The organism is Mesorhizobium sp. f-mel, from assembly GCF_053850215.1.
Map to the genome: position 1 here is coordinate 1 of NZ_JBSPTO010000011.1, position 54333 is coordinate 54333.

Sequence of the window (54333 nt, forward strand, 5' to 3'; positions counted from 1 at the left end):
ATCCGCGAATCTCCCGTAGTGACCAACACTACAGAATCACCAATCAGATTCTGTGCAAAGGCCTCACGTATGGAGGCTCATATTTTCGACGGCGGGCATTTCCTGCTCGAGACGCATGCCGAACCAGCACTCTCCCTCATGAAGGACTTCATCAGGCGAACACAGAAGAGACTCACGCGTTTCCCGTCGCTTTAGGCCCAACCTAAACCAGACTTCAGCGGCGATTCCATCCGGCGAATCGCGAGATTAAGCAGGGACGTAGGTCAACCTGATCACATCCTCGCCGATCCGGTCATTAGTCATAAGGCGGAGCGGCGGCCGGGGTCCGGCGAAATATGGCTTGCCGCGACCAAGCACGACGGGGTGCAGGTAGATTCGATACTCATCGATCAGGCCAAGTTCGGTGAGGCTTTGCGCCAAGTCCGGGCCAGCAACTTCGATCTCCCCGTCGCGCTCGGCCTTCAGCTCGCGGATTGCGCCCTCGAGATCCTCCTCAACAAGCGTGGCGTTGGGGCCAACCGACTTCAACGAGCGCGAGACGACCCATTTCGGCTGGTTCCGCCACGCCGCCGCGAAGGCGTGTCGCTCTGCATCCCATTCAGGATGATCGTCGTCCCAGTAACGCATGACCTCATACATTTGGCGACCATACACACTGCCCGCCTGCCCCTGAGCCTCCTCGATGAAGTGGCGGAAGAGTGTGCGGCTTGGCGCAAATGCCATATGGTCGACGTAGCCGTCCAGGGACTGGTTCATTCCGAACACGAGCTTAGCCATACCCATCTCCTTTCCTTACGCGGCACATCCGCGCGGTTCTGATTGCGTTACGCAATCGGTTGTAAGCTAGATCGACTGATGGCCGATCGGCAGAAGCGAGAAATCATGCCGGACCTCCTTCTGCACTACGATTGCCCGGATTGCTGCTTCTTTGATCCAGTTGAGGTTCTTTCTTTCGCACGTCCTTCACGACGTCGAGAAAAGCCCGCAGTGCCGGCGGCACGGTTCGGTGTCCGGGATAGTAGACCGCGACCCCTTCCGGAGCGGGCATCCATGCGGTCAGGACCCTACGCAGCCGGCCATCGGATATGGCCCCTTCGGCGGCCCAATCCGCCACATAGGCGATGCCCAGACCCTCGATTGCGGCTTCGGCCATCAGTTCCTCGTCATCGAGGACAATGGAGCCGTTTGCGTCGATCACGAGTTCCTGGCCGGCGCGTTCGAACTCCCATCGATAGAATTTGCCGCTGGGCATACGATGGCCGATGCAATGGTGGCGTTTCAATTCCTCGGGCGTTCCCGGGTCGCCGAAGCGATCGAGATAGCCGGGCGAGGCGACACAGATGAACGTCAACGGGCGTGCAAACGGCACGGCGATCATGTCCTTGGGTACCGATCCGAGGAGGCGCACGCCGGCGTCAAACCCGCTGGACACGATATCGATGAGCCGCCCCTCGACGACGATGTCCACGGTCACGTCCGGATGGTGCGCCGCCATCTGCGGAAGAACCCAGCGAACGAGAAGCCCGGCCACCAATCGCGGTGCGTTGATGCGGACCGTGCCCGCGACATTGCCCCGGAACCCCGCGACGCTGTCGAGCGCCTCGTCCAGCGAGGCGAGCGCCGGCTGAAGGCGATCGAGCAACCGGAACCCGGCTTCTGTCGGCGAGACGCTGCGTGTGGTGCGGTTCAGAAGGCGCACCCCCATGCGTTCCTCGAGCGCACGCATCGCATGGCTCAATGTGGAAGGTGCCGTGCCGATCTCGTCCGCTGCGCGGCGGAAGCTGCGGTGTGTGGCAACGGCCACGAAGGCGGTGAGATCGTTGAGCGACGGGCGGGGCATTGATGGGGATTTCGCATCATCTCATGCCGATTTCAACGGCTAATGCGCGCAATGCTATTGCCCTATCTCGTGCCCGGATCAATTGGAGATATGGGAAATGGCAAAGACTTGGCTCATAACGGGTGTGTCGTCCGGTCTAGGCCGGCTGCTGGCGGAGAAGGCCCTGATCAGGGGGGACCGCGTCGGCGGTGCCAGCCGCAGCGAGGACGCACTTCCCGACCTGCGTGCATGCTACCCAGAACGGCTCCGCATCGTCGCAGTAGACCTCAAGGACCAGAGCTCGGTCCGCGCCGCGGTCGACCGCGCCTTCGCCGCATCCGGTCGGATCGACATCGTCGTCAGCAATGCTGGCTATGGCCTGCTCGGCGCGGCGGAAGAGGCTGGCGATGTGCAGGTTCGGGACATCATCGACACCAATCTCATCGGCTCGATCGCACTCATCCGGGCGGCGTCGCCGCATCTGCGCAGCCAGGGTGGCGGCCGGATTCTACAGGTATCGAGCGAGGGAGGCCAGATCGCCTATCCGGCATTCAGCCTCTATCACGCGACCAAGTGGGGTACGAGGGGTTCGTCGAGTCCGTGGCGCAGGAGGCTGCTCCCTTCGGCATCGAGTTCACCCTTGTGGAACCTGGGCCGGCGCGGACCGGGTTCGGCGGCAATCTCGCGCGGACCAAGCCGCTCGCGGCCTATGAGGGAACACCCGCCGGTCAGATCCGCGAGGCGCTCGGTGGCTCTTGGGTGATCAAGGGCAACCCCGAGCGCATGACGGACGCAATGATCAGGCTTGCCGATCAGGATGGTCCGCTTCCGAAGCGGCTGGTGCTCGGTGCCGAGGCCTATGCCGGCATCCGCAAGGCTCTCGGCCGGCGCATCGAGGAGCTCGACCGGCAGAAGGACGTCGCAGTCGCGGCGGATTTCACCGACGAGGAGCTGGCGCGGCTATGACCCACCCTGTCCCGCCGATCCACAGCTGCATGGCACCGTCGTGCAGCTCCGCCCGTTGATCCCGATAGATTCCCCCGGCTCCGGCCCGCTGCCGGTCCGCTCCCGCTATCAAGACAAAAAGGAACACGAAATGCCTGCACGTGACGCCATCTATCCGGCCAAACGCCACGCGTTATACGATATTCATCGATATTCCGCGGCCATTCGCTCCGGCGATCTTCTCTTTGTGTCGGGTCAGGTCGGGAGCCGTGAGGACGGCTCGCCCGAGCCGGTATTCGAGGATCAGGTTCGGCGGGCCTTCGCCAATCTGCGCGCGGTCTTGGCCGCCGCCGGGTGCAGCTTCGACGACGTCGTCGACGTCATCACCTTCCACACAAACCCGGACGAACAGATCGAAACGGTGCTGGCCGTCCGGGCGGAAGAGATCGGCGCACCTCCCTACCCGAACTGGACGGCAGTGGGCGTCAATTGGCTTGCCGGCTTCGATTTCGAGATCAAGGTCATCGCCCGCATCCCTTCGACGACCAGCAGTCATCCGGCGGACAAGCGCTGAACGCTCGCCCCGCAGTTCTGTATTGGCGATTTGCACCCGACGACGGAAACGGCAGCTCGGCACGCCCCAGCACGGGCTCGCGATGTCCATCCAACGATGAATATGCGAGCTTTGCCTTGGGCCAAAATACGTCATTCGGCCGCGAACGATTCCGATCACCGCCGTTACTACGCTTTCTCGCCTCTTGGCTATTTCGCGCTCCTCGCGCGGACGTAGTTCCAGCGGCAAATGGGCGGCAATTTCGGTGCTGGTGTGGTGGAAATGACAAAATTGGCCCGCCGGAAAGGATGAAACTGGGCACCATTATGTGATTGAAGTCGCTCCGTAAAAACTTTCAGGCGGTTTCAGGAGCTTTGGCCTTTGCGAGGTCCTGCAGGAACTCTTCCATCAGCGGCCTGTCACCGAACCGGCGGTAGGCGCGCTCTGCTTCCAGCGAGAATTCCGGATGCGCCTCGATCAGCTTTGCCATCGTCTGCTGGGCTGCCTCGACCTCTCCGCCCCCGCCCTGCAAAGCGGCCTGAATCAGAAGGCAGTTTGCATCGCGCGGCGCCCGGATCAGGCATTCCTCTATGACGGCGGAAGCCTCATCGCGGCGGTCAGCCGCGTAGAGCGCCTGCCCGTGCACATAGGCATAGTACTCGGGCGCCATAGGATGAAGGCGGCGGGCCCGCTCTGCGTTGGCGACGGCATCATCATATTCCCCGAAGCGAACCTGCGCCTTTGCAAGCGCCATCATGCTGTCGGGATCGTTAGGGTTGAGCTCCACAGCGCGCCGTGCGGCCTGCAAGCCGCCTGAATAGTCGCCCTGGACGGCAAGCCCGAAGCTGATGACCTGATAGCCAAGGGCAAGATTGGGATCGAGACGGACCGCCTGCCGAGCTTCGCTAAGCCCAAGATGGAGCTCCGGGGCGTTTGCCCGGCCGTCACCGCTCTGCGCCACGCTGGCGATATAGGTCAGCGCGAGGCCTGCTCGGGCGGCCGCATAGGACGGGTCCATTTCAACGGCGCGCTGGTAGAGGCCCCGCGCTTCCAGAATGTCCTGCGGGTCATTGGCGCCGTGCCGGTAGCGGTTGCGGGCCTGCAGCACGAGGTCATAGGCCTGCAGATTGTCGGTCGGGCGCTCCGCTGCCGCCGCCGCCTCGCTCCTGACGATATAGGGCGCGATCTGCGCGACGATTTCGGTGGTCAGCTCGCTCTGGACGGTGAACACGTCGGCGACCTGCCGGTCAAAACTGCGCGACCACAGATGCGCGCCTGTCTTTACATCGATCAGCTGCGCCGACACGCGAAGCTGGTCGCCTTCACGGCGGGCGCTGCCTTCAACCACATAATCAACGCCGAGCTTCGCCCCGAGCTTGCGCACGTCCGTATCCTGCCCGTGCACGGCGTAGGTGGAATCGCGCGCGATTACCTGCAGCTCTGAATTGCGGGCAAGGGCTGTCGTCACATCCTCGGTCAGTCCGTCCGCGAAATACGATTGCTCGCCGCTGCCGCTCATGGCGGCAAAAGGCACGACCGCCACTGACGGCCGGGGGTCGGCGCGGCTCTGGTCCATCGACAAGGCCGCCGGGATGCGGCTGACCATGGCTGCCAGGGAGAGCGGCTGGATTTGGGTGCCGATGAGGATGAGGGCTATGGCGGCCGCGCCATAGGACCAGCGGGCGGCGGTGCTGCGCAGCACCTGCGGCACCTGCCGCCATGGCGACCACGGAGAGCCCGCACGCCTTACGCGGTAGACGTTGAGAAGTTCGGGAATGTTCTTGGCCCGCCTGCGGCCGATGCGGACGAACCTGTCCGCGCTGTTGCGGTCGGCCGCCATCACCACGGCGCCGCTGACGAATATCTGCCCCGGATCGCACATGGCCTCAAGACGGGCGGCCACATTGACGCCATCGCCGTATACGTCACCGTCATCTTCGATGACATCGCCAAGATTGATGCCGATGCGCAGCTCGAACGGGCCCTTGTCGAAACCTTCCTGTATGGCCAGCGCCGCATCAACCGCTTCGTTGACGCTGGGAAACATGGCGAGAAAGCCGTCTCCCGTCGTCTTGACGATGCGCCCGCCATGGCTGGCAATGGTCGGGTCAATGAGCTCATCAAAAACAGCGCGCAGCTTCGCGTAGGTGGAAGCCTCGTTTTCAGCCATCAGCAGGCTGTAGCCGACGATATCGGCGGCCATGATTGCCGCGAGCTTGCGTTCCATCAGCATTATTCCTGAGCGGCGGGCCATGCACGGATTATTACTACTGACACTTAGGGCGACGCACGGCCCAAGATTAGACCCATAATCCCGGATAAACTTATACACAGCTCACAAATGCGTGACGATTGTGGCCTATACCGTTCTGACCTTCGTCAGCCATCATCTGCTTCGTCCGGAGCCGTCCGTCGCCGCACTGGCGGAGGGTGACGCCGCATTGAACGGCCTAGGCCTTGCCTCCTGCCCGACCACGCGCTGCGCCCCTTCCTTGCAGAAGGACGGCTTCAGCAGGTGCTGGAGGACTGGTGCCCGCTATTATCTCTATTATCTAGGCCGCCGCCAGAATTCCCCCGCGTTCGCTCTCCTGGTCGAAGCGCTCCGCTGGCGAGGATAGCCCGGCAGGGCCAAAAACAAGTTCAGCGCTGCTTCGCCCTTCATCGCAATTTGGTCTGCGCCATTAACTAGGTTGGGATGTACATTCCAATTGGCGCGCCCGAAGAGATTCGAACTCCTGACCCCCAGATTCGTAGATAGTGGCGGTGCATTGTTTTGATTTCTCTTTTCCGCAAAACGGTCGATTTCGTCGCCACCACATATCAATAGGTTAGCACCCGATTTCAAAACAGACGCCGGCAAAACCGGCGCCGCAACCCGTACCTACAACAGGAATCCACGACTTTGCAGATACTGCGAATTGCACCCGAGCCGACTGGCGGCCTCGGGCGAACTGTCGCGCGCTTCGATGTCGCGCTCAATGATGAACTGCGGATCTTCGGACTGCGTCTCACAGAACGCGCCGCTGGCGGACATTCGGTGTACGCGCCGAACGCCCACGGCGCGTTGCAACCTTCTCGCCGAACCTAGTTCAAGAAATTGCCAGCGCTGCTCTTGCCGCGCTTGAGGAGCTGAAGCCGCATGCTGAACGCACAGCCTGAAGCCAAGGAAATAGACGTCAAGGCGGCCGAGGAATGGCAGGCCGAACACGGCGGCACGCAGCGAGATCAAAGGCCGCGAGGTTGTCGTCCTGGACGCAGGTTCTCGGATACTGCCGGTCGGTAATGGCCTTCGAGGGGCGCGAGCAGTTCCGTATCCTGTGATAAGCTATTGATTTGATTTTCTGACGTCCCGCACAGCGGATTGACGTCCCTGCTTCCGACAACCGGAAACACCTCCATTGAAAGATTATCCGATTCCGACGCGACGGCGTTCGAGCAGTGATCCCGTGCGCGCCGCGGGCGGCAAACCTGTCACCCCTATTTGAAAAGGAATCTACTATGTCGATCGAGGCACCGCCTCTCGCTTTGACCGAGGATCAGGAGGAGCGCTTGCTCAACTGGTCCTATGGAATGGAGCCAATCATAAACCGCAGCACCGCCCTGGCCATCGCTTTGAACGTTGGACGCAACACGCTGCTGCGCGGCGAATCCCGCACGTCGCACAGGGAGTATCAGCGCCGTTGTGGTGTTTGCCGGCGAAGCGTGGACTCGGCGGTGAAGTTGCTGAAGAGGCATGGAATAATCGAGCGCATCGGCACCGCGCAGGAGGGGCACGCAATATACCGCGCAAACCTCGGCGAGCCGAAGGATCGCGCGAATGACGTGGCATAGGGTTCTGGCGAAGGACAAGCTGGCCTTCCGCGAGGACCTGCAATCGGACCACACCCTTACAGACCTCCAAAAGCGGATGATTTCGACCATCGCTACGCATTGGGACGGCGGAAAGATGCACGCCGAGTGCAGCGGCTCTTTTATTGCCGTTGGCGCTGGCACCACCGAAAAAATGGTAAAGAAGTATAAGCAGACACTAATTGACAGTGGCCGCGTCTCGGTGAAGCGCGCCGCAACCCACTCGTCGTCAACTCTTTGGGATGTGAACTGGTGGTTTCGCGGCAGCGCGTGGGTGCGCTTGAACAACGCCGGCGAGCCGGTTCTGGACAGCCGCAAGGGGGGTCCCCAAGCTTGCGTAGAGGGGGTCCCCACAACTGCGCATGAGGGGGGTCCCCAAGAGTGCATAGAGGGGGGTCCCCAAGCTTGCCAGGGGGGTCCCCAAGCGGGGACCCAATTCCAATCTACAGATTGTATAGGCGCCCCTTCTGGAGCGCGCCCTTTGGCGGGCGCGCAGGGTGCGCCAAAGACAGACGGGAAAGACAATCCGAGCAGGGCACGGCCAGGGTTTGCCAAGTGGAAGATCGTTCATGCCGAATATACCGGCGACGAGGATGAAACCTTCGTTGCGCATCTACGGAGCGGTTCGAGCCGGAAGTTCGCTCTTCGCTGTCACGTTGATTCTGATGACTACGAATCGATCAACGATGCGCTCGGCATCGATGGCGAGACGGAATCTATCATCGGCGAGATGGTGCAGATGTCGACAAACCGAAGCGGCAGTAAGACCTTTATGCGTGCCGCTCCGTTGCCGTGGCGAGATGTTACTATCCTGTCCGGCGAGACGAATGAAGACGGCAGCGCTGCCATTCGTGCCGCGTTCCATGATGATGATGGTCGCGAGGGCACGTTGCGCCTGGCCGTGACAGACGCCAATGCGCTCGCCAATGCGTGCGGCGGCGAGGCCGAGGCCATCGGCACGCGCGTGAGATATCGCCTGCATCCCGACGATACGCTCGAGTTTCGGCGGAACGGAAGGACAATATAATTGACCCCGAAACAACGATGAAAGTCATCCAGCCAACCAGATCGAGGAGACGCCAATGGCAGCTATAACACCCACCGAAACCGCACGACCATTCCGTGGCCGCCGCATGTCGTGGCGCGAGTTCTACGCCTTGCGGCCAGACCTCGAGCCGGTGAATGACAATGCCGATCAAGACTCTCTGCGCCGCCTCGGTGCGCCGGCCACGGTGGCGTCGCATCGCACGACCGCCGAGGCGGCATAGGGGGGCATCGGATACCTGGGGCGCATCGACCCTAGGACCGGCGACCCCCCCACAGTGCGCATCAACGCTGCCCCGGTTCAAAACAAATTTCGCCGTTTCCTTGCGCAGCAAGGCGTTGCGGCTTGATACAAAGGAAAAACACATGACTTTTGACGGCTTTAAGGCGCAAAAAGCGCCCGCTCATCTACGTCCAGCCACTCGAAAATGGTGGAGATCTGTCACCGAGGAGTACGCACTCGAGCCGCACCACTTGCGCTTGTTGACGAGGGCGAGCGAGGCGTGGGATCGCGGAGAAGAAGCCCGCGAGAAGATCGCCGAGCACGGCCTTACATACACAGATCGTTTCGGTGCGCCGCGCAGCAGACCGGAAGTGGCTGTCGAGCGCGATTCCCGTATCGGCTTCGCCAGGCTGTTGCGCGAGCTCGCGCTAGACGTCGAAACGCCCGAAACGCCGAGGCCGGTGCGGACGGCTGATTACGGCCGGAGGGCCTGAGATGCCCGTTAGACGCAAGATTGACCGCCGCCGCGACGGCATGCCAGTCGAAGCGCTTCGGCGTGTATGGGCGCTCTGGCGTCGGCCAGATCTGACAGCCGCTGAGCAAGACGAATTGGAGTGCTTGAGGGCGGAATGTGAGGCGGCCGGCTACTCCCCGCTGCTCGCCTGGTGCTGAGGGGGTACAACAATGCCCGTTAGGCGCAGAACTAACAGAGCCAGGGCCGCTGAGGCGCCCGCATGGATGATGTTCATGCAATGCGGTCACGACTTCTTCGGTGACTTGGGTGATCTGGGCTTGACGGAGGACACTGCCCGGCCACTAGCCGAGCAAACGTGGCGAAGAATCGGCCGCGATATTTTGGCATATATCGATCAATTCTACGCCGGACACAACCTGCCAGACCGTCCGATTTGGGCGGAGGAGCAGTTCGGGCCGCCCGGCCCTGCGAAGCGGCGCGTGGGACGGTAGTGCCATGTTCGAAGACACCGCGCAGACGAAATCCTTGACGGCGCGGAAAGATTCGCCTTTTTAATCCATACGGCACGACAATGCCACCGGCGCTGGAAAAATGCGCCATCAGAACTGAATTTGAATAAAACCAAGACCGCCGTCCAGGCGGCAAGGCCGGCGCCGAGGGGCGCCTACATACATCCAAAATCGAGCTTACTCCCATGAAATCCGAAATTGCCGGCATCTTGCCGGAGGATGGCCGCGTTGCGGCCAATGACAACCGCAATCTCAATCCCGGAACGTCGCAGGGACGAAAGCAAATTCTCTACGCGACCGATGCCTTCCTGAAGGCCAATCCACAACCGCCTCAGCCTACTGCTAGGATCCGCTATCGCGGCGGACGTCCCGCTATGAACTGGCTTGCAAAGCACGACGCAAGGGGCGCCGCCTCGTTGTGGCTTATCGCACGTCAGCGTCAGCCGGAGGGGGCGAACGATAACCAAGCCGATGCCGAAGGCATGGGCATTGATCGCCGAAAGGACGACAAGCCGCGCGGCAAGAATCCGGATCCTCGCTCGCTTGACGCCTACATAGCACTGCCAGCGGAACGCCCACGTCTGGGCGATGCGGAACCGCAAGCGGTGCGCCTGCGCGGGTGGTTCAAGTGGTTCGACCTGAAGCCGCAGCGCGAAGCCTTTGATTTCCACCCAGACTGCCGGTTCGGCTTCTGCGCGCCTGCCATCGCTGAGGGCGCTATCTTCCTTGGCTCTATCGGTGGCCTTGGACAGCCGAAGATGGGCAAGTGCCGAGGCGACATTCGCAGGCAGGACAAACCGGAGACTCCCACACCCAGCGAAGAGATCGACACCGTTATCGAGGTGATCCTTGCGAGAGGCAATGTTGCCGATGTCGGCAGAGCCCTTGGAGCAAAAGGCGGCGGCGCCGATCGCCGTGGTGGCAGGGCGTTGCGAGATGCGGGACGCTGGGCGGCGGCTGCAATAGCAGACAGCGAATCGCGACACGTCTGGAGAGCGAAGGCTGCGTGATCACCAGTGCAGCAAAAGATTCAGGACAAGCGGTAACAGGGCGATCAGCTTAAACACCTCTTCTCGAGAGAGATGCCACCATTTGCGTTTCTTGGAAGGCGGCCTGCGCATACAATTCTCCATTTGAAAATCTCAAATCGAGAATCCTTTCGGGCCGATTTCTTATCTGACGCCGACGATGGTTGGTTTCGCAACCGAATAATTTCAGAAAATTTAAAAGTGCTTCCGGATTTCAGTTTCATTTCCGTAACTAATTGATTCTAAGCGATATTTTTCCACTGTGAATTTTGGGCATGAATTGCGGAAAGATTTTGATAACGCGACAATGTGCCAAATCGTGGCCCCTCAAACCCTATAGGGTAACAACACACACACTTGGCCGCTCTATCGTTGGGCGGCCTTTTCATTGGCGTCCGGGTTTTTGCTCGATTCCCACGCCAGCCGCCGATTTCCTCGTCGTGCGGCACCAATTCCCGAATTGCCTGATGCTCGGATGTACAGCCAGGCAACCCCGATCGCGCCAATTTGCCGTCCCGCATGGCGCTGATCGCCCGCCACCCGCCGTTCCTCCCTTCGGCAGCGGTGGCGGTGCAGTTTCTCCACCCAACCATTTGCGCGCGGCGCAAGGCGCTTTCCCCAAAGGATACAAAATGGCCCAAATTCATGGCGTCGTCCTGCCGGACGTGCTGGTACGGAATACAAGGATTCCTCGACCTCGCGTCATCCAGACGCTGCGTCGCCTCAAGGAGGCGAGCCGCATAACGGACGGGCGTGCATATGCTGCGCCGCTTTCATCTCTGGATGTTGGTCGCATTGTGCTGGCTCTGTCGGCAACGACCCCCATCGATTGCGCAGATCATGAATCTGGCATCGGTAGCCTACCGCTCGCTGCCGGCGACGATCTCGGCAAGACGGCAGAGGCAGCGTTGATGCGGTTGGTGGACGATAGTTTGGATGTGTTCCCGTTCACGGGAACGATCACCATCGGTCAAACCCGACCCTCGCTTTCGATCAAACTGATCCGTGACGGCGCCCCTCCTCTCGCCTCGCTTTACCAGCGATCGGGCACATATCCAGCAGATGGCGCCTGCCTGTCATTTTTTCATATCTCAGTCTTGACCCTGCGCAATGTCGCGCGTGAACTCTTGAAGGAAAACGATGTTCAATAAATCCAAAGCCCTGCCCACGGCGGATGAAGCGTTCAGTATCCCGCCTATCGGCGATATCAATCCGACCATCGCCGAACTACGGGCGCGCTCAGTGCCGATCGGCGTCGAGCGTCAAGGCCTCCTGAATGAAAATTTCGACCTAGCTCGATCTGGCGACGGCGGTGGAGACACCGATGCTGCCGGTGCCGCGCGCGTAGCTGAAATACTCGGCCGAAGCGGTTCGACAGTGCCACTTGCTCGCGCCGACAAGATCGCGGCGAACACATCGCGAATTCGGGATCTGGATCGCGCCATTGGCGTTTTGACCGCTGAGATTGGGGTCGAGGTCCGTCGTGCTAATGCGATCATGTCGGCGCGAGCACTGCCGGAATATAAGCGTCGCATGGGCGATTTGATCGCCGCGCTGGTCACTGTTCACAACGCTCAGCAATCCATCGAAGCTCTAGCCAATGGGCTAACGGACGCCGGTTACTCAAGCGGCGACATTGGCCATCATGTCCCTAGCTGGCTCGGCCGCGGGAAGGGTCCGAACACGCCGATCGCATGCGCTCTGCGCGAACTTAGCCATGATGGCTTCATCGCCAACAAAGACATTCCAGAAAGTCTAAAATGATAGAAAAAATCCCCTTCGTGCTCGGACAGGACAGGGCGGCCAAGCGCGCTCACCTGGCCGCCCGAATGATGGGTAGCAGCAGGTTGCGCGCACAGTCCGGATTCGGCCTCGCGTTCGCATCGCTCGAAGAGTCCGCGTTCGAACGCCCAGTAATGCGGGGGATCGCGTGTGCGTACAATCAAGTTTTCGAACGCGACGGCAAACTCTACGCCTTTGTTAAAGGCTGCTTTTCGGAATCTCTGAAGCGCGGCGACGCTATCAATGTTCAACTTGAGCACGAACAGACGCACATCTTCGGCAGCACATCGAGCGGCCTTAAGTTCGTAGATGGCGACGATTTTCTTGCATTCGATTTTGACATACCTCGAACGATCCTTGGATCAATCCTACTGTCGATGGTCGCTGGCGGATCGCGCACAGACGTTAGCGTCGGAACTGGAACCTGCACGATAGAGAAGCGTACTTTCCACGGACGCGAGGTTAGCCTAGTGGTGGAGGCCAAACTCAAGGAAATCTCCCTCTGCTCTGATGGCGCGGTGACGCATAGCCACGCTCGCATCGTGGACGGCGCGAATGCTATGTCTCTGGCAGACGAACTAGGCTCCGGTGAACTGCTGAAGTTCATGGCCCGCTGGAACGAGATCGGCACTCGCTCAAAGGCGATTGAACGGCGAAACGCAAGAAAGCGGGATGCCGCAGATCCACAGACGGCCGGCAAGCCCGCGGCGGTCGACATCGAGGCGTTACGTCGATCAATCCGAAAGTGAATAGATGGGAGTTGACCACATGAGACCGCGGGAACTCGGAAAATTTATTGCCTCTGCACAGCCGGAGATAGCCATGGCAGACGGCACGCGGCTGAAGGTGGCTGGGCCTGTCGGCTCCATCCGCAATGGTGATGCCGTCTCGTTCTGGGTGGCCATTGAGTATGCCGACCGCAAAGATCGCACGGTTGCGCATAGCCTCGAAATCGCCCAGCCGGCGTAGGGCGCCGATGGATTGCGCGGGATTTAGTCGTCAACCTGTCGTTTGGTCTCGTGCGGCTTTCTGGGCCGCCAAGCGCGTTCTCCTCGCTCCCACACCAGTGTGTCCTCGGTTAATTTTCTAAACTCCTTCAGGACCGCCTTTGATATCGCAAGGTTTCCGTTGGCGTTCTGGTAGACATATTCATCGCCGAACTGCTGCCGTATTTTATACACGACCGTCTCTTGATAGAGCCAATGTGACTTCTTGCTTTCCGCGACCATCCAATCGGCTACGTCTTTGGCTGACATGTTGGTTTTGTCCCTATCATAATGTTTGGTGATTGCCGGAGGCGTTCTCAGTCTGCGATTCTGATACTAAAAGTCGAACGCCAATTGGCGCGGCAAGGAACGAAAATGAGCACACACATGCTCAAGACGTCCAAGTCGGAAGCGGAAATAGGCCCGCACACTAACGACTCTCGACCTCAACGTTTTCATTGTTGACGCCATCCTGCTTGTTGAAACGGGGGAAGCCCGTCACTCCAGCCAAGCCTAAGTGCTTGACCGCGCCTCGCACTGAGTACGGTCGATTTGACCGCTCAACTAACGGGTTGCCTCCGGCAATCACCATTACTGATAGCTGATTCAGTTCTTCCGCGACGCACATTTTGCGGTCGTGCCCACAATTCACAGGACATCGTTCATGACCAACCAACAACCTGCCTCGGCCGGATCGCAGTCGCACAACTCCGTCGTCGCCAAGTTCGGCGGCAAGCACATTAACTTCAAGATCGATCGGCAAGACCTATCGACCTTTGAAGCCTACGCCGGCATGTCGGCGTACGAAATGTTCAGCACGATTACGGCCGGCCGCTGGACGGTGGAGCACCTCAAATCGGTGTTGAAGTTTGCGTCATTGCCCGCATCCAGGCTTAAGGAAATCCGGCAATTCGCCAGGACGTTGCGACTTATGGGTAGCAACCAAGTCGGCCTGCTAGACCAATACTTCAAGCAGAACTCGCCGCATATTAACGCAACGCTTTCGACGGAGCCGGTGGCGCAATACGCCGTTCTGGCCTTGTCCATCTTGGGTGGCGCGCTCTTCGGAATTTCGGCAGCGGACGCCACATTTGATGATGGTGTAGCCCTTGGCCAATAGCGGCCTGAAGGATTTCGAGCGACGCCTCAAGGCGCTGCCTGCCGCGGCTAAGAAAGCCGCAGCCGCCGCGTTGGATGTCTCCGCTAACGAACTGGTGCGCGCGCAGCGCAGCCTAGCGCCCCGCGCCGATGGCGACCTACAAAACAGCATTGAGTGGCGCGCTACAGCCGAGCTAACGCGAACCGTAACAGCGGGCGGCGATGCGACTACCAGGCCAGTACGCGAGGGCGGACCTGACTACGACTACGCGCTAGGGCAGGAGTTCGGCACGCAGAATTCGCCGGCCAATCCATTCTTCTGGCCCGCATATCGCCTCACCAAAAAACGAATACGCAATCGAATTCAGCGCGCGATATCTCGCGGAGTGAAAGAAGCCTATGGCAAATGATAGCCCGAAACTTAGCGTTGACCTCGAGGCGCGTATTACTGCTTTTGAGAAGCAGCTAAAGAGAGCGACCGCGACAGCCGACAAGCAGTTTGGCACGATCGAAAAGCGCGGCGCTGCTATGACGTCCCGGCTCGACGCTCAGCTTGCCAACATTGGTAGCGGAATCAAGGGCAACGTCCTCGGATTTTTCACAGGCATTGGAAGCGGCGCGCTAGCGGCGCTTGCGCCTGTAGCGCTGTTTAATACCGCACTGGAAACGATTGATGACGCCAGCCATCTGGTCGACGTTGCGGACAGGATCGGTCTGACGACTACGGCTCTGCAGGAACTCTCATTCGGATTCAGCCAGGCTGGCGTTGACCAGGCCACGTTCGAAACTGGAATGGAGCAGTTCTCAAAGCGGATCGGCGAGGCAGCTACCAAGGGCGGTAGACTTGCCGACATTCTGAAGGCCAACGGCATCGCGATCCGTGATAGCAATGGGCAGATAAAGACGTCAGAGCAATTGCTCGCCAGCTACGCCGAACTGGTGCGCAACGCCGCGTCTGAACAGGAGAAGATGGTCCTAGTGACCGAAGCCTTCGGCCGCGGCGGCGCCGATTTCCTGAATGCGCTCAAAGACGGTGCGGCCGGCATCAACGGGATGGCGAAAGCCGCCGAAGACGCAGGCGGCGTCATTGACGAGCAATTGCTTCGCCGCGCTGAAGAACTAGGCGACCGCTGGGACGCGGCTTGGCGTCGGTTTAGCGTCAGTGCGCAGTCGGCCATTCTCACGGCTATCGAGGGGCTGGACGGTCTGAACGGCCGGATGAATGAATTTCTCAAAAACCGGCAGGCCGCAGAGATGGGCGCTCTCGCGGGTTCGCTGGTCGGTCAACCGGGTGATGTGGTCACCGGGCCAGGCAGGAGTGACAAGCCGGATGCCATCGACACCCGCATAGCGCAGGCATTCGGCGGCGAGATTGCAAAGGCCGATACAGCCCTGGTCGAGGCTCTGCAAAAGCGCTACGGCGCCGCGGCAAGCAAGGCCACGGTGATCCCAGGTGAGAAAACATCTGGCGGAGGCGGAGGCGGACGCAATGCGGCGGCGGCAGCGGCTTTGCGCGAGGCTGAGGCGGTTCTTCGAGTCATTGAGGGGTTGAAGGAAGAACAACAACTCAGAGGCGCCACCGACCTCGAGCGCGAAAAGGCAAACGCTCTGCGCCAAGCCGGAAGCGCGGCAACCGCGGAGCAGCGTGCCGAGATAGAGCAGCTTGTGGAAGCCATCTATCGCGAGCGAGAGGCCACGGAAGCTGCAGCCGACGCCTCTCAAGAGTTGCGAGACATCGGCCGCGATGTGCTCGGCGGAATGATTTCTGACTTACGCGCGGGAAAGACGCGCGCCGAAGCCTTGGCGGGCGCTTTGGACAAGGTGGCCAACAAGCTGCTGGACATCGGCCTTGATGCACTTTTCAGCGGCAGCGGTGGAGGCTTTGGCGGCATCTTCAGCTTGTTGGGCTTCGCCAAGGGCGGCTTCGTTAAGCTAGCCGGTGGCGGACAGGTGCGTGGACCTGGTGGTCCGACCGGCGACAAGATTCCGGCGATGTTATCGGACGGCGAGCACGTTACTAACGCGCGATCGGCGAAGAAATATCGTGCACTGCTTACCGCCATCAACAACGACAACATGCCCGGCTTCGCTAGCGGCGGTTTCTTCGGCTCACCAATTCCAATGCCGCGAACGCCCAGCATTCCCCGTGCCGCCAATGACAATCGAGTCCATGTTACGGTCGGTGTCGGCGCTGATCAGAATGGCAATTTGCTGCCGTTCGTTCAGAGCGTGACTCAAGACAACATCCGACGCGCATCGCCTAGCATCGTGCAGGCATCCGTTCAGCAGAGCCAGAAAGCTACGCAAAGGAACATGCCAAACCTGTTGGCCGAAGCGCAATCGCGTCGCCTCTAGAAAGGTAGGAGACACATGATTCAAATTACACGAATGATCCCCCAAACGCCACCGAAGCAGGTTGGAAACACCGGCCACCAGATCGCAACCTTCGGCTTCACCTCGCCCGAACTGATCGCCAATAGGGTCTCTCTTGTGCGCGGACATGGCGGACACGTCATGGCGTATTTGATGCAGACCAAGAACGTGAAATTTAACCACTCTAGCGCGTTTCACGAGAAGATAGTGAAAGCTGCGGTCGCCGAATTCTTAGCCGTGCAGGCTGGCGAGCCGCACCCCGACGATTCCAGATCGGATGATGGCTCTCGCTAAACTAGCCTCACCCATCAAACCCAAAAACTCACTTTTCAAAGACCCGTCATCGCGGGTCTTTTCTTTTTCAGGATAGATATCATGGTTGATTTGGTTGCATCTATTTTTCGCGATTACGTTATAGACGGCGTCCCCTCGAGCGGCCCGAACAAGGTCGAAAAATCCAAAGTACGAGAGTGGGGAACCGACAAAGAAGACCGGATTGACGCGCTCGAAACCTCTGCGGGTGGCCTTCCCGCGCTGACAGACCGCGTTGCTGCCGCTGAGGAAGAGATAGATGATCACGAGACCCGCATCGACAATGTGGAGTCCCTGATCACGATTGGCGCGAGGACTCCAGTAGCGGTAGCAACAGTCGCCGCCACCAACATTGCGGTCGTTTCAGGAATCGTCAACGGGGCCACCATCGGTGGCTATGTTGTATCGACCGGCCAAGCCGTACTCTTGACGGCGCAGACCGCGCCGGCCGAGAATGGCGTTTATATTGTCGCCGCCGCTGGTGCAGCGTCACGGTCGACAGACTTCGATACCAGCGCGGAATTTCTCGGCGCCACTTTTTCCATCGATAACGGCACGGAAGCGGGAAGCGTCTGGGCTGTCCGCAACACAGCGGCAATTGTTGTCGGCACGGATGCTATAACCATTAGCAGAGCCTACGATTTGCCAGGTAGTGACGCGATTACGGGTGTGACCGCCAGCGTCGACACCTTGGCGCAGATCGAAGGATTGAGCATTGCCACGGCAAAGCTTACCGAGGCCGCTGGATCGATCACGCCACTCTGCTTTAGGTCATACACCTTTGCAACAGCGACCACATATGAGCATGTTGTGGTGGCAAAAGCAGCCGAGCGCCGCGCGCTGCAACTCTTCTGCAATGGCGCTGGCGCAGGCTTCACAGTCAACTTTGATCTAGTTGACGGCACCAGTTCTGGATCCGGTGCGAACTTTGTAAGCTCTGCGGTGACCGCTCTAGGCGCTGGGTGGTATGAGTGCAAGGCAGTGTTCCTCACTAGCGGAACGCCGAATGCGCAGGTGCAAGCGCGCATCTCGTCGGGGGGAATCTTTCCGTACACAGGTGACGGCACCTCTGGCATGTATGTTCGCAGCATCGTTCTCCGGCTGCAGAACACGACGACGAACCTGTTCCCCAGTAGCGATCCGACCAACGCAGCATTCACCAAGACCAGCCTGACAGCGGCGAACACGACGACAGTTGCGTCCCCTACGCTGCCTCCGACGCAAACCCTGGTCGACAGCCTAGACATCCTAACGAATGGACGTCTCATTGCCGACAAAATCATTGAGCCGGTCGGTTCGAGCAGTCCAGTGATCTATCACACGGTATCGCTGACCGCTGGCGATGCCATAGTCTTCGATGTCGTTGCCAAGGGAGCCGAGCGCACCCGCCTAAATCTGTTTTCTAACAGCGCCTTTTCCTTCAACTGCACGTTCGATTTGGCCAACGGGACGAGCTCTGGAACTGGCGCAAGCATTCAGGCTCTTGGCAATGGCTGGTACAGATGCCGCGTTTCAGGAGCAGCCACGGCCACAGCTTCTGCCAATTTCCAGCATCGACTCTACCCCGCATCAGGTGGACAGCCTTACGTCGGCGACGGCACGTCGGGCATCTATCTTCAAAGCTCATCGATTACCAGAAATGGCGGGGCAAACATCCTTGCCTTTTCCACCAACTATTCTTTGGATTATTGGACCAAAAGCGCCGGTGTTACGGTGTCGGCGAACAGCGGTCTGTACCTTGGTCTGCTGTCTAATCCGACGAACATAGGTGGCAGCGCTTACGACGATGGCCGCGCGGCTCTTGTCGGAAAGAAATGGGCAGCGCTCGGATCGAGCATCACCGCACAGGCGCAATATACGGCGCCACTGGCCAGCTCGTCCGGCATGGTGCTAACTAATCTTGGTGTCTCCGGTGCTGCGTTGGGCGTGAGCACGACCGGCTATGCCAGCGAGGGCATTTACAACGCCATTGCAAGTGTCCCGGCTGACAGCGAGATTGTCACACTGGAGGCGGGCATCAACGACTTTGGCGCGCAGGAAGTCGTGCTTGGCACAATAGCCGACTCCACCACGGCAACGTTCTACGGGGCATTGTGGGCGGCAGTCGTGGCAATTCGCGCGCAAGCACCCTCGGCTAAAATCATCTTCATCACGCCTTACAGCGGCGGTCCCAGCCATGCTACTCACAGAGTCCATCGCGTAAACGGGCAAGGCAACACGCTCGACCAGTTTCAAAAAGCTGTGCGTGACGTGGCAAACCTGTCCGGCTACCCCTGCATCGACATAGCGGGACGCTCCGGCATCGGCTACTTCACGTCCGCAACCTACATGTCGGACGAGTTGCACATCAACGCGACGGGCGGCACCCGCTATGCCAACTGCGCGCTCGATGATTTGCGTGAACTTTCTCGTGCGGGCTTCTTTGGGACTTAAGATCTGCTAAGGCGATCCAGGCTATCGGCAGAAACCATGCCGATAGCCTGCTCTAACAAGGGGCTCCAGTGCCGGTATCCAAGCTGGGAAAAATGAACACCATCCCGAAAGCCCGCGTCGTATTCCAGACCGGCCGCCTGCATCGACTGGCGAAAGAGTAGCGCGGCATCAAGGACTTTTGCCGATGTCAACGCCGAGATATCTTCGTTCTCCATTCTGATCAGGTCTCGATTGAAACGCGTCACCCATTCGCCCGCCGAAGCAATGTCGGCGATTGTGAGGAGGATAAGCGGTTTCCCGCCAAGCGAACGGGAAAGGGCATCAAGGGCAGATCGGAAGTAAAGGCGTCGAGATTCTAGATCATCGCCCTCACTTGTTTGCGCGTCGTTGATCCCGACCGCAACAACAGCACCAGCCACCTTGTGCCAAAGAAACGCGCCTTTGATCCTGCCAATGACTGCCAGGACATCGGAGATTCTGGAGCCGCCATATGCACCTCGCGCGACGTTCGGGTTGCCTCCGCCTGCCCGCGAGGCGTCCACAAGACTATCACCTAAAAGTAGGATTTTAGGCGATCCGGCCCGCCTCAGCGAAGCGATAAGTTCCGCCTCACGATCGGCCCGTGAAGTGCCTATGACCTTGCCCAAAATCAGTCTCGATTTTGAGGCGGCAACCTGTAACGGCGTCATGCGAGTTCCCCAACCCGCTGCGGTTGTAGCCGATTTATCAATGTATATCAAGGAGACCAGCCATGACCACCTTTGGCCGTCTTTCCCGCATGCTCAATCGCGTGCTTGGCGGGTTTCTTCACTTCAGGCCATCTGGTATAACGAGCCATGCGAATGCCTCTACTCGATCCCAATATCGCTGACGAAGCTCCCACCTCTTCCGTCCTTACCGGCTATGACGAAGAGCGTATGCTCACCTACATTCGCCTTCTCGATGCCGCGGCCGAGGACGCCGACTGGCGTGAGGTGGCCAAGATCGTCTTGCACATTGATCCTGAGAAGGAGCCTGAGCGTGCATTCCGGGCATGGGAAACGCATCTTGCCCGCGCCCGATGGATGACCACCAACGGCTTCAAATATTTGCTAGCAGGCGGTGCGCCGCACTGATTGCCAGGTCGGCGAAACTTGGTAGGCCTGGGCTGAACTTGGATTCGAGATCCCCGATGCGCTGGAGCATTTCAGCTTCAGTCATGTCCCACCTCCGTTAGCATTTCGTTCGGCCTGCAGCCGCCGTTTCCGGGCCGCCCTCCAGTAGTTCGGGTCGCGATTGGCGTAGTCTAGCGGCTCGGGCTCGGGTGCCGCCTGCGAGGCCTTTGCAGCCCGTTTGTTCGCTCTCTCTTGGCGCTTCAGTTCGGCCACCAATTCTCGCCCTTCTTGCCGTGCGCTGGCGTTGCGGATTCGGTCGGCCTCTTTGCGAGCTTGTCGCTCCAGTTTCGCCTTTACGGTCAGGTCGTAAAGGCGCGTGCCTGGCAACGCGTATCGAACGGCGGGCGTGGTGAGCCTGCCGACTGGGGCGCCGTTTGGATCCGGCCGCATGGCCCGTTTGATGCCTTCGATGTCGTCCGCTGTGAAGGTGAAGATGCGCCCATTCACCATGCATAGGCCGTGGCGCTTCGCTATTTTTATGACACCGCGCCGCGTCATGCGCAGGTACTCAGCGGCCTCGTCAAGCGTGTAAATTCTATCATCGAGCATGCTCGAGAATTGTCACGGGCCAGCGGCAAAGTCCAACCAGTATAATGACCGGAATAAGGCAGTAAAATTGGTAATCCGGTAAAACTACGAAAGGGTTGCCGCTACGACCGGAGAGAACTATACTTCCCATGGTCGGCCAGGAACGGGCCGACTGGTTCGAGAAGACCGATTGCTGACGCCTCAGCAGTCGGGCGCGCCGCCAACTTCGATCGCAACGGCGCGCCTTTTACTTCCGCAATTTGACACCCGTCCCATTGATGAACTCGACGCCGGCCGCTTCGAGGGCGCGAATGACGGCTGCCACATTGTTGGACATCGGCACGTCCTTTTCTCGTACGGCCTCCATACGTCTGATGGTCGGCGCCGAGATATTGGCGCGTTTTGCAAGCTCAAATTGATCAAGACCGGCAAGCGTGCGAGCTGCCGCTAACTGCCTTCCCGTTATTTGATTAATATCGCTCATTTTGATTAATACCGCTTGACATGCGCTTGATGATCATTATGTATCGTATTGAGCGGTATTAATCAACGAGGAATCGCACGACATGCTTAACGCAGTCCAACCCACGATCACGCCCGGCCAAGTCGTTCAGTACGGCGACGGTTGGAAAGCATTCGTCCTAGCACCAGCGCACTTCGCAGGATTTTGGCAGATCGAGAACGTCTATGACGACGCCGGCTTGTTCGCCATTGTCGCCGAAAGAGATTTGCGGCCGGCCGAACTGGACGAGGACGAGTTATACATTTGCGGTCTCGAGAGTGATTGGCCCGAAGGACTTGACATTAATTTGGTAAAGCGGTCCTACTAGTGTTCCGCGCTCGCCGAGTTCCTTCGGTGGGCGCTTTTGTTTTTGAAGAGGAGGAGTTCGCCTTGGATTTGCGCTTGGATTTGAGGCAGAATGCTGAATATGAGCGAACAGCAACGGCCTATCACGAGGCTGGCCATGCCGTCATCGCGTGGCTCTACGGACTGAGCTTTGACCGCGTAACAATTGTCCGCGACGGTGATGTTGCCGATTGCGTTTATTATTCGCCAACCGACCATTTAGCAAAGCCCATGAGGTGGTGGACTCGCTGGCGTAACTCGCTGGCATACAGTAGCGCTGGCGGGCCGATCGCTGAGGCAATTTGGCTCGGCAAACCTTACGACAACGATGGCGTATTGAATTGGCAGGCGTCATTCTTGTTTTCGCCTACCGACTTCGAAGGCGTGATGGATAGGGACGGCGCCGCGTTCCTGCATCCAAGGTCTCAGGCAATGTACGAGATAATGAAAGGACGGGCGGACGTCTGGTCAGCTGTGGTGGGCCTGGCTGAGAGCCTTTTAGAACTCGGGACGGTCACCGGAGACGACGCCGATCGCCTAATCCGAAAGCACATCCCAAATGGCCGCACCGCAGGAGGCAGAGAGCGAATGACCAGCATAGCCGCGAATGACAACGATGCGTTGGTCCTGACCCGACCACAGGCGGCGGCCCTTTGCCGAGTATGTCCGTCCACGTTCGATACGTGGGTACGCAAGGGTGTAGTCCCCGGATCTATGACAGGAACAAGGCGATGGAGCCGCGTCGCGCTTGAGCGTGCCCTGTGTGGCGATTTAACGCCTCCTGCAGCCGACAACGACAACACCTCCCCCTTCGAGGCTTGGAAGAGGCAACATGCACGCTCGGCTTAAGGGTATTAACAAAGCCACGCCGAAGCTCGCCGATGGGACGCGGGCGACCTATTACTACCATCGTGCAACCGGAACTCGCCTTACGGGGGAACCGGGTTCGCCTGAATTTCTCGCGTCCATAGCAGCTGCTGAAAAGAAGATTCAGAACCGCAACAGCGGCACGCTATCCGGTGTCATCCGAGATTTCGAGAAGACAGCCAAATGGCGGAAATTGGCCGACAGCACCCGGAAGGAATATATCCGCGTCCTGAAGTTTTGGGATGCGGAATACGGGACCGTGCCGCATCGCGCCCTTGAAGACAAAGCATTCCGCAAGGACGTGCTGAAGTGGCATGATGAGTTTTCGGCAGGCAAGCCTCGCGAAGCCGACAATCGTGTCACCATTCTGGCCCGCGTTCTGTCGTGGGCCGCGAAGGACGGAGACCTCAAGGTCAATGTGTTGGATGGCTTTGACCGCGCGTATGAAGGCGACAGGTCGGAAATGATATGGCTGCCAGAACATGTCGAAGCCTTCATGGCCGTTGCCGACTCCGAAATGAAGCTTGCTCTCGTCCTTGCCCTGCACACCGGACAGCGCCAGGGCGACCTCTTGCGGCTGGCATGGGGCGCCTACGACGGTACCCGTATCAACCTACGGCAAGGCAAGACAAAGCGGTATGTGAACGTCAAATGCACTGCCGCTCTCAAGGTGACGTTGGATGGGCTGCAGAAGAAATCGACGCTCATCATGACGACGAAAACCGGCCGGGCGTTCAAGAAACGCTACTTCGCCGACCGATGGGAAGAGACCTGCAAGACGGCGGGGATCACTGACCTCCACTTCCACGACATACGCGGCACGACCGTCACTATGCTCTTTCAGGCCGGGTGTAATCTCGGTGAGATTGTTTCCGTTACCGGCCACTCCCTACGGCGGGCACAGGAAATTTTAGACAAGTATCTCGCCCGCACGAGCACTATGGCCGACAATGCCATAGCCAAATTTGAGAACGTTCTGGAAACAGATTTTGCAAAACGGCCTGCAAAACGGGAAGCTGCAAAACCTGCTAAGTAGTTGGCGCGCCCGAAGAGATTCGAACTCCTGACCCCCAGATTCGTAGTCTGGTGCTCTATCCAGCTGAGCTACGGGCGCGCAACAGGCCATGCTTTGCATGGCCCGCGATCCGATCCTTAACGACCGGCCGCGATGTGACGTGTTCCCTAGCGACTGAATTTCCGAAAAGCAAGCCGATCCGGCAAAAGTTTTGTTGTTCGTGCCTTGACGAGGATCGGGTGGGCAAGGATCAGGCCGGGCGGCGCAGGCCGTTGCGGGCCTGGTCGAGCCGGACCGGCTGGTCGGGAATGGTTACCGCGAAGATGGTGCGGCCGCCTCTGCTTTCGACAAGCTCCACCGTGCCGCCATGGGCGCGGATCAATTCATAGGCGATTGCCAGGCCGAGCCCGGTGCCGCCGCTGCGGGCCGAGCCGCGGAACGCCGCGAACAGGTTCTCGCGCGCTTTCGGCGGCAGGCCGGGGCCGGTGTCGGTGACGGTGATGCGGCTGACGCTGCCGACGCGCTCGGCCGACACTTCCAACCGGCGCACCACCGCACTTTCCGCGTCCGCCGCCATCGCCTGCACGGCGTTGCGGCAAAGATTGGTGAGCACGCGAAAAAGCTGATCGGAATCGGCATCCACCTCGAAAGCCAGATCGACGGCATTGACGAATTCGATACCGCCTTCTGTGTCGAGCAGGCCGTGGACGTCGTCGACCAGTTGGCGCAGCCTAAGCCTGCGGCGCGAGGGCGGCGGCTCCTGGGTGCGGCCATAGGCGAGCACACCTTCCGAATAGGACACGGCACGATCGAGCGCCCGCAGCAGTTTCGGCGCGAAGGCCTGCACGGTCGGGTCCTTGACCTGGCGCAGACGATCCGACATCAGCTGCGCCGATGCCAGGATGTTGCGCATATCATGGTTGATCTTCGACACGGCGAGGCCAAGGTCGGCGAGATGCTTCTGCTCGGAGAGCATCTTTTGCAGCCGCTCCTGCATCTGAGAGAGCTCGCGCTCTGCAACGCCGATCTCGTCGGCGCGGGCGGCAGGGCGGATGATCCGCCCGGGGTCGTCGGGCGCCTCGGAGAAGGCCAGCATCGAGCGCGTCATCGTCCGGATCGGGCCGATCATGATCAGGTCTATGGCGGCATAGACCAGCATGGCGGTGAACAGCGAGATCAGCAGCGAGACGAAGGCAACGTTGCGCGAATAGATGAGCATGGCATCGCGCAGGCTGTAGTCGGGCATGATCAGCTCGAATTCCTTGTCGCTGTCGCCGACCGGCCCGAAAACGCGCAGCATCCGCTCGCCGCCGAAAAACAGCGTGTCCAAAGCGCCGGTCATACCCTCGACCACGCCGACATTGGCGATGTCGATATGTTCATCGACCTGCGGCGGCATCTCAGCCACGACCAGAAGCCGCGAGACCCCGCCGTCGCGCACGGCGATCGCCTTGGCGCCGATCGCCATCAGCACGTCGTTCTGGGCGGCGCGGGACAGCGAAGCGGGCTCTCCCTGCACCAGCACGATCGAGACGGCCGCGGCGGTGCTCAGCCTCTCCTTCAGCCAGCTCAGCCGGTAGCTGGCGATCCAGGGCAGAAAGATAAGGACCTCGGCCAGGAGCACGAAGACGATGGTGAGCAGCAGGAGCTTTGTCGACAATCCACGCGACAACGGCACCCTCCGGGCGGCCGCGGTCGCCCGATCGGTCCTTTCATCCGCGGATGGGATTTCACTCATGTTGCTTTTTCTTCACGATCACTTGATCAGCCAAGATTAGGCCATTGCGGCTTTTTTGCCAATTTCATCCTTCGTCCCAATACGGGATGATACCGCCAAGACTTCAGCCATCACACTTCAGCCAATCGGCTGAGGCGCTGGATGTCCGCGCCGGATTGACTTCCAAAACCCTTCTTTCTATAAGCCCGCTCACGCTCGGGCCATTCGTCCCGGCGCGGTTTCGATCGCGCCAAAGCCGGCCCGGCAAAGCTCCTGTTACAGAGTGACAGAATCAAGAAGGGCCGCACCCCGCGGTATTAAAACAAATGAAGCGTACTTACCAACCGTCCAAACTCGTCCGCAAACGTCGGCACGGTTTTCGTGCCCGCATGGCCACCAAGGGTGGTCGTGGCGTCGTCGCAGCCCGCCGCAACCGCGGTCGCAAGCGGCTCAGCGCCTGAACGGAAGACGAGATCGTTGCCCGCAACCGGCAAGCCAGTGGGAGCACATCCCAAGCGGCTTCTGAAACGCGCGGAATTCCTGGCTGTCCGGCGTGGCGAGAAGCGCCGCGGGCGGCTTTTTCTCGTCGAGGTTCTGGGCCGAAGCGACGCAGAGGCGCCTCGCGTCGGCTACACGGTCACCAAGAAGGTCGGCAATGCAGTCGTCCGCAACCGCATCCGGCGGCGGCTGAGAGAAGCCGTGCGCACGCATGCCGCGGGTGACATGGAGCCTGGCAATGACTATGTCATCGTCGGGCGCGAAGATGTGCTTACCATTCCGTTCGGCCAGTTGAAGGCCGAACTCTCCCGCAGACTGCGCGGAACACGATAGGCCAAGGCTTTCGATGGAAAACAACCGGAACTTCTTCATCACCATCGCGCTGTCGGTGCTGATCCTGTCGCTTTGGCAGTATTTTTACGTGATGCCTTACAGCGAGGCGCAACGCGAGGCGGCCCGTATACAAGAGCAGCGGATTGCGGAGCAGAAGAAGGCGGCCGAAGGCGCCAGTCCGGGCAGCAGCGAAACGCCGGTGCCGCAGCAAGGCGCCATTCCTAATGCACCCAATGCACCGGGGACCGACGGCGCGACGCCTGCCGGCCGCGAGCAGGCGCTGGCGTCGACGAAGCGCGTCAGGATCGACACGCCGAGCCTGGAGGGCTCGATCAATCTCACCGGCGCCCGTCTCGACGACCTCAAGCTCAAGCACTACACGACGACGGTCGACAAGAACTCGCCCGAGATCGAACTGCTCAACCCGGCGGCGCTGCCTACTGGCTACTATGCCGAGATCGGCTTTGTCGGCAGCGACAAGACCGGCACGGTGCCGGGCCCGGAAACCGTGTGGACCGTCGACGGCAATGCGACGCTGACGCCGGCGACCCCGGTGACGCTGACCTTCACCAACGACAAGGGCCTGACCTTCAAGCGCACCTTCTCCGTCGACAGCGACTACATGTTCACGGTTTCGGACACGGTGCAGAATTCGGGTTCGACCGCCGTTACCCTGTCGAATTACGGCCGTGTCACCCGCTTCGACAAGCCTGCCGTTGCCAGCATCTATGTGCTGCACGAGGGGCTGATCGGCGTCACCGGCACGGAAGGCCTGCAGGAACATAAATACGCGGCCGTCGAGGAGGACAAGCAGTTCACACCGGGCAAGTCGACCGATGGCTGGCTGGGCATCACCGACAAATACTGGGCGGTGACGCTGGTGCCGACCGAGAAGCAGCCGTTCCAGCCGCGCTATGCCTATTTCGAGGACGGCCGCCCGCGCTACCAGGCCGACTTCCTCACCGACCCGATCACCGTTGATGCCGGCCAGTCAACGACGGTAGAAACCGAGATCTTCGCCGGCGCCAAGGAAGTCGCCAAGGTCAACGCCTATGCGGAAGATCGCCATATCAGGCTGTTTGACCGTTTGATCGACTGGGGATGGTTCATCTGGATCACCAAGCCGATGTTCTACCTGATCGACACGCTCTATAAATTCTTCGGCAATTTCGGCGTGGCTATCCTGGCCACCACCGTCGTCGTCAAGGCCCTCTTCTTCCCGCTCGCCAACAAGTCCTACGCATCGATGGCGAACATGAAGAAGGTGCAGCCCAAGATGCTCGAGATCCGCGAGAAATACGCGGACGACAAGATGAAGCAGCAACAGGCGATGATGGAGCTGTACAAGACCGAGAAGATCAATCCGCTCGCCGGCTGCTGGCCGGTGGCGCTGCAGATCCCGGTCTTCTTCGCGCTCTACAAGGTGCTCTACATCACCATCGAGATGCGGCACGCGCCGTTCTTCGGCTGGATCCAGGATCTGGCGGCGCCGGATCCGACCTCGATCTTCAACCTGTTCGGCCTCATCCCGATCGACCTGCCGCATATGTTGATGATCGGCGTTTGGCCGCTGATCATGGGCGTTACCATGTTCCTGCAGATGCGCATGAACCCGACGCCGCCGGACCCGACACAGGCCATGATCTTCACCTGGATGCCGGTGGTCTTCACGTTCATGATGGCGGGTTTTCCGGCCGGCCTCGTCATCTACTGGGCCTGGAACAACTTGCTTTCGATCATCCAGCAAGGCGTGATCATGAAGCGGCAGGGCGCCAAGATCGAATTGTGGGACAATCTGGTCGCGCTGTTCCGGAAGAAACCGTCGCCGGCGGAATAGAAGGCGCTCGCTTTTTGTGAATCCAGAAAAGCCCCGGACCGGGGCTTTTTTGTTGGGACGAGCCGAGCCGCCGGCGAGCGGCGAAACCAGTCGGCGCGGCGGTAGACGCCGCCGCGACAATCCCTATAAGCTCGCTGTCGTTTCAGGAGCGCTCCGTCGATGAACAGGTAAGGATGATCCGCTGCGCACGCGGTTGGTGCTGCCGGGCGGATCACGCTATTTTGACCTTGCCTGTTATCTCGTCGATGGAGCCAGACCATGATCGGACCCAACCCCAACATCAAGCATCCGATCCCGATGCATACCCGCGTCGGTTTCCTGAAGGGACTGGTCACGGCGCCGAACATCGAGATCGGCGACTTCACCTATTATGACGATCCGGACGGGCCGGACAAATTCGCCGAGCGATGCGTGCTGCATCATTATCTATTCATCGGCGACCGGCTGATCATCGGCAAGTTCTGCGCCATCGCCGAGGGCGCGCGCTTCATCATGAACGGCGCCAATCATGCCATGTCCGGCTTTTCGACCTATCCGTTCAACATCTTCGGTCATGGCTGGGAAGAGGGTTTCGACCCGGCTACCTGGTCGAAGGAATTGCGCGGCGACACAGTGCTCGGCAATGATGTATGGATCGGCATGGAAGCGGCGATCCTGCCCGGCGTGACGATCGGCCATGGCGCCATCGTTGCGGCAAAATCGGTGGTGACGCATGACGTGCCACCCTATGCGATCGTCGCCGGCAATGCGGCCAAGGTGGTGAAGATGCGGTTCGACGACAGGACCATCTGGCGGCTTTTGGCGGCGGCGTGGTGGGATTGGCCGGTGGAAAAGATCAGCCGCAACCTCAATGCCATTCGTGGCGCCGATATTTCTCTTCTGGAGGCAGCGGTTTGAACGCGTTGAACAAGACCGTGATCGGCATCGAGCTGTTCACGCGGCCGTGGATCTTCATCCGCGGCGTGCCGGCAATGAAGTTCCTGCCGCCGGAGGGGCCGCCGGAGATCGCCTTTGCCGGCCGCTCGAATGTCGGCAAATCGTCGCTGATCAACGCCCTGGTCAATCAGAAGGGGCTGGCGCGCACGTCCAACACGCCGGGGCGGACGCAGGAACTCAATTATTTCGTTCCGGGTGGATTTTCCGGCGAAGGCGCCGACCTGCCGCCGATGGCGCTGATCGACATGCCGGGCTACGGCTACGCCACCGCGCCCAAGGAGAAGGTCGACGACTGGACGAAACTCGTCTTCGACTATCTCAAGGGCCGGGTCACGCTGAAGCGGGTCTATGTGCTGATCGACGCCCGCCATGGCATCAAGGCCAAGGATGACGAAGTGCTGTCGCTGCTCGACAAGGCGGCGGTCTCCTACCAGATCGTGCTGACCAAGACCGACAAGATCAAGGCGGCCGGCGTGCCGCGATTGATCGAAGAGACACTGCAGAAGATCAAGAAGCGGCCGGCCGCGTTTCCGTTCGTTCTCGCCACGTCGTCGGAAAAGAGCGAGGGCCTTGAGGAATTGCGCGCGGCGATCGTGCTGGCGGCCAGTGGCGGCTAATGCATGTCGCGCAAAAGTGTGCAGCGGTTTTGCGATAACGACATGCATAAAACAACAACCTAAAGCGCGTCGCGTGAGGCCGGTCAAACGCGACGCGCTTTAGGACTTTGCCTCTAGTGCTATCGTCTGGGTGCTTTCTTCCGTAGTAAGCCTTTCTGTGCCGTAAGCCTTCAGGAACATGCCGACGCCCGACCTGACGATGTGGTCGATTTCATCCGGGCTCGGCGCTTTGGTGCGGTAGGCGAATATGCACTGGCGGAAGAGACCTGCCAGGCACAGTTCGGTGAACTGATAGGCGGCAAGGTCGACATCGTCGATCTTGAGCAGGCCGCGTTCGACGGCGGCATTGAGAAAAACAACGACCTTGTCGTGGCCGCGTTTCGGGCCGCGTTCGTAAAAACGCGCGCCAAGTTCGGGAATCCTGTCGGACGCGCCGATTACCGTGCGCTGCGCCTGGATGACCTTGGCCGAGGTGATCTTGAGGGACAGCACCTTGCCGAACTTCACCAGCGTCTCGCGAAGGTCGTCGGCGCGGTCGAGCATATCGTACATGTTCTTGAAGATCGTGCCGCGCTCTTCCTCGATCAGCGCCTCGAACAGTTCTTCTTTGTTAGCGAAATAGACATAGATCGTGCCCTTGGAGACGCCGGCCTCGCGGGTGATGTCGTTCATCGACGCCGCTTCGAAGCCCTTGTCGATGAAGACGCGGCGCGCGCCCTCGATGATCTGGCTGCGCTTGACCGGGTCCTGTCCCGCCGCGGGGCGGCCGCGACGCAGGCCATCCAGCAGATCGCACTGGTCCTTGTCGGGTTCGGTCATAGTGTCACACCTCGAAAAATATTCGAACCGATCGGTTCGATCACCCTTGATATGGGCCGCTCTCCGCGCTAAGTCAATGTTCGCATCGAACCGAACGGTTCAGTCTTACTGATTGTTTCCAGAGAGATGCCCAGTTTCCAGAGAGATGCCAAGAGAGATCCCCATGTCCTCGAACGCGACCCCAACCGCCGAAGTCCGTCCCTTCCCCAACGCCAAGATCGCGCCAGCAACCGAAGCGCCGAACGCACCGACTGAGCCGGCAATAAGTCCTCCGGCCGAGGCGCCGACGAAAAAGAAACGTTCGGCACGCTCCCTTCTGTTGCCGATCATCGCGCTTGGCTTGCTGGGCGCAGCTGCCTGGTATGGCTACGATTACTGGACCGACGGGCGCTTCATGATCTCAACCGACGACGCCTATGTCCAGGCCGACATGGCATTCATTTCGCCGAAAATTTCCGGCTATGTCGATCAGATCAAGGTGACCGAGAACCAGCAGGTCAAGGCCGGCGACCCGCTGCTGGTCGTCGACAATGGCGACTACAAAATAGCGGTCGCCCAAGCCGAGGCGCAGATCGCCACCTTGAGCAAGACGCTCGACCGTATCGAGGCCCAGACCGAGGCGGCGCGTGCATCGCTCGAGCAGGCGCAGGCGCAGAAGACCGCCGACCAGGCCGCCGCCGCCAATGCGGCGCGTGTTCAAACGCGCGCCGCCCAATTGCTCAAGACACATGTTGGCACCCAGGCCCAGCTGGATGATGCCCAGACCGCGGTCGAGCAGGCCAATGCCGCCCTTGTAGGTGCCGACGCCCAGAGCGCCGCGGCGCAGGCCAATATCGGTGTGCTTCAGGCGCAGCGCGCGGAGACGGCGAGCACGCTGGCGTCGCTGCAGCTTGCCCGGGACAAGGCCGCGCGGGACCTGTCCTTCACCGTGCTGCGCGCGCCCTATGACGGTGTGGTCGGCAACCGCTCGGTCGAGCAGGGCGACCTGATCAGCCCCGGACAGAAGCTCGCCGTCATCGTGCCGATGGACAAGCTCTACATCGTCGCCAATTTCAAGGAGACCCAGCTTGCCCGGCTGGTGCCCGGCGAAAAGGTCCGGATATCGGTCGACGCGATCGACGGCCAGGATTTCGAAGGCACCGTCTCGTCCCTGGCGCCGGCATCCGGCGCGGTGTTCTCGCTGCTGCCACCGGAAAACGCCACCGGCAATTTCACCAAGGTCGTGCAGCGCGTCCCGGTTCGTATCGACGTGCCGGCGGATGTGCTGAAGACAGGCAAGCTGCGCGCCGGCCTCAGCGTCGTCGTGGCCGTCGACAGCCGCACCGCGCCGGCCGCGTCGAACTGAGCGGCCGCTTGGGAGCACTGGCATGGCAACCGCGACCTTGACAGCAGGATCGCCGCCGGCGAGGCCGGCTACGCCTGACACGATTTCCACACGCCGCATCATCGCCTTCCTGGCGATGGTGTTCGGCATGTTTATGGCGATCCTCGACATCCAGATCGTTTCGGCCTCGCTGGCCGAGATCCAGGCGGGCTTGAGCGCCAGCTCCGACGAAATCCCGTGGGTGCAGACTGCCTATCTGATCGCCGAAGTCATCATGATCCCGCTGTCCGGTTTTCTCAGCCGGATGCTGTCGACACGCGTGCTGTTCACCGTCTCCGCGGCTGGCTTCACCGCGGCCAGCGCGCTGGCGGCGACCGCCACCAACATCGACCAGATGATCGTCTACCGCGCCATCCAGGGCTTCATCGGCGGCGGCATGATTCCAAGCGTCTTCGCTGCCGCCTTCACCATCTTCCCGCCGTCGCGCCGCGCCATGGTGTCGCCGATGATCGGTCTGGTGGCGACGCTGGCGCCGACCATCGGCCCGACTGTCGGCGGCTATATAAGCCATGCCACGTCCTGGCACTGGCTGTTCCTGATCAACGTGGTGCCCGGCATCCTGGTGACCGCCGCAGCGTGGTCGCTGATCGACTTCGACAAGCCAAATCTCAGCCTGTTCCGCAAGTTCGACTGGTGGGGCCTTGCCGGCATGGCGGCTTTCCTCGGTTCGCTGGAATATGTGCTCGAGGAAGGTCCTAACAACGACTGGCTTCAGGACCAGGCCGTGTTCATCTGCGCCATCCTGATGACGGCCGGCGCCGTGCTGTTCTTCTGGCGCGCCTTCACAGCCGAGGAGCCGATCGTCGACCTGAAGGCCTTCACCAACGTCAACTTCGCTTTCGGCTCGCTGTTCTCCTTCGTCATCGGCATCGGTCTCTACGGTCTGACCTATCTCTATCCGGTATATCTCGGGCGTATCCGCGGCTACGATTCCCTGATGATCGGCGAGGCGCTGTTCGTCAGCGGCCTGGCGATGTTCGTCACCGCGCCCATTTCCGGCATCCTGTCGCGCAAGATGGATCCGCGGCTGATGATGATGATCGGCTTCTTCGGCTTCGCCGCAGGCACCTGGCGCATGACCTATCTGACCGCCGACTGGGATTTCTGGGAGCTTTTGGTGCCGCAGATCCTGCGCGGCGCCTCGATGATGCTGTGCATGGTGCCGATCAACAACATTGCGCTGGGAACACTGCCGCCTGACCGGCTTAAGAATGCATCCGGCCTGTTCAATCTCACCCGCAATCTCGGTGGCGCCGTCGGCCTTGCCGTCATCAACACCGTGCTGATTGACCGCAACGCATTCCACTACGCAAGGCTGGCCGAGCATGTGCAATGGGGCAGTGCCGAGGCGCAAACCAAGCTGCAGAACATGACGCTCGACTTCCAGCAGAATGCCGGCCTGGACGCGTCCAAGGCGGCGATCTCCAAACTGTCTGCTATGGTCCAGCAGCAGGCTTCGCTGCTGTCCTTCATGGACGTGTTCTATCTCTTGACGGCGCTGTTCGCCACGCTGGCGATCTTCACCATGGTCATCCGCAAGCCGGCAGAGCAGGCTGGCGGAGGTGGCGGACATTGATCGTGCAACTTTGCGCGTCCAAAAAGACGCGCGGCGCTGTAATGCATGTCGCGCAAAAGTGCGCAGCGGTTTTGCGATAACGACATGCATAAGACAACAACCTAAAGCGCGTCGCGTGAGGCCGGTCAAACGCGAGCGCTTTAGGTCAGGCGGTGGCCGGCTTGAAGATCAAGGCGACGCCGTTGATGCAATGACGCAGGCCGGTCGGCGGCGGGCCATCGTCGAAGACATGGCCGAGATGACCACCGCAACGGCGGCAATGGACCTCGGTTCGGGTCATGCCGAGAGACCTGTCCACGGTCTTGCCGACGGCGTTGGGAAGCTCCTGCCAGAAGCTCGGCCAGCCGGTGCCGGAATCGAACTTCGTCTCAGAGGAATAGAGCGGCAGGTCGCAGCCGGCACAGGCGAAGATGCCTTTGCGGTGCTCGTTGAGCAGCGGGCTGGTGCCGGGATATTCGGTGCCTTCCTTGCGCAGCACATTGAAGGCCGCATCGGACAGGATGGCGCGCCACTCGGCCTCGGTCTTGGTGACCTCGAAGGTTTCGGCGGCGTGCGCATCCTGCGGCCGGCCCATGCGCAGCGTTGCTGCCGAGCCTGCCAACAATGCCACAGCGGCGGCACCGCTCCAAAGAAAGTCGCGCCGGATCATCACCATTCCTCCTCTGTCCATTTGCCAAATTCGACCGTCACATGGAAATCAAAAGCTAGTGACGGCCAGCTCCTGACAACCGGCATTACGCACCTGCCCCACGCCTACAGCGGACGGCGCGGAGTGTACGCTTGTCGATTGCGCGGGTCACGCAAGCGGAACCCGCGCAGTCGGCATGGAACCTCAGCCATATCTTCGCTGGCGACGACCGCTTTGTTACATCTTCGGCAGGAGAACCTTGTCGATGACGTGGATAACGCCGTTCGACTGCTCGACATCGGCGACCGTCACATTGGCGACATTGCCGTTCTCGTCCGTCGCGGTGACCTTGCCGTCGTCGGCCTTGAGCGTCAGTTCGCAGCCGCCAACCGTCTTGACCTTATGCGCGCCACCATCGTCCATGGCCATCTTGGCGACGTCGGCGGCCATCGCCTTGGCACCGATGACATGGCAGGTCAGGATCTTGACCAGCTTGTCCTTGTTTTCGGGCTTGAGCAGCGTGTCGACGGTGCCGGCCGGAAGGGCGGCAAAGGCCTCGTTGGTCGGCGCGAACACAGTGAAGGGACCGGCACTCTGCAGCGTGTCGACGAGACCACCGGCCTTGACGGCCGCAACCAGCGTCGTGTGATCCTTCGAGTTGACGGCGTTCTCGACGATGTTCTTGGTGGCATACATGGCGGCGCCGCCGACCATCGGATTCTGGGCATAGGCGGCAGTGGCGAGCGCGGAAACGGCGACCGTGCCGGCAAGCAAAAGGGTGGCGAATTTACGCATTATTTCTATCTCCTCAGTTTATTTATTCCCCTCTTTGGGGCGCAAGGAGATACGAGGGATAAATGCCCGAGTTTCGCCGTTCAGAAGAAAATTTTATTTTTTATAACGGCGAGCATGATTTTCAGGGCAGGAACCTTACAGCCTGCATGCTTCCAAGCTAACGTCACCACAGGCGATAGATTTAAAATCTTCTCGAAAAGTCGGCAGACAGAGGCGATCAGATGCTCTTCAGATCGCCCGCAGCGACCACAGGGCCGGTCGGCTGGCCGGTCGGCGAACCGCCGGCCGGTTCAAGGCTGACCGCAAGAACGGCGCCTTGCGCAAGTTTTTCCTGCACGGCCGGGGAGATGGTCATACGCGCGGTCTGACCGGCCGGGATGACGCCCATCGAGACCGGCGCGTTCTTGCCCTCGATCATCCACAGCTCGAAATCCTTGCCGGCGGCGCGCTCGCCGGAGACATGCGACAAGCCAACCTCGCGATGGGCGGCGTCATAGACGGCGAGGTATCTGACGTCGCTGCCATCGGCAGCCAGCGAGGCGACGAGCCGCGGCTGCTCGGCCGGCGGGTTGAGGTACGGCACGGCGATATAGATCGCCAGCGCCGCGACAGAAGCGGCGGCAAGACCGCGCCAGAAGGCAAGGCTCGACCAGAGGCCGGCGCGAGGCGCTGCGACGAACAGCCGGCGATCCAATGCCTCCTTGACCCTGATCGGGGCCTCTGTCTCCGGATAGGCGGCGGCCATCGGCGAAAGATGCGCCTCCCAGGCATCGACAAGGCGCGCGAAAGCGGCGTCCGCGTCGATACGGCGTGACGCGATCTCGCGTTCGTCCGCGTCCAGCACACCAAGAACGTATTCGGCGGCGAACAGGTCGTCGCCCCCAGGTTCCGGTCCGTCATCCTGTGCCAGCGTCATCTTTCCAGACACTCTCTGAGCTTCAACAGGCTGCGCCGCAGCCAGGTCCGCATCGTGTTCAGCGGCACGCCATGGCGTACGGCCAGTTCGGCATAGCTTTCGCCCTGGAGATAGGCGCCCCGGACGGCCGCCGCCCGGTCCTTTTCCAATTCATCGAGACAACGATAGATGCGCTCCGATTCACCGCCCGCAACAACCGCAGCCTCCGGTCCCGGTGCCGGATCGGCCACCTCGAGCGCAGCATCGATATAGGTGGCAGGCTCTCGCCGCGCCCTTATCCGATCGATCGCATGATTGCGCGCAATGGCCACCAGCCAGGAAATCGGGCTTAGCTCCGAGACGGCGAAACGGTCCGCCTTCGTCCATATCTTGACGAAGACCTCCTGCAGCGCCTCTTCTGCCTCTCCCCGGTCCTTCAATACACGAAGGCAGACGCCGAAAAGTTTCGCGCTGGTCTGCCGGTAGAGCAGATCGAACGCAGCCCGGTCCTTCATCGAAGTCCGGACCATCAGGTTGCTGATGTCCTGCGGCGTCATCGGCTGCCAAATTAGGCAATTGCAATGTATTTGCAACGGCCGAAGCGTTCTTGTGCACCGGGAGCGTCGTCGACTTCGATTGCCAAGAAAATCCGCAACCGCTAGCCTTCTCATAGCGGGGAGAGCGGCAATGTCGGTTGAACGGGTCTTGTGGGAGCACGACGCAACCGGGCTTGCCAGCTTGGTGCGCAAGGGCGAGATCGCGCCGCAGGAGCTCGTCGATGCGGCGATTGCGCGAGCCGAGGCCACCCGCCCGGACATCAACGCCATCGCCGAGCCGCTTTACGAGGCGGCGCGGACGCGGGCGAAAACCATCGACCGCAAGCTGCCGCTGGCCGGTGTGCCCTTTGCACTGAAGGATCTCGGCATTGCCATGAAAGGCGTGCCTACGCATGGCGGCAGCCGCATTCCGGCTTTCGTTGCCGATTTCGATTCGGTGATGACCGAACGCCATCTGGCCGCCGGCCTTGTCCCGATCGCCACCAGCACCTCGCCCGAACATGGGCTGAGGCTGATGACCGAATCCGCCGCTTTCGGCATCACCCGCAATCCGTGGAATACGGCGCATACCAGCGGCGGCTCGTCTGGAGGTGCGGCGGCGCTGGTCGCGGCCGGTGTCGTGCCGGTGGCACATGCTTCGGATGGCGGCGGCTCGATCCGCGTTCCCGCCGCCTGCACCGGGCTGGTCGGACTGAAAACCTCGCGCGGCCGCGTGCCGCTGTCGCCGCTCGTCACCGAAAGCTGGTACGGTCTGGTCGTCGACCACGCCGTTGCCCGCTCGGTCCGGGATTCGGCCTTGCTGCTCGACCTAACCCATGGACCCGATCCGCTGTCACCGTATGCGGCGCCGCCGCCGAGAGGAACTTTTGCCGCCGCAGCAGTGCGTGACCCCGGCAAGCTGAAACTGGCCGTCTACCGGAAATCGCCGCTCGGCCTGCCGATATCGGCCGAGACGCTGACGGCGCTGGACACCGCTGTGGCATTGGCGCGCGAAGGTGGCCACACGATCGAGGAGATCGATCTCCCCTATATCGGTCGCGACTTCATCGCCGATTTCGCCAGGACGGTGGCTGCAGCAGTCGCCGGCGCGATGCGCATTGAGGTCTTGCGTGTCGGCCGCTCCGTTTCGGGCGACGTCGAGCGCGCCACCCGTCTGATGAGCCGCTTCGGCGAGATCGTCTCGGCCGGCGAGATCTATGCCGGCCTGCAGCGGCTGCATGCCACGTCGCGCCGCCTGATCACCGAGACCGCGCCGTACGATGCCGTGCTGATGCCGGTTATCGCCCATCCGCCGCTCGCCTGCGGGGCCATGGACCCGAAGGGCGCCGACGCGTTCATAGAGGACGTCCTCGACAGGCTGCGCCTCGCCCGTCTGCTGAAATTCAAGCCGCTGTTCGGCCAGTTGATGGACAAAAGCCTGTGGTTCACGCACTGGCCGGCGATCCAGAACGTCAGCGGCCAGCCGTCGATCGCGCTGCCTGTTCACGTCACCGATGCCGGCCTGCCGCTCGGCATCCAGGCCGCCGGCCGACCCGGCGATGAGGAGACCTTGTTGTCCTTCGCCGCGCAAATGGAGAAGATTTCGGGATGGCAGGCGCGGCGGGCGCCGCTGCGGATGCCGGCATAAAGCGGGCCGATTCCACCTGATGTGACAGCAAAGCCGTTTGCCCCCTGCTCCAATTCCCGCTAAGACGCCGCCGTTCATGCCAAGCTGGGAACCATGCCGATGACGGACGTCGCCGCCACCGCCGAAATGCAGGCCGCGCTGCTTTCGAGGGCACTGCCCTACATGCAGCGCTACGAAAACAAGACGGTCGTGGTGAAATATGGCGGCCACGCCATGGGCGATATTGCGCTCGGCAAGGCCTTCGCCCGCGACATCGCGCTGCTGAAACAATCGGGCGTCAATCCGATCGTCGTCCATGGCGGCGGGCCGCAGATCGGCGCCCTGCTAAGCAAGATGGGCATCGAATCGAAGTTTGAGGGCGGCCTGCGCGTCACCGACCAGAAGACGGTCGAGATCGTCGAGATGGTGCTGGCCGGCTCGATCAACAAGGAAATCGTGGCGCTGATCAATGCCGAGGGCGAATGGGCCATCGGCCTGTGCGGCAAGGACGGCAACATGGTTTTCGCCGAAAAGGCACGCAAGACCTTGATCGACCCGGACTCCAATATCGAGCGCGTGCTCGATCTCGGCTTTGTCGGCGAGCCGGTCGAGGTCGACCGCACGTTGCTCGACCTTCTGGCGCGCTCCGAAATGATCCCGGTGCTGGCGCCTGTGGCGCCCGGCCGCGACGGCCATACCTACAACATCAATGCCGACACCTTTGCCGGCGCCATCGCCGGCGCCTGCCAGGCGACACGCCTTCTGTTCCTCACCGACGTGCCCGGCGTGCTCGACAAGAACAAGAAGCTGATCGATGAGCTGACCGTGGCCGAGGCGAAGGCCTTGATCAGGGACGGCACGGTGTCGGGCGGCATGATCCCAAAGGTCGAGACCTGCATCGAGGCGATCGAGCGCGGCGTCGAAGGCGTCGTCATCCTCAACGGCAAGACGCCGCATTCTGTACTGCTCGAACTGTTTACCGAACACGGCGCCGGCACGCTGATCGTGCCGTGAGCGCAGGCTGACAGCTTGTCGGCCAGAAATCCAGGGCGGCGCAGGCGCCTGGGCGAACTCACCGCCTGAGGTGCCCAAGCGGCACGTGGCCCGGCCCCTTGATGTTCTGCAGCACGAGCTGCGTGTGGACATCGCGCACGCCGTCGAGCCGCATCAGCCGGTGCATGACGAAGGCGTTGAGCTCGTCGACCGACGGCACCATCACATGCAGCAGGAAATCGTAATCGCCGGTCATCGTCCAGCACGACGACACCTCGTCCATGCGCTGCACGGCGGCGATGAAGGTTTCGGGCGAACCGTCGCTGTGGGTTACCAGGCGCACCTGAATGAACACTTCGACCATCAGGCCGATGGCGCGGCGGCTGAGCACAGCGGCAAAGCCCTTGATGATGCCGGCGCTCTGAAGAGCCTCGAAGCGGCGCGCGCATGGCGTCGTCGAAAGGCCGATCTCCTGGGCCAGTTCGGACACCGGCTTGCGCCCATCACGCTGCAAGATATCGAGCATCTTGATCTCAAAATCGTCAAACTGAGGCACTTTCACTCTCCTGCAGCTTTTCTGTGGTGGCTTTTACCTCAAATCGCCTGTTCGGGCCATCATCAAAGCGGATTTGCCTCACCGGACCCGGCTAAACTTTTCTAATGTTAGTCGTGATTTCCAGGGAGAACAGCCATGACGATGAGCGTTGCCGATTACGCCCGCGAATGCGCGGCGCAAGGCCTTCGCGGCGACTATTCGGTCTGCCGTGCCGATTTCACCGTGGAGCAGAGCTACAACTACACCGCTGACGAGCAGGCGGTGTGGCGTACACTGTGCGACCGCCAGACGAAGCTGACTAAAAAGTTGGCACACCGGTCCTATCTCGACGGCGTCGCCACGCTGGGCCTGCTCGACAGGATTCCGGATTTCGGTGTCGTCAGCGAAAAGCTGCGCAAGCTTACCGGTTGGGAAATCGTCGCCGTGCCGGGCCTCATTCCCGCACCAGCCTTCTTCGTCCACCTCGCCAACCGCCGCTTTCCGGTGACCAACTGGCTGCGGACGAAACAAGAGCTCGACTACATCGTCGAGCCGGATATGTTCCACGACTTCTTCGGCCATGTGCCGGCGCTGACGCAGCCGGTCTTTGCCGATTTCATGCAGATGTATGGCGAGAAGGCCGAGCATCTGATCGCGCTCGGCGGCGACGAGATGATCAGCCGCCTCTACTGGTACACTGTCGAATACGGGCTGATCCAGGAACCAGGCCAACCGCTGAAGGCTTTCGGCGCCGGGCTGATGTCGTCCTTTGCGGAACTTCAATTCGCGATTGAAAGCAAGGACGCGCACCATGTCCCCTTCGATCTGGAAACGGTGATGCGCACCAGCTATGAGATCGACAAGTTCCAGCGCGCCTATTTCGTGCTGCCGTCCTTCGACGTTTTGCGCGATGCCTTCCAGAACGTCGCTGGCCTGGCAGCGATCGTCGGACGACACAAGGGCAAGCCGGCGCTCGACCCTGCGAAACTTTAGGCCTGGGCAGGCTCGGACGCTCGCAGCCGATCGGCGCGGGCGTCATTGGTGGTGCACTTTGATTGCGATTCCCTCGGCAGGGCGGCTGAGCCGGGCTTCTACACGCCGATGACCTTGCCGAGGTGGTCGCCCAGCCGGCAGGCCAGTGCGACGATCGTCGTCGTCGGGTTGCATTCGCCGGACGTGCAAAACACGGAGGAACCGCCGACATAGAGATTGTCCATGCCGTGCACCTTTGAGTTGGCGTCCACCACGCTTTTGGTCACGTCCGCGCCCATGCGGGTGCCGCCCATGTGGTGGTGGCCGGCCAGTTCCTCGTTCGTCGGATAGTCCCCGCCATTGGTGAGCCAGTCGGCGATGCGCACCCGGCCGAGATCCTTCCGGACGAGCGTCTTGCCGAACAGCCTCAAGCCCTCGAGGAGCGTGCGGCGCTCCAGCTCCGACTTTTTCCATTGCAGTTCAATGCGCGGCACGCCGGCTTGGTCGACGTCGGTCTTCGACAACCGGATCTGGTTCGAGGCCAGCGGCGCCTGTTCCCAGGCGACATAGAGCTGGGCGGCGCAGCGCAGGTTCTGGCTGAGCTGATAGGACAGCCATTCCGCCATCTCCGGCGCCGTGCAGGCGAGGTCGGCGATGACGCTTTTGATGCCGGGGTACGGCGTCTCGATCAGCCTGATGCCGAAATTCATGATCTCGAGGCGCTCCATGGCCGCCAGCGTCGGCGAGAAGAAGGCCTCGTTGGTGGCGTCGACCTCGAACTCGCTATAGTCGGCGAGGATGGCATTGCCGCCTTCGAAAGTCGGATGCTCCATCCAGTAGCGACCGAGCGCCGTCGCCTTCGGCACCACGCCGCCGTTCGAGCGCTGGTTCGACCACAGAAGCAGCCGCGAGTTTTCCAAGCCGCCGGTACAGACGATGAAATAGTCGGCGGTAAAAGAGCCGGCATCCCGGCCGTTCGACCACAGTTTGGCGCCGGTCACCCTCTTGCCGTCGCCGGTAAGCTCGGTGGCATAGGTGCTGAGCACCACGGCCACGTTCATGCTCTTATCGAGTTCGTCGACAAATTTTTCGCCGAAGCGTACGGCTGGGCTCTTGATCAGTTGCACCCAGCGAATGTCGTCCGAGATCGGCACATCCGGCCGGAAGTCGGGAAGTTCCAGGATGTCTTGGACTTCGGGCAGATAAGGCTCGATGTCGGCACGGCTGATCGGCCAGCCGGTATCCGGCGCCCAGGCCTTGGGCTCGAAGTCCTGGCTGTCGAGCACCCGGCACCAGCCGGCCCAGTGATTGGAACTGCCGCCCATGAAGCGCAACCGGGTGATGTCGAGATCGAAATAGGGATCGCCGACCGTGACGCCGCGGTAGAAATCCTGCGAATCGTCGCTGAACTCGCGGGAGCCGGCCTCCAGCATTACAACCGGAATGCCGGCCGCGCCAAGCTTCCTGGCAATCGTGGTGCCGGCTGGCCCGGAGCCGAGTATGCAGACCTTGGCGGCGAAGTTCGCAGCGCGAAATGCCTCATAACTGTCGAAGATCAAGTGAGGTCGCTCCTTTTGAGGATCCAACCATTGACCTCGACGATCGCGTCCGGATCGGTATCGGGCAGCTTGCGGAACAGCGACAGGGCCGGCAATGCGATCAACGCCTGCACGATCGTGCGGCGCGATATTTTCTTGGTGAAGAAACTCATGGCACGTCTCTCGATGGCTTCGATCCACGCATGGCGTTCCCTGAACATACTCGCCAGGAGAAGCCAATTCCGTGCCAAACCTAGCGCCACACTTTGCTTGAGCCGTGTAAGCGGTCTGGCTGAGTCCAAACAGCGTTAGGATTTCCTTAATGAGCGAGACCGCTCAGGCCGCTTCGGAAATGTCCCTGTCCAGGATGGTCAGATTACGGCCGCGATGCTTGGCCTGGTAAAGGCGATGGTCGGCGGCACGCATCAGATCCGATACGCCGGCATCCGCGCCGCAGGTGACACCGCCGATGCTGACGGTGAGGGGTATGACCCGCTCATCGACGGGACGGAAGCGGATCAGTTCGACTTCACGGCGAATGCGTTCGGCGACGCGTTTGGCTTCCTGTTCGGTGGCGCCGACCAGAAACGCACCGAATTCCTCGCCGCCGATGCGGCCGATCACGTCGCCGCTGCGCACGCCGCGCTCGATCGCGCTTGCAATAAGGAGCAACGCCTCGTCGCCGGTCAGGTGGCCGTAGCTGTCGTTGATGATCTTGAAGTGGTCGGCATCGATGATCAGCAAAGCACCGCGATCGGATTTACGCCGGGAGGCGTCGAGCGCCGCAAAGAAGCTCTCGCGGTTGAGCATGCCGGTCATGTCGTCGCGGCTCGCTTTTTCCGACAGGCGCCGATGCGCTGCGGCGAGCTGGGCATGAGCGCGGGCGAGGTCGCGATGGGCGCTTTTCAACCTCTCGCCCTGCCAGAACGTGTAGGCGCCGGCGATCCAGGCGAGCGCCAGCGGGCAGACCGTGGATGTCAGCCAGATCGTGCGGTTGATCGGAAAGCCCATTGCCGGGACGACAATGAGCGTCAACAAAAGCGAGACCGCGAGGGAGGCGAAAGCGACGGCGGCAGACTTCAGAAATATGCGGCTCATCGCTGGCTCCCCCTGAACCGTCTCTGTGCCAGCAAGCCCTGAATGCCACCTTTCGGCGATGCCTAAAATTTGAATCATCGCGCCATTTCCGCCACTCGCAACGCGCATAAGTTGTGGATAAAGCCTCTGCCAAAAGTATGGTTTCGTGCCATAAGGATTGCATGACCACGCTCCCGGATCCGGCCCGCTTTGCCCATGTCACCGACTGGGTGTTCGACCTCGACAACACGCTCTATCCGCACCATTCGAACCTGTTCTCGCAGATCGACGTTAAGATGACTGCCTATGTCGGAGAACTGCTGACGCTGCCACGCGACGATGCCCGCAAGCTGCAGAAGGAACTCTACCGGGAATACGGCACGACGCTGAACGGTCTGATGTCGCGCCACGGCATCGATCCCGACGACTTTCTCGAGAAGGTTCATGACATCGACTATTCCTGGCTGGTTCCCGATCCCGTTCTCGGCACCGCCATCCGCCAGCTTCCCGGCCGCAAGTTCATCTTCACCAATGGCGACCGCAGGCATGCCGAACGCACCGCGCGCCAACTCGGCATCCTCGACCATTTCGACGACATCTTCGATATCGTCGCTGCCGGGCTGAACCCCAAGCCGGCGCGCCAGACCTACGAGAAATTTACGGAACTTCACGCCGTCACCGGCCATAATGCGGTGATGTTCGAGGATCTGGCCCGCAACCTGTCCGTGCCGAAATCGCTGGGCATGACCACGGTGCTGGTCGTGCCACGCAACTTCGAGCCGACCTTCTCGGAGATCTGGGAACGTGACCCGGCCAATGAAGATGATGTGGATTTCGTCACCGACGATCTTGCCGAATTCCTCACCGCGATCGTCGACGTCACTGCTTGAGGCAGTTGCTTCGCGCAGCCGGATCGATACCGCAGCCCCGCGGCCTAAAGCGTGTAGAAACGGCTGATAATTCCCCAGGCCTCGTCGGCGGTGTCGACGAAATCGATGATGTCCTGGTCGCCGGGGGTGATTGTGCCTTGCTCGGCGAGGAAATCGAGGTCGATCGCCCTTTTCCAGAACGCCTTGCCGAACAGGATCACCGGCACGCGCTCCATGCGGCCGGTCTGGATCAAGGTCAGCGTCTCGAAGAATTCGTCCATCGTGCCGAAGCCGCCCGGAAACACCGCGACAGCCTTGGCGCGCATGACGAAATGCATCTTGCGGACAGCGAAATAGTGGAAGTTGAAACAGAGCTCCGGCGTCACATAAGCATTCGGCGCCTGCTCGTGCGGCAACACGATGTTGAGGCCGATCGACGGTGCGCCAACATCGTCGGCGCCGCGGTTGCCGGCTTCCATGACGCCGGGTCCGCCGCCTGTCACCACGACGAATTCGCGATAATAAGAGGTGGCCGACTGCTGCGAGCAGAGGCGGGCGAATTTTCGCGCTTCCTCGTAATATTTACTGTTTTTCTCGAGGTTCTTCTTCTGCGTCTCGTTTTTGGCCGCCCAGGCTTCGCCGTCCGGCTCGGGGATGCGGGCCCCGCCGAACAGGATGACGGTCGAGCGGATGCCGCGCTCGGCCAGGATCATCTCCGGCTTCAACAGTTCGAGCTGCAGCCTGACCGCGCGCAATTCGCGCCGCGTCATGAAGTCGGGATCGTTCCAGGCCAGCCGGTAGGTCTCGGCACGCGTCTGCGGCGTGTCCGGCACGCTTTTCGACCGCTCCAGATCCTCGTCCGAATGCGGCAGCGGCGTCCACCCCGCCTTTTCCATAGGAGTCATATTACCTGCCCGTCCAATTATTCACTTGCGCCGTCCCGTGACGCAGCCGCGATTGACCCTCACCAAGCCTTCACATAGGGTCCGGCGACTTTCAAAACAGGTTAAGGTGCGGCCCCTTAACAGCTTGGTAATGGAGCGAATTCATGTCGAAGCCCGATCTGGGGAGCCTCGAAAAGACTATCGAAACCGCCTTCGAGGAACGCGAGACGATTTCGACGGCAACCCGCGGCGCGACGCGGGACGCCATCCAGTCAGCGCTGGACCTGCTCGACCGGGGTATCGCCCGCGTTGCCGAGCGCCAGGCCGACGGCAAATGGCATGTCAACCAGTGGCTGAAGAAAGCGGTGCTGCTGTCGTTCCGGCTCAACCCGATGGAGATCATCAAGGGTGGTCCGGGCCAGGCCGTGTGGTGGGACAAGGTGCCGTCGAAATTCGACGGCTGGAGTGCCATCGATTTCGAGAAGGCAGGTTTCCGCGCCGTGCCGTCGTCGATCGTGCGGCGCTCCGCCTATGTCGCGCCAGGTGCCGTGCTGATGCCGTCCTTCGTCAATGTCGGCGCCTATGTCGACAGCGGCACAATGGTCGACACATGGGCCTCGGTCGGCTCCTGCGCCCAGATCGGCAAGAATGTGCATCTGTCGGGCGGCGTTGGCATCGGCGGCGTGCTGGAGCCGATGCAGGCCGGCCCCACCATCATCGAGGACAATTGCTTCATCGGCGCACGCTCCGAGGTGGTCGAAGGCTGCATTGTGCGCGAGGGCTCGGTGCTCGGCATGGGCGTCTTCATCGGCCAGTCGACCAAGATCGTCGACCGCGCCACCGGTGAGGTCTTCTACGGCGAAGTGCCGGCCAATTCCGTCGTCGTCGCCGGCTCGATGCCCGGCAAGCCGTTGCCCAAGGGCGAGCCCGGTCCGAGCCTTTACTGCGCCGTCATCGTCAAGCGGGTCGATGCCAGGACCCGTTCCAAAACCTCGATCAATGAACTGCTTCGCGATTGATCCTTCGCAAAAAAACGGACGCACCCGCTTGCTCGACAGACCTCGATTTCTATGGCTTTTCTTCAGCCTTTCCGGGCGAGTGAACCCAAGTGCCTATGTTTTGGCGGGTCTTTTGCCGCTCCTGGTTCAGCTTTTTCTGCTCTACCAGTTCTCGCGAACGCCGCTAGGCACCGCCGCAAGTCAGTACTGGGCGCTCGCCTGGTGGATCGCTGTGGTTGTCTCGACATGGTCGACCTTTGCGCTAACGGCGAAGCGGTTCCACGATTTCGGCAAGCCTACCTACTACGCATTGATCTCTCTCATCGTCGGCGCCATTCTCCTTATCATTTTGGCCTTTTTCAAAAGTGATCCCGGACCCAACCGCTACGGCAAACGCACCAATGCGCCGGCCGAATCCTGAGCGCCGATCGGGTATCTAGCCATGCGCTACCGTACGCTTGATTCGAAACTGATCATCGAAACCGCCGAGCGACTGGAAAAACGTGTCGCCGAGCGGTTTCCCCATGCAGGCTTGCGTGGCGTCGCCATAGAACTTGTGTCGCTGTCGCGTGATCTGGCCAAGGCGGCGAAGGCGCTGGAGGCACCGATCTGGTGGCTGCGCGGCGTCGTCATCGCCGCCATTGCCGCCGGTGCGCTGATGTTCCTGTTCGTCGGCACCATCCTGCCGCTCGGCCGTATCTCTGGAGCCGACGATGCCGTCCAGTCGGTGCAAGGCATCGAATCGTTGATCAACATGATCATCCTCACGGTGCTCGGCTTCCTGGCCTTGATCCGGACCGAGGAGCGCATCAAGCGCAAGCAGGTGTTTCGCAAGCTTCACGGCTTGCGATCGCTGATCCATGTCATCGACATGCATCAGCTGACCAAGGATCCGGCAGCGCTTTCAACCGATTTCAAGCCGACATCGCATTCACCGGCACGCATAACCGACCGTGCCGATCTCGCCCGCTATCTCGACTATTGCTCCGAAATGCTGTCGATCACCGGCAAGGTCGCCGCGCTGTTCGCCCAGTCGGTCAACGACAATGTGGTCGTCGATGGCGTCAACGACATCGAGTCCCTGAGTTCCAACCTGTCGCGGAAGATCTGGCAAAAGATCACGCTGATCGACGGTCCCTTGCGGGCTCGTCCAGGTACCTAAGCTAATCTTAATCACCTTGGTCCAGCATGCGCCGTGGAGACTGTGTCGACCGGCACGGAGCACTCGACTGGCATACGACGAACCCCTGGCCAACCCGAAAACGCGCGGAAAGCGAAGCGCCGGCGCGCGGCTGTTCGCCTGGTTCTCTTCACCGATCAGAGCGGAACCGGAAGCCGTCCGCGCGCGGCTTCTCGATACCACTTTCGACCGCAAATTCGCTGTCCTGTTCGGCAGCATCAGCGTCCTGGTGCTGGCAGTCAGCGCCGCGGTCGTCACCGGCGACCGGTGGCCTTACGCCTGGATCGCGGCCGACCTCATCCTGTTTGCCGTCCGCTTCCTGCTGATGCGGGAATGTGAGCGGGCCCGCAAGCGCGGGGGAACGGGGCCGCTGGCAGGCCTCATGGCCGCCGGGGGGCCATGGTCGGTGATTTTCGGCCTCGGCTGTTATGGCTGCGTCGTCAGCGGGCATATGGCGCTCGCCGTGCTGGCTGCCCTGAATGTCGCAGGCGTCGTCGGCGTGGTATCGTCCCGCAACGCAGCCACCCCGCGCTACGCAATATTCGTCATGCTGGCCGTAAGCCTGCCTTTCCTGGCTGGCGCGCTGTTTTCTCCGGCGTCCGGAATGTCTATCGTCGGATTTCAAGTGCCGTTCTATGTGGCCGGCGTCATCATCGTGCTGCTTCAAAATCATGCGATCAACGCCCGCATGATCCGCGCCGAACTGGACAATCGCGATCTGGCGATCAAGGACGCGCTGACCGGCCTGCCAAACCGCATTTTCCTTCAGGAGAAACTGCGCGGCATGTGCAGCGAGCTTGCGGCGCCGGCAGCAAATGGCGGCAGGCCGTTTGCCGTTCTCAGCATGGACCTCGACGGCTTCAAACACGTCAATGACCGCTTCGGCCACGCGGTCGGCGACATGCTGCTGCGCAAGGTGGCCGAACGATTGAAACGCGCTTTCCGACCGGGGGATGTGGTCTTTCGCATCGGCGGTGACGAATTCGTAATCCTGCTGCCCGGCACGTCCGAGATCGAAGCCACCTACCTGGCAAAGCGGGCCATTGAGAAGATTTCGGTACCTTTCGACCTTGGCCTGGGCACCGCAATACCCATTGGGTTGAGCATTGGAAGCGCCTTCGCGCCTGCCGACGGCGGCGAGCCTGAAATTCTTCTCAGCTGTTCCGATCACGCGCTCTATGAAGCCAAGCGCACCGGCAAGGGCCGTTACTGGGCACATGTGCGGGCCGCGAACTGACGATCACAGCGATCATTGAGGCCTTTTGTCGCCTCCGTCCATCCAACATCCCCGCCTAAAGCGCCGCGTATGACGCGATTCATGCGACGCGCTTTAAGTCTTTGTTTCTTATGCATGTCGTTGTCCCAGGACCGCTGCGCACCCAAGGATTAAGCCCTAGGGCATGCTTTTGGGCGACACTAGGCCTGCGGCTATACGGCATGAAACCATAATCTTGGCGGGATGGCTGGCCCTTATGTCTGGCCGTGACAGGCCTTGCGCTTTCGACTATCGCTTTTGCCCATGACGTTGCCGACCGATCCCGCTGCAAATCTCGCCGCCCTCATCCGCTGCCGCTCGGTGACGCCCATTGAGGGCGGGGCACTGAGCACGCTGGAAAAAATGCTGAAACCACTCGGCTTTTCCGTCGAGCGCCCGGTGTTTTCGGACGACGGCACGCCCGATATCGAAAATCTCTATGCGCGGCGCTCCGGCAACGGTCCGCACCTGATGTTCGCCGGGCATACCGACGTGGTGCCGGTCGGCGACGAGGCCTCATGGACGCATCCGCCTTTCGCCGCGGAGATCGCCAAAGGCGAGATGTTCGGCCGCGGTGCCGTCGACATGAAGGGCGGCATAGCCTGTTTCATCGCCGCGGTGGCGCGCCATCTCGGTTCGAAAGGCGGCCTGAAAGGCTCGGTCTCGCTGCTGATCACCGGCGACGAAGAAGGGCCGGCCATCAACGGCACGACAAAGCTGCTCGAATGGGCGGCCGCCAAGGGCGAGAAATGGGATGCGTCTATCGTCGGCGAGCCGACCAATCCCGACGCGTTGGGCGACATGATCAAGATCGGCCGGCGCGGCTCCTTGTCCGGCAGCATCACCGTCAACGGCCGCCAGGGCCACGCCGCCTACCCGCAGCTTGCCGACAATCCGGTGCGCGGGCTGATGACGCTGGTCGAAGCCTTGCTGCACCCCGTCTTCGACAACGGCACCAAGGACTTCCAGCCGACCAATCTGGAGGTGACCTCGATCGATGTCGGCAATCCGGCCACCAATGTCATTCCGGCAAAGGCGACGGCCACCTTCAACATCCGCTTCAACGACACATGGACCGCCGAGACCATCCAGGCGGAAATCCACAATCGCCTCGACAAGGCGGCGAAGCGCAAAAAATACCGGGCCGGCAAGACGACGCCGGTCGATTACGAGCTTGTCTGGCGCGACCGGCCGAGCCACGTCTTCCTCACCCGCGACGACCGTCTGATCGAAGCGCTCAGTGGTTCGGTCAAGGCGGTGATCGGCAGGAAGCCGGCGCTTTCCACCTCCGGGGGCACCTCCGACGCGCGCTTCATCAAGGACTATTGTCCAGTGGTCGAATTCGGGCTGGTCGGCAAGACCATGCACATGGTCGATGAACGCGTCGCGCTTGCCGAGCTCGAGACGCTGACGCAGATCTATCAACGCTTCATCGAAGACTGGTTCGAGCAAGGCGCATCGTAATCATGCTTTCGTCCGATGAAACCTATGCATCGCTGACCGGCGCCTGGCGACTGATGCTCGGCAAGGCCGACGGGCTGCGCCAGCTCGACCTTTCGGCCGACGGTTTCTGGAATTCCTTCTTCGCCATCGTCGTCGCGGCACCGGCGCTGATCGTCGGTTGGGTCGGCCTTGCCAACGAGATCGGCGATCCGAGTGCATTCGCGGGCCGGTTCAGCATGCTGATCCGTCTGGCGACGGTCGACATCGGCGCCTGGGTGTTGCCGCTCGTCGGCCTTGCCCTTGTCGCGCCGCGCGCCGGCATTGGCGGGCGTTTTGTTCACTATGTCGTCGCCAGCAACTGGACGTCGGCGATCATCGCCTGGATGATGCTGCCAGCAGCGTTGATCGGGCTTTTCCTGCCGTCCACCAACGAATTCGCCGTATTGGCGTCGCTGCTTTTGTTTGCGCTGTCGATGATCCTGACCTGGCGAATGACAAACGTCGTCATCGGCAGGGGCGCAGCTGTCGGTACCGCTGTCTTCGCCGGCATGTTCGTGGCGTCGCTGGTCGTTGTGTTCGGCCTGCGGGCGCTGCTCGGCATCGGCGCGCCGGCTTAATGCATGTCGCCCGAAAGTGCGCAGCGGTTTTGGGACAACGACATGCATAAAAACAGGAACTTAAAGCGCGTCGGATGAATCCTTTCAGACGCGACGCGCTTTAGTCGACCTTCGGATAATCCACACCGACGAGAAAAAGTCCGTCGGGCGGCGCCACCTGGCCGCAGGCTGCACGGTCGCGCGCGTCTAGCGCCGCCTTCAGGTCGGCAACCGTCCAGCCGCCTTCGCCGACGCGCTTCAGCGAGCCGACCATCGAGCGCACCTGATTGTGCAGGAACGAGCGCGCCGAGGCTCGCACTTCGATCACGTCACCCAGCCGACCGACATCCAGCCGGTCGAGCGTCCGGACCGGGCTGTCGGCCTGGCACTGGGTCGAGCGAAACGTGGTGAAATCATGCCGCCCCAGCAGCACCTTTGCCGCCTCGTGCATAGCCTCGGCGTCGAGCCGCTTCGGCACCCACCAGATCTTGCCCTTGTCGAGTGCCGCCGGCGCGCGTCGGTTGACGATGCGGTAGAGATAGTGGCGGCCGATCGCCGAGAAACGCGCGTCGAAGCTATCAGGCACGACAGCCGCCTTGAGGATGGCGATGCGCGCCTTGGCCGTTTGCAGGTGGGCATTGACGGCATCGCGCACGTTGTCATCAGGCCATGCCTTGACGAGATCGACATGCGCCACCTGAGCAGTCGCATGGACGCCGGCATCGGTGCGGCCGGCGCTGCGCAGCGAGACCTGTTCGCCGCAGAACCTCTCGATCGCCTGCTCGATCGCCTGCTGCACCGAAGGCTGGTCTGCCTGACGCTGCCAGCCGGCATAGGGGCTGCCGTCATATTCGATGTCGAGGCGAAAACGCGGCATTCCTAAGCGGGATTGAGGTTAGGCGGCGAGCGCGGAGCTAAAGGCTGAAGCGTAGACCAGCCTGCCGGTCTCAGGCGCCTCGCCCCAGGCCAGCGCCTGCAACGCTTCGCCCTGGTACTCGCTTTCGAACTTTTCGGCGCGCGCATGGCTGTAGCCGAAGCGGCCATAATAGGCAGGATCGCCAAGCACTACCGCGAGCGCTTCGCCGGCTTCCTTCAGGCGGATATGCGCCTCGCGGATCAGCGCGCCGCCGATGCCGGTGCCATGGAATGACGGCTCGACCGCCAGGGGCGCCAGCGCCACGGCCGAAAAGCTCTTGCCGCCGTTCTGCACGAAAAGCCGCGAAAACAGGATATGGCCGACCACCTGTCCATCTTCTTCCGCCACCAGTTCGACGACGGCGTCGCCGCCGCTGACCAGCGCATCGACCAATCCGGCCTCTGCCTGCTGGCCGAATGCGTGTTCCTCGACAAGGCGAATCGCCTTGCGGTCTCGCGGCGTCGCCGCGCGTATTGACATCATGCTCATGAGAATTTCATTCCTTTTTCGAGCTTGGCCCCGTGCAGAAACTCCTGCGCGGCAATGGGCCTTCCGCCCGCACGTTGAACTTCGACCAACCTGATCGCGCCTGACCCGCAGGCGACCGTCAGCCGGTCGTCGAGAATTCCTCCCGGCTCGCCGGCGCCTTGCGAAAGCGTCGAGCGAAGCAGTTTGAGCCGTTCCAGACGGCCGCCGATTTCGGTCTCGCACCATGCGCCGGGAAAGGGCGACAGGCCGCGAATATGATTGTGGACTTCGCCCGCAGGCCGCGTCCAGTCCATGTGCGTCTCCGCTTTATCGATTTTTTTGGCGTAGGTCACCCCCGCCGTCGCCTGAATGGTAAATGTCAGGGCATCCCGTTCCAGCCGTGCCAGCGCTTCCGCCATCAGCGCGGCGCCAATGAGCATCAACCGATCGTGCAGGTCGCCGGCCGTCATATCGGGTCCGATGGCGCATTTTTCGACCATGGCTACCGGGCCGGTGTCCAGGCCTTCTTCCATCCGCATGACCATCATGCCTGTCTCGGAATCGCCGGCCATTACGGCGCGCTGGATGGGGGCGGCGCCGCGCCAGCGCGGCAACAGCGACGCGTGACCATTGAGGCAGCCGAGCCGCGGCGCCTCGAGAATGGGTTTGGGCAACAGCAATCCATAGGCGACGACCACGGCGACATCGGCCCGCAAGGCGCGGAACACCTGCTGCTCGACCTCGCTTTTCAGCGACACCGGCGTCCGCACCTCGACGCCCAGTTGCTCCGCCTCGCGCTGAACCGGCGACCGCGTCAGTTCCAGCCCGCGGCGACCGGCGGCGCGCGGTGGCTGGGTATAGACGGCTTCTATCTCATACCCGGCTTCCGCGATCGCCCGCAGCGTCGGAACGGAAAAATCGGGGGTACCCATGAAGATGACGCGCAGGGGCATTTTGAGCCTATCCCACCAACTTGCCCGGCGCCTTGTTGCCTGCCTTGTCCCTGGCGAGCTTCTTGAACTTCTTCACCACCATGTCGCGCTTCAGCTTCGAGATGTGGTCGATGAACAGAACGCCGTTGAGATGGTCGATCTCATGCTGCAGGCAGGTCGCCATCAGCCCTTCGGCCTCGATCTCCTGCAGCTTGCCGTCACGATCGAGATATTTCACCCGCACGGCGGCGGGGCGCTCGACCTCGGCATAGTAATCCGGGATCGACAGGCAACCCTCCTCGTAGACCGAGCGCTGATCGGCGCTCTCGAGGATTTCGGGATTAATGAAGACATGCGGCGCCGGCGTCTCGTCTTCCTTGGCGAGGTCAACCACCAGCATGCGCAGCGGTTCGCCGACCTGGATCGCCGCCAGACCGATGCCCGGCGCATCATACATGGTCTCCAGCATGTCGTCGGCCAGTTTGCGCAAAGCGCCGTCGACACGCTCGACCGGCTTTGAAACCTGGCGCAGGACGGGATCGGGAAGGATGATAAGCGGCTTGATCGACATGGCGTCTCACCTAAGACCTCGAATGAAAAGCGTCAACCGGGGCATTTGCAGCGCTGTTCACGTTTTGATCTGTCCCGTCAGGCCGAATCATCTATGCTGTCCATATGAACGAGTTGACCACCATCCTGTCCGAACCGATCGCCCGGCTCGGCGCCACCACGATCACGCTCGGCCACGCATTGGCATTCGGCGCGATCCTGTTCCTTGGGCTGTTCGTGGCGCTCGTCGTCGCGCTGTGGCGCTCGGCCAAGGCGCGTGCGGTGGCTGCCGCCGAAGCCGCCGACCACGCCCGCGACGCCGAGGCGCGGATGGCCGGTATCTTGCAAAGCCAGGCCGAGATGCAGGGCCGCATGGGCGCCATCGCCGAAGTGTTCGGGGCGCGGCAGGCCGAACTCACACAGTCGATCGGCCAACGCCTCGACGCGATGACCGGCCGTCTCGGCCAGACCATGACCGAGCAGACGAGATCGACGCATGAGAGCCTCGCCAAGCTGCAGGAGCGGCTGGCGGTCATCGATACGGCGCAGGGCAACATCCAGTCGCTCGCCGGCCAGGTCGTTCAGCTTCAGGCGATCCTCTCCAACAAGCAGACGCGCGGCGCCTTCGGCCAGTCGCGCATGGAGGCGATCGTCGCCGACGGCCTGCCGCACGGCGCCTATGAATTCCAGGCGACCCTGTCGAACGGAAGCCGGCCCGACTGCCTGGTGAAGATGCCGAATGGGGCGCCCGCACTTGCCATCGACGCCAAGTTTCCGCTGGAAGCCTGGAATGCCATCCGTGCCGCCGAAGGCGCCGATTTGCAGAAGGTCGCCGCACAAGCGTTCCGGCGCGATATTGAGGTGCATGTCCGCGATATTTCCGAAAAATACCTGATCCAGGGCGAGACGCAGGACACCGCCTTCATGTTCGTTCCGTCGGAATCGGTGTTCGCCGAGATCCACGAGAATTTCGAGGGGATTGTCCACAGAGCGCACCGCGCCCGAATAGTCATCGTCTCGCCGTCGCTGCTGATGCTGTCGATCCAGGTCATCCAGGCGATCCTCAAGGACGCCCGCATGCGCGAGCAGG

Annotated in this window: 60 protein-coding genes, 1 tRNA gene and 2 pseudogenes (1 of these 63 only partly in view); 39 read left to right on the forward strand and 24 right to left on the reverse strand. The window is 61.1% G+C overall.

All coding sequences use genetic code 11. The annotated features are described in order from the left end of the window. Window positions 1-195 (forward strand): annotated as a pseudogene (locus ACWUKX_RS15550) (hypothetical protein); the annotation flags it as partial. A 51-nt stretch (window positions 196-246) separates the two neighbouring features. Here ACWUKX_RS15550 and ACWUKX_RS15555 read toward each other — a convergent pair. Together ACWUKX_RS15555 and ACWUKX_RS15560 are read right to left on the reverse strand one after the other, a co-directional pair. Next, a complete protein-coding gene (locus ACWUKX_RS15555; RefSeq protein WP_029347325.1) occupies window positions 247-777 on the reverse strand; it encodes a dihydrofolate reductase family protein in 531 nt (176 codons plus the stop codon). A gap of 103 nt (window positions 778-880) precedes the next feature. Next, complete coding sequence (locus ACWUKX_RS15560) at window positions 881-1840, reverse strand: LysR family transcriptional regulator (protein WP_456007818.1); 960 nt, start codon at window positions 1838-1840, stop codon at window positions 881-883. A gap of 97 nt (window positions 1841-1937) precedes the next feature. Between ACWUKX_RS15560 and ACWUKX_RS15565 the strand changes: the two are divergent. Together ACWUKX_RS15565 and ACWUKX_RS15570 are read left to right on the forward strand one after the other, a co-directional pair. Beyond that, window positions 1938-2785 (forward strand): annotated as a pseudogene (locus ACWUKX_RS15565) (SDR family oxidoreductase). Between the two features lie 130 nt (window positions 2786-2915). Further along, a complete protein-coding gene (locus ACWUKX_RS15570) occupies window positions 2916-3338 on the forward strand; it encodes a RidA family protein (protein WP_456007819.1) in 423 nt (140 codons plus the stop codon). Between the two features lie 334 nt (window positions 3339-3672). Here the strand turns inward: ACWUKX_RS15570 and ACWUKX_RS15575 are convergent, their stop codons facing one another. Further along, a complete protein-coding gene (locus ACWUKX_RS15575; protein ID WP_456007820.1) occupies window positions 3673-5544 on the reverse strand; it encodes an adenylate/guanylate cyclase domain-containing protein in 1872 nt (623 codons plus the stop codon). Window positions 5545-6198: 654 nt separating this feature from the next. Further along, window positions 6199-6546, reverse strand: a complete 348-nt coding sequence (locus tag ACWUKX_RS15580) for a hypothetical protein (protein ID WP_456007821.1) — start codon at window positions 6544-6546, stop codon at window positions 6199-6201. A 269-nt stretch (window positions 6547-6815) separates the two neighbouring features. On the opposite strand from ACWUKX_RS15580, the gene ACWUKX_RS15585 reads away from it, so the two are divergent. The 9 genes from ACWUKX_RS15585 to ACWUKX_RS15625 all read left to right on the forward strand — a co-directional run bounded on the left by ACWUKX_RS15585 (window position 6816) and on the right by ACWUKX_RS15625 (window position 13196). After that, the gene (locus ACWUKX_RS15585) at window positions 6816-7148 is read left to right on the forward strand and encodes a hypothetical protein (protein ID WP_456007822.1); all 333 of its coding nucleotides are present in this window, start codon (window positions 6816-6818) and stop codon (window positions 7146-7148) included. A 499-nt stretch (window positions 7149-7647) separates the two neighbouring features. Then, window positions 7648-8193: a hypothetical protein gene (locus ACWUKX_RS15590; protein WP_456007823.1), complete on the forward strand. Its 546-nt coding sequence runs from the start codon at window positions 7648-7650 to the stop codon at window positions 8191-8193. A gap of 55 nt (window positions 8194-8248) precedes the next feature. Then, window positions 8249-8434 (forward strand): hypothetical protein, encoded by a 186-nt coding sequence (locus ACWUKX_RS15595; protein WP_456007824.1) that lies wholly within the window; start codon window positions 8249-8251, stop codon window positions 8432-8434. Between the two features lie 142 nt (window positions 8435-8576). After that, on the forward strand, window positions 8577-8927 hold the full coding sequence (locus ACWUKX_RS15600) for a P27 family phage terminase small subunit (protein ID WP_456007825.1): 351 nt from the start codon (window positions 8577-8579) through the stop codon (window positions 8925-8927). A gap of 675 nt (window positions 8928-9602) precedes the next feature. Beyond that, entirely contained in the window at window positions 9603-10427 is an 825-nt protein-coding gene (locus ACWUKX_RS15605) for a hypothetical protein (protein ID WP_456007826.1), read from the forward strand. Between the two features lie 650 nt (window positions 10428-11077). Then, window positions 11078-11596 (forward strand): hypothetical protein, encoded by a 519-nt coding sequence (locus ACWUKX_RS15610; protein ID WP_456007827.1) that lies wholly within the window; start codon window positions 11078-11080, stop codon window positions 11594-11596. After that, window positions 11586-12209 (forward strand): hypothetical protein, encoded by a 624-nt coding sequence (locus tag ACWUKX_RS15615; RefSeq protein ID WP_456007828.1) that lies wholly within the window; start codon window positions 11586-11588, stop codon window positions 12207-12209. The genes ACWUKX_RS15610 and ACWUKX_RS15615 overlap by 11 nt, the downstream gene beginning before the upstream one ends. Then, on the forward strand, window positions 12206-12976 hold the full coding sequence (locus ACWUKX_RS15620) for an HK97 family phage prohead protease (protein WP_456007829.1): 771 nt from the start codon (window positions 12206-12208) through the stop codon (window positions 12974-12976). Before ACWUKX_RS15615 ends, ACWUKX_RS15620 begins: the two co-directional genes overlap by 4 nt. 73 nt (window positions 12977-13049) lie before the next feature. Beyond that, window positions 13050-13196, forward strand: a complete 147-nt coding sequence (locus tag ACWUKX_RS15625) for a hypothetical protein (protein WP_456007830.1) — start codon at window positions 13050-13052, stop codon at window positions 13194-13196. 23 nt (window positions 13197-13219) lie between these two features. Here the strand turns inward: ACWUKX_RS15625 and ACWUKX_RS15630 are convergent, their stop codons facing one another. After that, window positions 13220-13483, reverse strand: coding sequence for a DUF6953 family protein (locus ACWUKX_RS15630; protein WP_456007831.1), 264 nt, complete (start codon window positions 13481-13483; stop codon window positions 13220-13222). Window positions 13484-13877: 394 nt separating this feature from the next. On the opposite strand from ACWUKX_RS15630, the gene ACWUKX_RS15635 reads away from it, so the two are divergent. The 5 genes from ACWUKX_RS15635 (at window position 13878) to ACWUKX_RS15655 (ending at window position 19429) form a co-directional block, all read left to right on the forward strand. Further along, on the forward strand, window positions 13878-14333 hold the full coding sequence (locus ACWUKX_RS15635; protein WP_456007832.1) for a hypothetical protein: 456 nt from the start codon (window positions 13878-13880) through the stop codon (window positions 14331-14333). Then, the gene (locus ACWUKX_RS15640; protein ID WP_456007833.1) at window positions 14323-14721 is read left to right on the forward strand and encodes an HK97-gp10 family putative phage morphogenesis protein; all 399 of its coding nucleotides are present in this window, start codon (window positions 14323-14325) and stop codon (window positions 14719-14721) included. Before ACWUKX_RS15635 ends, ACWUKX_RS15640 begins: the two co-directional genes overlap by 11 nt. Continuing rightward, window positions 14711-16666 carry a hypothetical protein gene (locus ACWUKX_RS15645; RefSeq protein ID WP_456007834.1) on the forward strand — a complete coding sequence of 652 codons (1956 nt, stop codon included), beginning with the start codon at window positions 14711-14713 and terminating at the stop codon, window positions 16664-16666. Before ACWUKX_RS15640 ends, ACWUKX_RS15645 begins: the two co-directional genes overlap by 11 nt. A gap of 15 nt (window positions 16667-16681) precedes the next feature. Then, window positions 16682-16978 (forward strand): hypothetical protein, encoded by a 297-nt coding sequence (locus ACWUKX_RS15650; RefSeq protein WP_456007835.1) that lies wholly within the window; start codon window positions 16682-16684, stop codon window positions 16976-16978. An 81-nt stretch (window positions 16979-17059) separates the two neighbouring features. Then, a complete protein-coding gene (locus ACWUKX_RS15655) occupies window positions 17060-19429 on the forward strand; it encodes an SGNH/GDSL hydrolase family protein (protein ID WP_456007836.1) in 2370 nt (789 codons plus the stop codon). Here the strand turns inward: ACWUKX_RS15655 and ACWUKX_RS15660 are convergent. Further along, entirely contained in the window at window positions 19426-20118 is a 693-nt protein-coding gene (locus ACWUKX_RS15660; RefSeq protein ID WP_456007837.1) for an SGNH/GDSL hydrolase family protein, read from the reverse strand. The genes ACWUKX_RS15655 and ACWUKX_RS15660 overlap by 4 nt on opposite strands. 147 nt (window positions 20119-20265) lie before the next feature. On the opposite strand from ACWUKX_RS15660, the gene ACWUKX_RS15665 reads away from it, so the two are divergent. Next, window positions 20266-20544, forward strand: a complete 279-nt coding sequence (locus ACWUKX_RS15665; protein ID WP_456007838.1) for a DUF2285 domain-containing protein — start codon at window positions 20266-20268, stop codon at window positions 20542-20544. An 81-nt stretch (window positions 20545-20625) separates the two neighbouring features. Here the strand turns inward: ACWUKX_RS15665 and ACWUKX_RS15670 are convergent, their stop codons facing one another. Together ACWUKX_RS15670 and ACWUKX_RS15675 are read right to left on the reverse strand one after the other, a co-directional pair. Further along, complete coding sequence (locus ACWUKX_RS15670; RefSeq protein ID WP_456007839.1) at window positions 20626-21132, reverse strand: hypothetical protein; 507 nt, start codon at window positions 21130-21132, stop codon at window positions 20626-20628. 226 nt (window positions 21133-21358) lie between these two features. Then, window positions 21359-21595: a helix-turn-helix domain-containing protein gene (locus ACWUKX_RS15675; RefSeq protein ID WP_456007840.1), complete on the reverse strand. Its 237-nt coding sequence runs from the start codon at window positions 21593-21595 to the stop codon at window positions 21359-21361. 82 nt (window positions 21596-21677) lie between these two features. Between ACWUKX_RS15675 and ACWUKX_RS15680 the strand changes: the two genes are divergently transcribed. From ACWUKX_RS15680 to ACWUKX_RS15690, 3 genes are read left to right on the forward strand one after another with little or no spacing between them, the layout of a single operon-like run. Next, the gene (locus tag ACWUKX_RS15680; protein WP_456007841.1) at window positions 21678-21941 is read left to right on the forward strand and encodes a hypothetical protein; all 264 of its coding nucleotides are present in this window, start codon (window positions 21678-21680) and stop codon (window positions 21939-21941) included. Window positions 21942-21967: 26 nt separating this feature from the next. Next, on the forward strand, window positions 21968-22807 hold the full coding sequence (locus tag ACWUKX_RS15685) for a hypothetical protein (RefSeq protein WP_456007842.1): 840 nt from the start codon (window positions 21968-21970) through the stop codon (window positions 22805-22807). Next, window positions 22791-23861, forward strand: a complete 1071-nt coding sequence (locus ACWUKX_RS15690; RefSeq protein WP_456007843.1) for a tyrosine-type recombinase/integrase — start codon at window positions 22791-22793, stop codon at window positions 23859-23861. The genes ACWUKX_RS15685 and ACWUKX_RS15690 overlap by 17 nt, the downstream gene beginning before the upstream one ends. A 1-nt stretch (window position 23862) precedes the next feature. On the opposite strand, the gene ACWUKX_RS15695 is transcribed toward ACWUKX_RS15690, so the two are convergent. Then, window positions 23863-23939: transfer RNA gene (locus ACWUKX_RS15695), tRNA-Arg, on the reverse strand. A gap of 151 nt (window positions 23940-24090) precedes the next feature. After that, complete coding sequence (locus ACWUKX_RS15700) at window positions 24091-25578, reverse strand: ATP-binding protein (protein WP_456007844.1); 1488 nt, start codon at window positions 25576-25578, stop codon at window positions 24091-24093. 305 nt (window positions 25579-25883) lie between these two features. Between ACWUKX_RS15700 and rpmH the strand changes: the two genes are divergently transcribed. The 5 genes from rpmH (at window position 25884) to yihA (ending at window position 29778) form a co-directional block, all read left to right on the forward strand. Further along, window positions 25884-26018, forward strand: a complete 135-nt coding sequence (rpmH, locus tag ACWUKX_RS15705; protein WP_008833937.1) for a 50S ribosomal protein L34 — start codon at window positions 25884-25886, stop codon at window positions 26016-26018. 16 nt (window positions 26019-26034) lie between these two features. Next, window positions 26035-26388, forward strand: a complete 354-nt coding sequence (gene rnpA, locus ACWUKX_RS15710) for a ribonuclease P protein component (RefSeq protein WP_095517502.1) — start codon at window positions 26035-26037, stop codon at window positions 26386-26388. Window positions 26389-26401: 13 nt separating this feature from the next. After that, on the forward strand, window positions 26402-28225 hold the full coding sequence (yidC, locus tag ACWUKX_RS15715) for a membrane protein insertase YidC (protein WP_456007845.1): 1824 nt from the start codon (window positions 26402-26404) through the stop codon (window positions 28223-28225). A 258-nt stretch (window positions 28226-28483) separates the two neighbouring features. Then, a complete protein-coding gene (locus ACWUKX_RS15720) occupies window positions 28484-29122 on the forward strand; it encodes a CatB-related O-acetyltransferase (RefSeq protein ID WP_456007846.1) in 639 nt (212 codons plus the stop codon). Beyond that, entirely contained in the window at window positions 29119-29778 is a 660-nt protein-coding gene (gene yihA, locus ACWUKX_RS15725; protein ID WP_456007847.1) for a ribosome biogenesis GTP-binding protein YihA/YsxC, read from the forward strand. Before ACWUKX_RS15720 ends, yihA begins: the two co-directional genes overlap by 4 nt. Before the next feature lie 99 nt (window positions 29779-29877). Here yihA and ACWUKX_RS15730 read toward each other — a convergent pair whose 3' ends face one another. After that, window positions 29878-30597 (reverse strand): TetR/AcrR family transcriptional regulator, encoded by a 720-nt coding sequence (locus ACWUKX_RS15730; RefSeq protein WP_456007848.1) that lies wholly within the window; start codon window positions 30595-30597, stop codon window positions 29878-29880. Window positions 30598-30760: 163 nt separating this feature from the next. Between ACWUKX_RS15730 and ACWUKX_RS15735 the strand changes: the two genes are divergently transcribed. Both ACWUKX_RS15735 and ACWUKX_RS15740 read left to right on the forward strand, forming a co-directional pair. After that, window positions 30761-31942, forward strand: coding sequence for an HlyD family secretion protein (locus tag ACWUKX_RS15735; protein ID WP_456007849.1), 1182 nt, complete (start codon window positions 30761-30763; stop codon window positions 31940-31942). 22 nt (window positions 31943-31964) lie between these two features. Then, on the forward strand, window positions 31965-33557 hold the full coding sequence (locus ACWUKX_RS15740; protein WP_455838752.1) for an efflux MFS transporter permease: 1593 nt from the start codon (window positions 31965-31967) through the stop codon (window positions 33555-33557). Window positions 33558-33702: 145 nt separating this feature from the next. Here ACWUKX_RS15740 and msrB read toward each other — a convergent pair whose 3' ends face one another. The 4 genes from msrB to ACWUKX_RS15760 form a co-directional block, all read right to left on the reverse strand. Next, window positions 33703-34206, reverse strand: coding sequence for a peptide-methionine (R)-S-oxide reductase MsrB (gene msrB, locus ACWUKX_RS15745; RefSeq protein ID WP_456007850.1), 504 nt, complete (start codon window positions 34204-34206; stop codon window positions 33703-33705). A 216-nt stretch (window positions 34207-34422) separates the two neighbouring features. Then, entirely contained in the window at window positions 34423-34980 is a 558-nt protein-coding gene (locus ACWUKX_RS15750) for a fasciclin domain-containing protein (RefSeq protein ID WP_065011697.1), read from the reverse strand. Window positions 34981-35197: 217 nt separating this feature from the next. Continuing rightward, entirely contained in the window at window positions 35198-35896 is a 699-nt protein-coding gene (locus ACWUKX_RS15755) for an anti-sigma factor (protein ID WP_456007928.1), read from the reverse strand. Next, window positions 35893-36432 (reverse strand): sigma-70 family RNA polymerase sigma factor, encoded by a 540-nt coding sequence (locus ACWUKX_RS15760; RefSeq protein ID WP_065011610.1) that lies wholly within the window; start codon window positions 36430-36432, stop codon window positions 35893-35895. The genes ACWUKX_RS15755 and ACWUKX_RS15760 overlap by 4 nt, the downstream gene beginning before the upstream one ends. Before the next feature lie 130 nt (window positions 36433-36562). Between ACWUKX_RS15760 and ACWUKX_RS15765 the strand changes: the two genes are divergently transcribed. Next, window positions 36563-38059, forward strand: coding sequence for an amidase (locus ACWUKX_RS15765; protein WP_135933837.1), 1497 nt, complete (start codon window positions 36563-36565; stop codon window positions 38057-38059). Between the two features lie 99 nt (window positions 38060-38158). Next, the gene (gene argB / locus ACWUKX_RS15770; RefSeq protein ID WP_029347289.1) at window positions 38159-39052 is read left to right on the forward strand and encodes an acetylglutamate kinase; all 894 of its coding nucleotides are present in this window, start codon (window positions 38159-38161) and stop codon (window positions 39050-39052) included. A 58-nt stretch (window positions 39053-39110) separates the two neighbouring features. On the opposite strand, the gene ACWUKX_RS15775 is transcribed toward argB, so the two are convergent. Further along, window positions 39111-39587, reverse strand: a complete 477-nt coding sequence (locus ACWUKX_RS15775) for an Lrp/AsnC family transcriptional regulator (protein WP_029347288.1) — start codon at window positions 39585-39587, stop codon at window positions 39111-39113. A gap of 135 nt (window positions 39588-39722) precedes the next feature. Here ACWUKX_RS15775 and phhA point away from each other — a divergent pair, with 135 nt between their 5' ends. After that, on the forward strand, window positions 39723-40559 hold the full coding sequence (gene phhA, locus ACWUKX_RS15780) for a phenylalanine 4-monooxygenase (protein WP_456007851.1): 837 nt from the start codon (window positions 39723-39725) through the stop codon (window positions 40557-40559). 98 nt (window positions 40560-40657) lie between these two features. Here the strand turns inward: phhA and ACWUKX_RS15785 are convergent, their stop codons facing one another. The 3 genes from ACWUKX_RS15785 to ACWUKX_RS15795 form a co-directional block, all read right to left on the reverse strand. After that, window positions 40658-42097: a GMC oxidoreductase gene (locus ACWUKX_RS15785; RefSeq protein ID WP_456007852.1), complete on the reverse strand. Its 1440-nt coding sequence runs from the start codon at window positions 42095-42097 to the stop codon at window positions 40658-40660. Next, window positions 42094-42249 carry a hypothetical protein gene (locus ACWUKX_RS15790; protein ID WP_101918682.1) on the reverse strand — a complete coding sequence of 52 codons (156 nt, stop codon included), beginning with the start codon at window positions 42247-42249 and terminating at the stop codon, window positions 42094-42096. Before ACWUKX_RS15790 ends, ACWUKX_RS15785 begins: the two co-directional genes overlap by 4 nt. Before the next feature lie 163 nt (window positions 42250-42412). Next, window positions 42413-43174, reverse strand: coding sequence for a GGDEF domain-containing protein (locus ACWUKX_RS15795; protein ID WP_287150411.1), 762 nt, complete (start codon window positions 43172-43174; stop codon window positions 42413-42415). A 161-nt stretch (window positions 43175-43335) separates the two neighbouring features. On the opposite strand from ACWUKX_RS15795, the gene ACWUKX_RS15800 reads away from it, so the two are divergent. After that, a complete protein-coding gene (locus ACWUKX_RS15800; protein ID WP_456007853.1) occupies window positions 43336-44043 on the forward strand; it encodes a pyrimidine 5'-nucleotidase in 708 nt (235 codons plus the stop codon). A gap of 44 nt (window positions 44044-44087) precedes the next feature. On the opposite strand, the gene ACWUKX_RS15805 is transcribed toward ACWUKX_RS15800, so the two are convergent. Continuing rightward, window positions 44088-44927: an LOG family protein gene (locus tag ACWUKX_RS15805; protein WP_127315468.1), complete on the reverse strand. Its 840-nt coding sequence runs from the start codon at window positions 44925-44927 to the stop codon at window positions 44088-44090. Between the two features lie 143 nt (window positions 44928-45070). On the opposite strand from ACWUKX_RS15805, the gene dapD reads away from it, so the two are divergent. The 6 genes from dapD to ACWUKX_RS15835 all read left to right on the forward strand — a co-directional run bounded on the left by dapD (window position 45071) and on the right by ACWUKX_RS15835 (window position 50399). Next, the gene (dapD, locus tag ACWUKX_RS15810) at window positions 45071-45925 is read left to right on the forward strand and encodes a 2,3,4,5-tetrahydropyridine-2,6-dicarboxylate N-succinyltransferase (RefSeq protein WP_029347279.1); all 855 of its coding nucleotides are present in this window, start codon (window positions 45071-45073) and stop codon (window positions 45923-45925) included. Then, window positions 45906-46325: a DUF805 domain-containing protein gene (locus tag ACWUKX_RS15815; protein WP_166487830.1), complete on the forward strand. Its 420-nt coding sequence runs from the start codon at window positions 45906-45908 to the stop codon at window positions 46323-46325. Before dapD ends, ACWUKX_RS15815 begins: the two co-directional genes overlap by 20 nt. 21 nt (window positions 46326-46346) lie before the next feature. Next, the gene (locus ACWUKX_RS15820) at window positions 46347-47066 is read left to right on the forward strand and encodes a hypothetical protein (protein WP_456007854.1); all 720 of its coding nucleotides are present in this window, start codon (window positions 46347-46349) and stop codon (window positions 47064-47066) included. A gap of 247 nt (window positions 47067-47313) precedes the next feature. After that, on the forward strand, window positions 47314-48321 hold the full coding sequence (locus tag ACWUKX_RS15825; protein WP_456007855.1) for a GGDEF domain-containing protein: 1008 nt from the start codon (window positions 47314-47316) through the stop codon (window positions 48319-48321). Between the two features lie 282 nt (window positions 48322-48603). Further along, window positions 48604-49803: a succinyl-diaminopimelate desuccinylase gene (dapE, locus tag ACWUKX_RS15830; protein WP_456007856.1), complete on the forward strand. Its 1200-nt coding sequence runs from the start codon at window positions 48604-48606 to the stop codon at window positions 49801-49803. A 2-nt stretch (window positions 49804-49805) separates the two neighbouring features. Beyond that, the gene (locus ACWUKX_RS15835; RefSeq protein WP_029347269.1) at window positions 49806-50399 is read left to right on the forward strand and encodes a hypothetical protein; all 594 of its coding nucleotides are present in this window, start codon (window positions 49806-49808) and stop codon (window positions 50397-50399) included. A gap of 100 nt (window positions 50400-50499) precedes the next feature. Here ACWUKX_RS15835 and truA read toward each other — a convergent pair whose 3' ends face one another. From truA to def, 4 genes are read right to left on the reverse strand one after another with little or no spacing between them, the layout of a single operon-like run. Then, the gene (truA, locus tag ACWUKX_RS15840; protein WP_456007857.1) at window positions 50500-51255 is read right to left on the reverse strand and encodes a tRNA pseudouridine(38-40) synthase TruA; all 756 of its coding nucleotides are present in this window, start codon (window positions 51253-51255) and stop codon (window positions 50500-50502) included. A gap of 18 nt (window positions 51256-51273) precedes the next feature. Beyond that, window positions 51274-51783: a GNAT family N-acetyltransferase gene (locus ACWUKX_RS15845; RefSeq protein WP_456007858.1), complete on the reverse strand. Its 510-nt coding sequence runs from the start codon at window positions 51781-51783 to the stop codon at window positions 51274-51276. Beyond that, window positions 51780-52709, reverse strand: coding sequence for a methionyl-tRNA formyltransferase (fmt, locus tag ACWUKX_RS15850; protein WP_456007929.1), 930 nt, complete (start codon window positions 52707-52709; stop codon window positions 51780-51782). Before fmt ends, ACWUKX_RS15845 begins: the two co-directional genes overlap by 4 nt. 13 nt (window positions 52710-52722) lie before the next feature. Beyond that, window positions 52723-53265 (reverse strand): peptide deformylase, encoded by a 543-nt coding sequence (gene def / locus ACWUKX_RS15855; protein ID WP_065011622.1) that lies wholly within the window; start codon window positions 53263-53265, stop codon window positions 52723-52725. A gap of 104 nt (window positions 53266-53369) precedes the next feature. Between def and ACWUKX_RS15860 the strand changes: the two genes are divergently transcribed. Beyond that, on the forward strand, window positions 53370-54333 hold the 5' portion of the coding sequence (locus ACWUKX_RS15860) for a DNA recombination protein RmuC (protein ID WP_456007859.1). 311 nt of this gene lie beyond the right edge of the window; 964 of the gene's 1275 nt are visible here — the first part of the coding sequence; it begins with the start codon at window positions 53370-53372; its stop codon lies beyond the right edge, outside the window.

Excerpts from the sequence above, each read along its gene's own strand:
- ACWUKX_RS15555 (WP_029347325.1), bottom strand. The coding sequence starts at position 777 with ATGGCTAAGCTCGTGTTCGGAATGAACCAGTCCCTGGACGGCTACGTC.
- ACWUKX_RS15560 (WP_456007818.1), bottom strand. The coding sequence starts at position 1,840 with ATGCCCCGCCCGTCGCTCAACGATCTCACCGCCTTCGTGGCCGTTGCC.
- ACWUKX_RS15570 (WP_456007819.1), top strand. The coding sequence starts at position 2,916 with ATGCCTGCACGTGACGCCATCTATCCGGCCAAACGCCACGCGTTATAC.
- ACWUKX_RS15575 (WP_456007820.1), bottom strand. The coding sequence starts at position 5,544 with ATGGAACGCAAGCTCGCGGCAATCATGGCCGCCGATATCGTCGGCTAC.
- ACWUKX_RS15585 (WP_456007822.1), top strand. The coding sequence starts at position 6,816 with ATGTCGATCGAGGCACCGCCTCTCGCTTTGACCGAGGATCAGGAGGAG.
- ACWUKX_RS15595 (WP_456007824.1), top strand. The coding sequence starts at position 8,249 with ATGGCAGCTATAACACCCACCGAAACCGCACGACCATTCCGTGGCCGC.
- ACWUKX_RS15600 (WP_456007825.1), top strand. The coding sequence starts at position 8,577 with ATGACTTTTGACGGCTTTAAGGCGCAAAAAGCGCCCGCTCATCTACGT.
- ACWUKX_RS15605 (WP_456007826.1), top strand. The coding sequence starts at position 9,603 with ATGAAATCCGAAATTGCCGGCATCTTGCCGGAGGATGGCCGCGTTGCG.
- ACWUKX_RS15610 (WP_456007827.1), top strand. The coding sequence starts at position 11,078 with ATGGCCCAAATTCATGGCGTCGTCCTGCCGGACGTGCTGGTACGGAAT.
- ACWUKX_RS15615 (WP_456007828.1), top strand. The coding sequence starts at position 11,586 with ATGTTCAATAAATCCAAAGCCCTGCCCACGGCGGATGAAGCGTTCAGT.
- ACWUKX_RS15620 (WP_456007829.1), top strand. The coding sequence starts at position 12,206 with ATGATAGAAAAAATCCCCTTCGTGCTCGGACAGGACAGGGCGGCCAAG.
- ACWUKX_RS15625 (WP_456007830.1), top strand. The coding sequence starts at position 13,050 with ATGGCAGACGGCACGCGGCTGAAGGTGGCTGGGCCTGTCGGCTCCATC.
- ACWUKX_RS15630 (WP_456007831.1), bottom strand. The coding sequence starts at position 13,483 with ATGTCAGCCAAAGACGTAGCCGATTGGATGGTCGCGGAAAGCAAGAAG.
- ACWUKX_RS15635 (WP_456007832.1), top strand. The coding sequence starts at position 13,878 with ATGACCAACCAACAACCTGCCTCGGCCGGATCGCAGTCGCACAACTCC.
- ACWUKX_RS15645 (WP_456007834.1), top strand. The coding sequence starts at position 14,711 with ATGGCAAATGATAGCCCGAAACTTAGCGTTGACCTCGAGGCGCGTATT.
- ACWUKX_RS15650 (WP_456007835.1), top strand. The coding sequence starts at position 16,682 with ATGATTCAAATTACACGAATGATCCCCCAAACGCCACCGAAGCAGGTT.
- ACWUKX_RS15655 (WP_456007836.1), top strand. The coding sequence starts at position 17,060 with ATGGTTGATTTGGTTGCATCTATTTTTCGCGATTACGTTATAGACGGC.
- ACWUKX_RS15660 (WP_456007837.1), bottom strand. The coding sequence starts at position 20,118 with ATGACGCCGTTACAGGTTGCCGCCTCAAAATCGAGACTGATTTTGGGC.
- ACWUKX_RS15665 (WP_456007838.1), top strand. The coding sequence starts at position 20,266 with ATGCGAATGCCTCTACTCGATCCCAATATCGCTGACGAAGCTCCCACC.
- ACWUKX_RS15670 (WP_456007839.1), bottom strand. The coding sequence starts at position 21,132 with ATGCTCGATGATAGAATTTACACGCTTGACGAGGCCGCTGAGTACCTG.
- ACWUKX_RS15675 (WP_456007840.1), bottom strand. The coding sequence starts at position 21,595 with ATGAGCGATATTAATCAAATAACGGGAAGGCAGTTAGCGGCAGCTCGC.
- ACWUKX_RS15680 (WP_456007841.1), top strand. The coding sequence starts at position 21,678 with ATGCTTAACGCAGTCCAACCCACGATCACGCCCGGCCAAGTCGTTCAG.
- ACWUKX_RS15690 (WP_456007843.1), top strand. The coding sequence starts at position 22,791 with ATGCACGCTCGGCTTAAGGGTATTAACAAAGCCACGCCGAAGCTCGCC.
- ACWUKX_RS15700 (WP_456007844.1), bottom strand. The coding sequence starts at position 25,578 with ATGAGTGAAATCCCATCCGCGGATGAAAGGACCGATCGGGCGACCGCG.
- rpmH (WP_008833937.1), top strand. The coding sequence starts at position 25,884 with ATGAAGCGTACTTACCAACCGTCCAAACTCGTCCGCAAACGTCGGCAC.
- yidC (WP_456007845.1), top strand. The coding sequence starts at position 26,402 with ATGGAAAACAACCGGAACTTCTTCATCACCATCGCGCTGTCGGTGCTG.
- ACWUKX_RS15720 (WP_456007846.1), top strand. The coding sequence starts at position 28,484 with ATGATCGGACCCAACCCCAACATCAAGCATCCGATCCCGATGCATACC.
- ACWUKX_RS15730 (WP_456007848.1), bottom strand. The coding sequence starts at position 30,597 with ATGACCGAACCCGACAAGGACCAGTGCGATCTGCTGGATGGCCTGCGT.
- ACWUKX_RS15735 (WP_456007849.1), top strand. The coding sequence starts at position 30,761 with ATGTCCTCGAACGCGACCCCAACCGCCGAAGTCCGTCCCTTCCCCAAC.
- ACWUKX_RS15740 (WP_455838752.1), top strand. The coding sequence starts at position 31,965 with ATGGCAACCGCGACCTTGACAGCAGGATCGCCGCCGGCGAGGCCGGCT.
- msrB (WP_456007850.1), bottom strand. The coding sequence starts at position 34,206 with ATGATCCGGCGCGACTTTCTTTGGAGCGGTGCCGCCGCTGTGGCATTG.
- ACWUKX_RS15750 (WP_065011697.1), bottom strand. The coding sequence starts at position 34,980 with ATGCGTAAATTCGCCACCCTTTTGCTTGCCGGCACGGTCGCCGTTTCC.
- ACWUKX_RS15755 (WP_456007928.1), bottom strand. The coding sequence starts at position 35,896 with ATGACGCTGGCACAGGATGACGGACCGGAACCTGGGGGCGACGACCTG.
- ACWUKX_RS15760 (WP_065011610.1), bottom strand. The coding sequence starts at position 36,432 with ATGACGCCGCAGGACATCAGCAACCTGATGGTCCGGACTTCGATGAAG.
- ACWUKX_RS15765 (WP_135933837.1), top strand. The coding sequence starts at position 36,563 with ATGTCGGTTGAACGGGTCTTGTGGGAGCACGACGCAACCGGGCTTGCC.
- argB (WP_029347289.1), top strand. The coding sequence starts at position 38,159 with ATGACGGACGTCGCCGCCACCGCCGAAATGCAGGCCGCGCTGCTTTCG.
- phhA (WP_456007851.1), top strand. The coding sequence starts at position 39,723 with ATGACGATGAGCGTTGCCGATTACGCCCGCGAATGCGCGGCGCAAGGC.
- ACWUKX_RS15790 (WP_101918682.1), bottom strand. The coding sequence starts at position 42,249 with ATGAGTTTCTTCACCAAGAAAATATCGCGCCGCACGATCGTGCAGGCG.
- ACWUKX_RS15795 (WP_287150411.1), bottom strand. The coding sequence starts at position 43,174 with ATGAGCCGCATATTTCTGAAGTCTGCCGCCGTCGCTTTCGCCTCCCTC.
- ACWUKX_RS15800 (WP_456007853.1), top strand. The coding sequence starts at position 43,336 with ATGACCACGCTCCCGGATCCGGCCCGCTTTGCCCATGTCACCGACTGG.
- ACWUKX_RS15805 (WP_127315468.1), bottom strand. The coding sequence starts at position 44,927 with ATGACTCCTATGGAAAAGGCGGGGTGGACGCCGCTGCCGCATTCGGAC.
- dapD (WP_029347279.1), top strand. The coding sequence starts at position 45,071 with ATGTCGAAGCCCGATCTGGGGAGCCTCGAAAAGACTATCGAAACCGCC.
- ACWUKX_RS15815 (WP_166487830.1), top strand. The coding sequence starts at position 45,906 with ATGAACTGCTTCGCGATTGATCCTTCGCAAAAAAACGGACGCACCCGC.
- ACWUKX_RS15820 (WP_456007854.1), top strand. The coding sequence starts at position 46,347 with ATGCGCTACCGTACGCTTGATTCGAAACTGATCATCGAAACCGCCGAG.
- dapE (WP_456007856.1), top strand. The coding sequence starts at position 48,604 with ATGACGTTGCCGACCGATCCCGCTGCAAATCTCGCCGCCCTCATCCGC.
- ACWUKX_RS15835 (WP_029347269.1), top strand. The coding sequence starts at position 49,806 with ATGCTTTCGTCCGATGAAACCTATGCATCGCTGACCGGCGCCTGGCGA.
- truA (WP_456007857.1), bottom strand. The coding sequence starts at position 51,255 with ATGCCGCGTTTTCGCCTCGACATCGAATATGACGGCAGCCCCTATGCC.
- ACWUKX_RS15845 (WP_456007858.1), bottom strand. The coding sequence starts at position 51,783 with ATGAGCATGATGTCAATACGCGCGGCGACGCCGCGAGACCGCAAGGCG.
- def (WP_065011622.1), bottom strand. The coding sequence starts at position 53,265 with ATGTCGATCAAGCCGCTTATCATCCTTCCCGATCCCGTCCTGCGCCAG.